Source organism: Paenibacillus sp. FSL H3-0321 (assembly GCF_038002865.1).
Taxonomy (GTDB): domain Bacteria; phylum Bacillota; class Bacilli; order Paenibacillales; family Paenibacillaceae; genus Paenibacillus_AQ.
The window spans coordinates 4,266,314-4,323,984 of sequence record NZ_JBBODH010000001.1 but is presented as its reverse complement, the minus strand read 5'-3'; the positions used below and the strand labels follow the sequence as shown (position 1 = coordinate 4,323,984).

The 57,671-nt window shown below is 50.5% G+C and carries 53 protein-coding genes, 1 tRNA gene, 3 rRNA genes and 2 riboswitches (2 of these 59 running past the window's edge); of the genes, 14 read left to right on the top strand and 43 right to left on the bottom strand.

Features of this window, described 5'->3' with window-relative positions; all coding sequences use genetic code 11:
- The 7 genes from MHI45_RS19260 to rpoE all read right to left on the bottom strand — a co-directional run.
- On the bottom strand, window positions 1–184 hold the start of the coding sequence (locus MHI45_RS19260) for a radical SAM protein (protein ID WP_076114535.1). 1,094 nt of this gene lie to the left of the window's left edge; the window shows 184 of its 1,278 coding nt (coding positions 1–184); it begins with the start codon at window positions 182–184; the stop codon falls past the left edge of the window.
- Between the two features lie 24 nt (window positions 185–208).
- Entirely contained in the window at window positions 209–1,567 is a 1,359-nt protein-coding gene (rho, locus tag MHI45_RS19255; protein ID WP_038584572.1) for a transcription termination factor Rho, read from the bottom strand.
- A gap of 150 nt (window positions 1,568–1,717) precedes the next feature.
- Complete coding sequence (locus MHI45_RS19250; protein ID WP_341119313.1) at window positions 1,718–2,971, bottom strand: UDP-N-acetylglucosamine 1-carboxyvinyltransferase; 1,254 nt, start codon at window positions 2,969–2,971, stop codon at window positions 1,718–1,720.
- 236 nt (window positions 2,972–3,207) lie between these two features.
- Window positions 3,208–4,062: a class II fructose-1,6-bisphosphate aldolase gene (fba, locus tag MHI45_RS19245; protein WP_038584566.1), complete on the bottom strand. Its 855-nt coding sequence runs from the start codon at window positions 4,060–4,062 to the stop codon at window positions 3,208–3,210.
- A 207-nt stretch (window positions 4,063–4,269) separates the two neighbouring features.
- Window positions 4,270–4,656, bottom strand: a complete 387-nt coding sequence (locus tag MHI45_RS19240) for a response regulator (RefSeq protein ID WP_038584563.1) — start codon at window positions 4,654–4,656, stop codon at window positions 4,270–4,272.
- A 501-nt stretch (window positions 4,657–5,157) separates the two neighbouring features.
- Window positions 5,158–6,765, bottom strand: coding sequence for a CTP synthase (locus MHI45_RS19235; protein WP_340895621.1), 1,608 nt, complete (start codon window positions 6,763–6,765; stop codon window positions 5,158–5,160).
- 296 nt (window positions 6,766–7,061) lie between these two features.
- Window positions 7,062–7,622, bottom strand: a complete 561-nt coding sequence (rpoE, locus tag MHI45_RS19230; protein WP_340895624.1) for a DNA-directed RNA polymerase subunit delta — start codon at window positions 7,620–7,622, stop codon at window positions 7,062–7,064.
- A gap of 605 nt (window positions 7,623–8,227) precedes the next feature.
- Here rpoE and MHI45_RS19225 point away from each other — a divergent pair.
- A complete protein-coding gene (locus MHI45_RS19225) occupies window positions 8,228–9,403 on the top strand; it encodes a S8 family peptidase (protein ID WP_340895625.1) in 1,176 nt (391 codons plus the stop codon).
- Window positions 9,404–9,633: 230 nt separating this feature from the next.
- Here MHI45_RS19225 and argS read toward each other — a convergent pair whose 3' ends face one another.
- The 6 genes from argS to MHI45_RS19195 form a co-directional block, all read right to left on the bottom strand.
- Window positions 9,634–11,319, bottom strand: coding sequence for an arginine--tRNA ligase (gene argS / locus MHI45_RS19220; RefSeq protein ID WP_341119312.1), 1,686 nt, complete (start codon window positions 11,317–11,319; stop codon window positions 9,634–9,636).
- Window positions 11,316–11,759, bottom strand: a complete 444-nt coding sequence (locus MHI45_RS19215) for a DUF1934 domain-containing protein (protein ID WP_038584542.1) — start codon at window positions 11,757–11,759, stop codon at window positions 11,316–11,318. The genes argS and MHI45_RS19215 overlap by 4 nt, the downstream gene beginning before the upstream one ends.
- A 116-nt stretch (window positions 11,760–11,875) precedes the next feature.
- Entirely contained in the window at window positions 11,876–12,547 is a 672-nt protein-coding gene (locus tag MHI45_RS19210) for a GNAT family N-acetyltransferase (protein WP_341119311.1), read from the bottom strand.
- Window positions 12,548–12,589: 42 nt separating this feature from the next.
- Window positions 12,590–13,267 carry a GNAT family N-acetyltransferase gene (locus MHI45_RS19205; protein WP_341119310.1) on the bottom strand — a complete coding sequence of 226 codons (678 nt, stop codon included), beginning with the start codon at window positions 13,265–13,267 and terminating at the stop codon, window positions 12,590–12,592.
- Between the two features lie 15 nt (window positions 13,268–13,282).
- Window positions 13,283–14,140 (bottom strand): carbon-nitrogen hydrolase family protein, encoded by an 858-nt coding sequence (locus tag MHI45_RS19200; RefSeq protein ID WP_341119309.1) that lies wholly within the window; start codon window positions 14,138–14,140, stop codon window positions 13,283–13,285.
- Between the two features lie 210 nt (window positions 14,141–14,350).
- A complete protein-coding gene (locus tag MHI45_RS19195) occupies window positions 14,351–15,529 on the bottom strand; it encodes a hypothetical protein (RefSeq protein WP_052091736.1) in 1,179 nt (392 codons plus the stop codon).
- A gap of 270 nt (window positions 15,530–15,799) precedes the next feature.
- Between MHI45_RS19195 and MHI45_RS19190 the strand changes: the two genes are divergently transcribed.
- The 3 genes from MHI45_RS19190 to MHI45_RS19180 all read left to right on the top strand — a co-directional run bounded on the left by MHI45_RS19190 (window position 15,800) and on the right by MHI45_RS19180 (window position 19,341).
- The gene (locus MHI45_RS19190; RefSeq protein ID WP_341119307.1) at window positions 15,800–17,869 is read left to right on the top strand and encodes a transglycosylase domain-containing protein; all 2,070 of its coding nucleotides are present in this window, start codon (window positions 15,800–15,802) and stop codon (window positions 17,867–17,869) included.
- A 103-nt stretch (window positions 17,870–17,972) separates the two neighbouring features.
- The gene (locus MHI45_RS19185; protein ID WP_341119306.1) at window positions 17,973–18,653 is read left to right on the top strand and encodes a DNA-3-methyladenine glycosylase; all 681 of its coding nucleotides are present in this window, start codon (window positions 17,973–17,975) and stop codon (window positions 18,651–18,653) included.
- 217 nt (window positions 18,654–18,870) lie between these two features.
- Window positions 18,871–19,341 carry an AbrB/MazE/SpoVT family DNA-binding domain-containing protein gene (locus MHI45_RS19180; RefSeq protein WP_038584528.1) on the top strand — a complete coding sequence of 157 codons (471 nt, stop codon included), beginning with the start codon at window positions 18,871–18,873 and terminating at the stop codon, window positions 19,339–19,341.
- Between the two features lie 115 nt (window positions 19,342–19,456).
- Here the strand turns inward: MHI45_RS19180 and MHI45_RS19175 are convergent, their stop codons facing one another.
- Window positions 19,457–19,963: a YwhD family protein gene (locus MHI45_RS19175; RefSeq protein WP_038584525.1), complete on the bottom strand. Its 507-nt coding sequence runs from the start codon at window positions 19,961–19,963 to the stop codon at window positions 19,457–19,459.
- A 105-nt stretch (window positions 19,964–20,068) separates the two neighbouring features.
- Here MHI45_RS19175 and MHI45_RS19170 point away from each other — a divergent pair, with 105 nt between their 5' ends.
- The 6 genes from MHI45_RS19170 (at window position 20,069) to MHI45_RS19145 (ending at window position 26,038) form a co-directional block, all read left to right on the top strand.
- Entirely contained in the window at window positions 20,069–22,096 is a 2,028-nt protein-coding gene (locus tag MHI45_RS19170; protein WP_341119305.1) for a M1 family metallopeptidase, read from the top strand.
- Window positions 22,097–22,107: 11 nt separating this feature from the next.
- Complete coding sequence (locus MHI45_RS19165; RefSeq protein ID WP_038584522.1) at window positions 22,108–22,938, top strand: hypothetical protein; 831 nt, start codon at window positions 22,108–22,110, stop codon at window positions 22,936–22,938.
- 220 nt (window positions 22,939–23,158) lie between these two features.
- A riboswitch (cyclic di-AMP (ydaO/yuaA leader) is annotated at window positions 23,159–23,297 on the top strand.
- Window positions 23,298–23,354: 57 nt separating this feature from the next.
- Window positions 23,355–23,783, top strand: coding sequence for a C40 family peptidase (locus MHI45_RS19160; protein ID WP_052092407.1), 429 nt, complete (start codon window positions 23,355–23,357; stop codon window positions 23,781–23,783).
- Between the two features lie 385 nt (window positions 23,784–24,168).
- Window positions 24,169–24,311, top strand: a riboswitch (cyclic di-AMP (ydaO/yuaA leader).
- 5 nt (window positions 24,312–24,316) lie between these two features.
- Complete coding sequence (locus tag MHI45_RS19155; RefSeq protein ID WP_038584516.1) at window positions 24,317–24,808, top strand: C40 family peptidase; 492 nt, start codon at window positions 24,317–24,319, stop codon at window positions 24,806–24,808.
- 260 nt (window positions 24,809–25,068) lie between these two features.
- On the top strand, window positions 25,069–25,575 hold the full coding sequence (locus tag MHI45_RS19150) for a GNAT family N-acetyltransferase (protein WP_341119304.1): 507 nt from the start codon (window positions 25,069–25,071) through the stop codon (window positions 25,573–25,575).
- Between the two features lie 106 nt (window positions 25,576–25,681).
- Window positions 25,682–26,038, top strand: coding sequence for a c-type cytochrome (locus MHI45_RS19145; RefSeq protein ID WP_038598290.1), 357 nt, complete (start codon window positions 25,682–25,684; stop codon window positions 26,036–26,038).
- Between the two features lie 103 nt (window positions 26,039–26,141).
- Here MHI45_RS19145 and MHI45_RS19140 read toward each other — a convergent pair whose 3' ends face one another.
- Both MHI45_RS19140 and MHI45_RS19135 read right to left on the bottom strand, forming a co-directional pair.
- Window positions 26,142–26,429, bottom strand: coding sequence for a 4a-hydroxytetrahydrobiopterin dehydratase (locus tag MHI45_RS19140; RefSeq protein ID WP_038584508.1), 288 nt, complete (start codon window positions 26,427–26,429; stop codon window positions 26,142–26,144).
- 235 nt (window positions 26,430–26,664) lie between these two features.
- The gene (locus MHI45_RS19135; protein ID WP_038584505.1) at window positions 26,665–26,958 is read right to left on the bottom strand and encodes a hypothetical protein; all 294 of its coding nucleotides are present in this window, start codon (window positions 26,956–26,958) and stop codon (window positions 26,665–26,667) included.
- A 204-nt stretch (window positions 26,959–27,162) separates the two neighbouring features.
- Between MHI45_RS19135 and motA the strand changes: the two genes are divergently transcribed.
- Together motA and motB are read left to right on the top strand one after the other, a co-directional pair.
- The gene (gene motA / locus MHI45_RS19130) at window positions 27,163–27,963 is read left to right on the top strand and encodes a flagellar motor stator protein MotA (RefSeq protein WP_341119303.1); all 801 of its coding nucleotides are present in this window, start codon (window positions 27,163–27,165) and stop codon (window positions 27,961–27,963) included.
- On the top strand, window positions 27,947–28,762 hold the full coding sequence (motB, locus tag MHI45_RS19125; protein WP_341119302.1) for a flagellar motor protein MotB: 816 nt from the start codon (window positions 27,947–27,949) through the stop codon (window positions 28,760–28,762). The genes motA and motB overlap by 17 nt, the downstream gene beginning before the upstream one ends.
- 91 nt (window positions 28,763–28,853) lie before the next feature.
- Here the strand turns inward: motB and rluF are convergent, their stop codons facing one another.
- Entirely contained in the window at window positions 28,854–29,555 is a 702-nt protein-coding gene (rluF, locus tag MHI45_RS19120; RefSeq protein WP_038584496.1) for a 23S rRNA pseudouridine(2604) synthase RluF, read from the bottom strand.
- Window positions 29,545–31,872, bottom strand: a complete 2,328-nt coding sequence (locus tag MHI45_RS19115; protein WP_341119301.1) for an ATP-binding protein — start codon at window positions 31,870–31,872, stop codon at window positions 29,545–29,547. Before MHI45_RS19115 ends, rluF begins: the two co-directional genes overlap by 11 nt.
- Window positions 31,873–32,192: 320 nt before the next feature.
- Between MHI45_RS19115 and tadA the strand changes: the two genes are divergently transcribed.
- Together tadA and MHI45_RS19105 are read left to right on the top strand one after the other, a co-directional pair.
- Window positions 32,193–32,696: a tRNA adenosine(34) deaminase TadA gene (tadA, locus tag MHI45_RS19110; protein ID WP_256718266.1), complete on the top strand. Its 504-nt coding sequence runs from the start codon at window positions 32,193–32,195 to the stop codon at window positions 32,694–32,696.
- A 30-nt stretch (window positions 32,697–32,726) separates the two neighbouring features.
- Window positions 32,727–33,311, top strand: coding sequence for a GNAT family N-acetyltransferase (locus tag MHI45_RS19105; RefSeq protein ID WP_341119300.1), 585 nt, complete (start codon window positions 32,727–32,729; stop codon window positions 33,309–33,311).
- A gap of 91 nt (window positions 33,312–33,402) precedes the next feature.
- Here MHI45_RS19105 and MHI45_RS19100 read toward each other — a convergent pair whose 3' ends face one another.
- The 25 genes from MHI45_RS19100 to cysK all read right to left on the bottom strand — a co-directional run.
- Window positions 33,403–34,494, bottom strand: coding sequence for a hypothetical protein (locus MHI45_RS19100; protein WP_038584489.1), 1,092 nt, complete (start codon window positions 34,492–34,494; stop codon window positions 33,403–33,405).
- Between the two features lie 103 nt (window positions 34,495–34,597).
- Entirely contained in the window at window positions 34,598–34,747 is a 150-nt protein-coding gene (locus MHI45_RS19095) for a small acid-soluble spore protein P (RefSeq protein WP_038584486.1), read from the bottom strand.
- 13 nt (window positions 34,748–34,760) lie between these two features.
- Window positions 34,761–35,102 carry a hypothetical protein gene (locus MHI45_RS19090; RefSeq protein ID WP_341119299.1) on the bottom strand — a complete coding sequence of 114 codons (342 nt, stop codon included), beginning with the start codon at window positions 35,100–35,102 and terminating at the stop codon, window positions 34,761–34,763.
- Window positions 35,103–35,244: 142 nt separating this feature from the next.
- The gene (locus MHI45_RS19085; protein ID WP_341119298.1) at window positions 35,245–35,763 is read right to left on the bottom strand and encodes an SRPBCC domain-containing protein; all 519 of its coding nucleotides are present in this window, start codon (window positions 35,761–35,763) and stop codon (window positions 35,245–35,247) included.
- Between the two features lie 81 nt (window positions 35,764–35,844).
- Window positions 35,845–36,183 carry an ArsR/SmtB family transcription factor gene (locus MHI45_RS19080; RefSeq protein WP_341119297.1) on the bottom strand — a complete coding sequence of 113 codons (339 nt, stop codon included), beginning with the start codon at window positions 36,181–36,183 and terminating at the stop codon, window positions 35,845–35,847.
- A gap of 221 nt (window positions 36,184–36,404) precedes the next feature.
- Window positions 36,405–36,493, bottom strand: a tRNA-Ser gene (locus MHI45_RS19075).
- Between the two features lie 67 nt (window positions 36,494–36,560).
- Window positions 36,561–37,847 (bottom strand): serine--tRNA ligase, encoded by a 1,287-nt coding sequence (serS, locus tag MHI45_RS19070; RefSeq protein WP_076114073.1) that lies wholly within the window; start codon window positions 37,845–37,847, stop codon window positions 36,561–36,563.
- Window positions 37,848–37,933: 86 nt separating this feature from the next.
- Window positions 37,934–38,518, bottom strand: a complete 585-nt coding sequence (gene pdxT / locus MHI45_RS19065) for a pyridoxal 5'-phosphate synthase glutaminase subunit PdxT (RefSeq protein WP_038584475.1) — start codon at window positions 38,516–38,518, stop codon at window positions 37,934–37,936.
- Between the two features lie 19 nt (window positions 38,519–38,537).
- Window positions 38,538–39,422 (bottom strand): pyridoxal 5'-phosphate synthase lyase subunit PdxS, encoded by an 885-nt coding sequence (gene pdxS / locus MHI45_RS19060; RefSeq protein ID WP_218642550.1) that lies wholly within the window; start codon window positions 39,420–39,422, stop codon window positions 38,538–38,540.
- Window positions 39,423–39,525: 103 nt separating this feature from the next.
- Window positions 39,526–40,917, bottom strand: a complete 1,392-nt coding sequence (locus MHI45_RS19055; protein WP_076114072.1) for a D-alanyl-D-alanine carboxypeptidase family protein — start codon at window positions 40,915–40,917, stop codon at window positions 39,526–39,528.
- Between the two features lie 127 nt (window positions 40,918–41,044).
- On the bottom strand, window positions 41,045–42,502 hold the full coding sequence (gene guaB / locus MHI45_RS19050; RefSeq protein WP_038584466.1) for an IMP dehydrogenase: 1,458 nt from the start codon (window positions 42,500–42,502) through the stop codon (window positions 41,045–41,047).
- A gap of 430 nt (window positions 42,503–42,932) precedes the next feature.
- Window positions 42,933–43,049 (bottom strand): 5S ribosomal RNA (rrf, locus tag MHI45_RS19045).
- Between the two features lie 78 nt (window positions 43,050–43,127).
- A 23S ribosomal RNA gene (locus MHI45_RS19040) occupies window positions 43,128–46,054 on the bottom strand.
- A 243-nt stretch (window positions 46,055–46,297) separates the two neighbouring features.
- Window positions 46,298–47,853, bottom strand: a 16S ribosomal RNA gene (locus tag MHI45_RS19035).
- The 16S, 23S and 5S rRNA genes sit together here, the layout of an rRNA operon.
- Before the next feature lie 425 nt (window positions 47,854–48,278).
- Complete coding sequence (lysS, locus tag MHI45_RS19030; RefSeq protein ID WP_156130789.1) at window positions 48,279–49,796, bottom strand: lysine--tRNA ligase; 1,518 nt, start codon at window positions 49,794–49,796, stop codon at window positions 48,279–48,281.
- Between the two features lie 257 nt (window positions 49,797–50,053).
- Window positions 50,054–50,533, bottom strand: coding sequence for a transcription elongation factor GreA (greA, locus tag MHI45_RS19025; protein WP_038584463.1), 480 nt, complete (start codon window positions 50,531–50,533; stop codon window positions 50,054–50,056).
- Window positions 50,534–50,736: 203 nt separating this feature from the next.
- Complete coding sequence (gene dusB, locus MHI45_RS19020) at window positions 50,737–51,753, bottom strand: tRNA dihydrouridine synthase DusB (protein ID WP_038584461.1); 1,017 nt, start codon at window positions 51,751–51,753, stop codon at window positions 50,737–50,739.
- Between the two features lie 46 nt (window positions 51,754–51,799).
- Window positions 51,800–52,009, bottom strand: coding sequence for a helix-turn-helix domain-containing protein (locus MHI45_RS19015; RefSeq protein WP_445667505.1), 210 nt, complete (start codon window positions 52,007–52,009; stop codon window positions 51,800–51,802).
- Complete coding sequence (gene folK, locus MHI45_RS19010) at window positions 51,961–52,512, bottom strand: 2-amino-4-hydroxy-6-hydroxymethyldihydropteridine diphosphokinase (protein WP_076113652.1); 552 nt, start codon at window positions 52,510–52,512, stop codon at window positions 51,961–51,963. Before folK ends, MHI45_RS19015 begins: the two co-directional genes overlap by 49 nt.
- A 10-nt stretch (window positions 52,513–52,522) precedes the next feature.
- Window positions 52,523–52,885 (bottom strand): dihydroneopterin aldolase, encoded by a 363-nt coding sequence (gene folB, locus MHI45_RS19005; RefSeq protein ID WP_340895655.1) that lies wholly within the window; start codon window positions 52,883–52,885, stop codon window positions 52,523–52,525.
- Window positions 52,886–52,933: 48 nt separating this feature from the next.
- Window positions 52,934–53,791, bottom strand: coding sequence for a dihydropteroate synthase (folP, locus tag MHI45_RS19000; RefSeq protein WP_341119296.1), 858 nt, complete (start codon window positions 53,789–53,791; stop codon window positions 52,934–52,936).
- On the bottom strand, window positions 53,788–54,669 hold the full coding sequence (locus MHI45_RS18995) for an aminotransferase class IV (protein WP_341119295.1): 882 nt from the start codon (window positions 54,667–54,669) through the stop codon (window positions 53,788–53,790). Before MHI45_RS18995 ends, folP begins: the two co-directional genes overlap by 4 nt.
- Window positions 54,666–55,247, bottom strand: a complete 582-nt coding sequence (pabA, locus tag MHI45_RS18990; protein WP_038584443.1) for an aminodeoxychorismate/anthranilate synthase component II — start codon at window positions 55,245–55,247, stop codon at window positions 54,666–54,668. The genes MHI45_RS18995 and pabA overlap by 4 nt, the downstream gene beginning before the upstream one ends.
- Window positions 55,244–56,863 (bottom strand): anthranilate synthase component I family protein, encoded by a 1,620-nt coding sequence (locus MHI45_RS18985; RefSeq protein ID WP_445667504.1) that lies wholly within the window; start codon window positions 56,861–56,863, stop codon window positions 55,244–55,246. Before MHI45_RS18985 ends, pabA begins: the two co-directional genes overlap by 4 nt.
- A gap of 332 nt (window positions 56,864–57,195) precedes the next feature.
- Window positions 57,196–57,671, bottom strand: partial view of a cysteine synthase A gene (cysK, locus tag MHI45_RS18980; RefSeq protein WP_038584437.1) — the 3' portion only. The gene runs 463 nt beyond the window's last position; 476 of the gene's 939 nt are visible here — the last part of the coding sequence; the start codon falls outside the window, past its right edge; the stop codon is at window positions 57,196–57,198.

Below are 57,671 nucleotides of genomic sequence, written 5' to 3'. Positions count from 1 at the left end.
CCCCTGTCTCGGGGTTCATGCCCACTGCCCGCGTATTAGGCAGTCCTACCAGCGTCGCGCCTTCCGGCAGCGGAATCAATTCTTCCTCCAGCATCTCAACAATCATATCTCCGCTGCGGGCAAGCCCGTACAGCTCGGGATGATCATATACGTTTCCTTGCCCGTCGGCATATACCAAATACATGTTAGTCTCCTCTTATATCAATTCTCAGGTTGTAGGGACAGTAGGTGTCTTGGGCCGTGTTGTCCGGCGCGCCGACGAACCGCTATTGGAAGTTCCGCCATTGCTGGCTGTACCGCTTGCCGATGAACCCTCTTTGCTTCCGGCCACATCAAAAGACGCCAGGAATTCGGCATTAGTCTTGGTGTCACGCAGCTTTTTGATGAATCCCTCTACAAAATCGTACGACTCGTTCATATTTTTGCGGATCGCCCAAATGGTATCGAGTTCTTCCTTGCTCAGCAGCACCTCTTCGCGGCGTGTGCCTGAACGGCGGATGTCGATTGCCGGGAAGATACGGCGTTCCGCCAGCTTGCGGTCCAAATGCAGCTCCATGTTGCCCGTACCTTTAAATTCCTCATAAATGATATCATCCATACGCGATCCGGTATCAATCAGTGCTGTTGCAAGGATCGTCAGACTTCCGCCTTCTTCTACATTCCGCGCAGAACCAAAGAACCGCTTCGGACGGTGGAACGCCGCAGGATCTATCCCCCCGCTAAGTGTCCGGCCGGATGGAGGAACCACAAGGTTATAGGCGCGTGCCAACCGGGTAATGCTATCCAGCAGAATAACAACATCTTTTTTATGCTCAACCAAACGCAGTGCCCGCTGCAGGACAAGCTCAGCTACCTTAATATGATTCTCCGGAAGCTCGTCAAATGTGGATGCAACCACTTCGCCTTTTACAGAGCGCTGCATATCAGTTACTTCTTCGGGACGTTCATCAATCAGCAATACAAACAGTTCAATCTCGGGATTATTAGTGGAGATACTGTTGGCAATTTCTTTCAGAAGGAGCGTTTTTCCTGCTTTGGGAGGTGCTACAATCAAACCGCGCTGCCCTAAACCTACAGGAGCAAGCAAATCCATTATTCGGGTAGATAAATGAGTAGGGGATGTTTCGAGCGGCAGCTTGTCTTGCGGATAAAGAGGTGTCAGCGCCGGGAAATGCAAGCGCTCCGCTGCACTGGCAGGATTCTCGCCATTCACGGCATTTACTTGAAGCAAGCCAAAGTAACGTTCATTTTCTTTCGGTGTGCGGCATTTCCCGGAAACAAGATCGCCGCTTCTTAAATCAAATTTGCGAATTTGCGAAGCCGAGATATAAATATCTTCCGCGCTGGGCAAATAGTTAATCGGCCTCAGGAAACCATAGCCTTCAGGCAAAATCTCCAGTACGCCTTCCATGAACATGAGCCCGCTTTGCTCCGCTTGTGCACGAAGAATCGCAAAGATCAGTTCCCGTTTCTTCAGCGTTCCGTAGTAGGGAATCTGGTATTTCTTAGCCAGCTTATACAGATCGGTCAGCTTCATTTCTTCCAGATCGGAAATTTGAAGATCCATGTAATAACCACCTATTCAATTTTTGTATGAGTTCGGGCAAAATATGAGTCTATTAAATTGCTCATTAGGATAGGATTACCCAAATTGGAAGGAGATATGCAGTTTAGAGGCAAATATTACTCCTCCCAATTCCTCGGGCAACCTCAATTTCTATTCGTTCTCGCGCCAGACCTCGGCACCCAAATTGCGCAGATTGCTAACAAGATTATCATATCCGCGGTCAATATATTCCACACCCGTGACCTCGGTAATGCCTTCCTGAACAGTCAGTCCGGCAATGACCAGCGCCGCACCCGCGCGCAAATCGGCAGCCTTTACTTTAGCAGCGTTAAGCTTGCCGCCTTCAATAATAGCTGATCGCCCTTCTACGCGGATCTTTGCGCCCATCCGCACGAGTTCCGGCACATGCTTAAACCGGTTGCTGTAGACAAAATCGCTAAGGACGCTAACTCCCTCAGCCTGGGTCAATATACTTGTCATCGGGGATTGAAGATCGGTGGCAAAACCGGGGTATACCAAAGCCTTAACATCGACATGCTCATATCGGGCTCTGCCGATCACACGAATGCTTTCGTCCAGTTCTTCAATTTCTACGCCCATCTCCAGCAGTTTGGCGGTCAAAGCCTCCAAATGTTTGGGGATAACGTTATCTATTAACACGTTGCCGCGCGTTGCTGCAGCAGCAATCATATATGTCCCAGCTTGAATCCGGTCGGGAATGATGGAATGACGGCAGCCATGCATCTCCGTAACGCCTTCGATCCGGATGGTTTCGGTACCGGCGCCTTTAATAATTGCGCCCATAGAGTTTAATAGGGTAGCTACATCTATAATCTCAGGCTCTTTAGCCGCATTTTCAATAATTGTAGAGCCTTTGGCCCGTGAAGCCGCAAGCATAATGTTAATGGTCGCTCCAACGCTGGACACATCCAGATAAATTTTCGCACCGCGCAGTTCCTTGGCATAAAGATGAATCGAACCATGATCATTAGTCACGGTCGCTCCCAGCGCCTCAAAACCTTTAATGTGCTGGTCAATTGGGCGGGGTTCAAAATTACAGCCGCCGGGAAGACCAATTGTCGCTTCTTTGAATCTTCCAAGAAGCGCTCCCATCATATAATATGAAGCCCGCAATTTCTTAACGGGGCCGTTAGGCATTGGAATGGAGACGATACGGGAGGGATCAATTCTCATCTGGTTGCCTGACCACGATACAGTCGCACCAAGCTCTTCCAGAATTTCAGAGTAAACAGCCACATCACTAAGGGAGGGCAAATTATCCAGAACAACTTCAGATTCGGCTAAAATCGCCGCAGGAATAAGCGCAATTGCGCTATTCTTCGCTCCGCTGATGGTTACAACGCCCTCTAGCGGACGTCCACCGCCAATCATTAATTTTTCCATAGATTTATCTGGTTCCCCCTACGTGTATTGCAACTTATCCGGCAATACCTGCTGTGGCATTTTTGGTGAATAAAATGGAAAGACACCGGCTAAGCGGTGTGCTTTCCATATCAAACTATTCAACTGGACAGCGTTAAATAACCTGTCCCGGTGCATAAAGATATTAATCTGTGCAGATGCACAAAGGAAAGAGCACTCTTAACAAGGGTAGCTCGTCCGCTAAGGGCGGAAATAAATTACGCTTTGTTGCTGGATCCGAACTCGCGGATTTTGCCAATAACGGTTTGTTTGATGGCATCGCGGCCTGGTGCGATAAATGTACGTGGATCGTAAGCATCAGGTTTAGCAGCAAGAACTTCGCGAACTACTTTAGCAAATGCGATTTGGTTCTCAGTGTTTACGTTGATTTTGGAAGTACCCAGGGAGATCGATTTCTTGATATCGTGCTCAGGGATACCTGTACCACCGTGCAGAACCAGTGGAAGTTTAACCGCGTTGCGGATTTCTTCCATTTCTTTGAATCCGAGGTTAGGCTCGCCATGGTAAGGACCGTGTACGGAACCAAGTGCTGGAGCCAAAGTGTCGATGCCGGTTTCTTTAACGATGCTTACGCATTCGTTCAGGTCAGCATATTGAATGCCGCCGATAACGTCATCTTCTTGTCCGCCAACTGTACCTACTTCGGCTTCTACCGAAACACCTTTAGCGTGTGCATAGTCAACGACTTTTTTAGTCATTTCAATGTTTTCGCTGATTGGGTGGTGGGAACCGTCGATCATTACGGAAGTAAATCCGGCATCAATGGCTTCCTTACATTTGTCAAAGCTAGAACCGTGATCCAGGTGAATCGCTACAGGAACGGTGATTTTCATGTCATGAACAAGACCTTCAACCATCTTTACAACAGTGTAGAATCCGCCCATGTGACGAGCTGCGCCTTCGGATACACCAAGGATAACCGGTGATTTCTCTTCTTCTGCGGCACCAAGAATCGCTTGAGTCCACTCCAGGTTGTTGATGTTGAACTGGCCTACTGCATATTTTCCTTCAAGTGCTTTGTTTAACATGTCTGTCATAGATACTAATGGCATGGTTTCAATCCTCCTAAGAATGTTGGTTGCTTATATATAAGCCGACATCACATACAGGCTTATTATAGCACATCCTGTGTTAAATACTAAATAGGGTACACAAAAAAATGTCCCGGTGGGACGATATTCATCCAGCCCATATCCCAGCGGAACTCATCCTTTTTAGATTGTCCATTTCAGGAGCATCCCAAACTGCCTATTCCAACACTAGCTGCACTGGTCTATCGACTTGCTGTTAAGATGCATGTTCACGGCTACCCGCATCTCATCAATGTCAAAAGGTTTGGTAAAGTGCATCAGTGCTCCGAGTTTCGTCGCTTCCTTAATCATATCCAGCTCTCCGTAGGCAGTCATCATAATCACCTTTATGGCCGGATTGATTTCCTTCAAATGCTTCAGGATTTCGAGTCCGTCCATTCCCGGAATCTTCATATCGAGCAGAACCAAGTCTGGGGATTCACTACGAACAATGTCCAGTGCCAATTTTCCGTTAGCTGCTTGAAAAGTGGTATACCCTTCGCTATTAAAGACTTCCATGAGAAGAATCCGGATTCCGTTCTGATCGTCGACAATTAATACTTTCTTCTTTTCCATATCATACCCTCCCAGATTTAAGGCAGATTGACTATACCGCGCTCCGCACAGCTAACGGCCCACTACAACTTAGTCTATACGAAACCTATAATTCGTGCTTTACAGCCAAAATCCTGCTAATTGGATAAAATGGGTAAATACAATCCATATAATGGTTAAACACTGACTATCCGGGAATGGTAAATTCAAAACTATAAAAATTAAATTTCTCAACAGCAGAAAAGGTATACAAACCCTTAAAACTAAAAAAAACGGCTTTGCCGTCCTTAACGAAGGACGACATCCGTTTTTGCAGAAATGAAGGAAAAAGTATAGTGCACAACCTATAACTGTCCTATATTTCAAGCGGAAACGGCTTCACCGTCCTCAAAAGGACGGTATCCGTTTCAGCGAGAAATAGAAGGATAATTTATAGCGTGAAACATATAAATTCTTATATTTTGAAGAAAGCCTCCAGATGGAGGCTTTCAAAGACCCGTGAGGGCTGGTTTGACATATGAATTACAGCTGTTCGGAATGAGTCAGTGAAGCTTTGACAAATTCACGGAAGAGCGGCTGCGGACGGTTCGGACGGGAAGTGAATTCCGGATGGAATTGTACCGACAGGAACCACGGATGACCCGGAAGCTCCACAATTTCCACCAGACGTCCATCAGGTGAAGTCCCGGAGATCACGAGACCCGCTTTTTCAATTTCGTCGCGGTAGGCGTTATTGAACTCATACCGATGACGGTGGCGTTCATAGACCAGTTCATCATCATAGCAGGACATAGCCAGTGAATCCGGCAAAAGCTTGCAAGGATACAGTCCAAGACGCATGGTGCCGCCCATATCTTCGATATCCTTCTGCTCAGGGAGCAGATCAATCAGCGGATGCGATGTAGTCGGATCAATCTCCGAACTGTTCGCCCCTGCCAGTCCCAACACGGAACGGCCGTATTCGATAACGGAAACCTGCATTCCCAGGCAAATCCCGAAGAACGGGATCAATTGCTCACGGGCATAACGGATTGCGGAGATTTTACCTTCAATCCCCCGGTCGCCGAAGCCGCCTGGCACCAGAATGCCGCCTACTCCGCCAAGCAGTTCGTCCACATTCTCGTCGGTCACCATCTCGGCATCCACCCAGCGGAGCTTCACTTCCGCATTGGCTGCGAAACCTGCATGCGAAAGCGACTCCACCACACTCAGATATGCATCATGCAAAGCAACGTACTTGCCGACAATAGCGATCTCCACGGTGTGTTCCAGCTTCTGGATCCGCTCCAGCATGCTTTCCCATTCACGCATATCCGGCGCAGGTGTAGTCAGCTTCAAATGATTAACCACAATCTCATCCAGACCTTCATCACGCAGGTTAAGCGGAACCTCATACAGCGTGGAAGCATCACGGCACTCAACTACTGCATTGGCGTCGATGTCACAGAACAAGGCAATTTTGGCCTTCATGTCTTCAGAAAGCGGATATTCCGTACGGCATACGATCACATTCGGCTGAATCCCAATGCTGCGCAGCTCCTTGACACTATGTTGTGTCGGCTTTGTCTTTACTTCACCCGCAGCCTTAATATATGGAATCAAGGTTACGTGGATATACATTACATTTTCCCGGCCAATATCACCCTTAATCTGACGGATAGCTTCCAGGAACGGCAGGCTCTCAATGTCGCCCACAGTACCGCCGATTTCGGTAATAACTACATCAGAACCAGTCTCGCGGCCGGCGCGGTATACCCGTTCCTTGATTTCATTGGTGATGTGAGGAATAACCTGAACCGTGCCGCCCAAATATTCCCCGCGCCGTTCTTTGCTGATTACGGAGGAATAAATTTTACCTGTCGTCACATTGCTGTTCTTTGACAGATTGATATCAATAAACCGTTCGTAGTGTCCAAGATCGAGGTCAGTCTCCGCACCATCATCGGTGACAAATACTTCCCCGTGCTGATAAGGACTCATAGTTCCAGGGTCTACATTGATATAAGGATCAAATTTCTGGATCGTCACCTTCAGACCTCTGTTCTTGAGCAGCCTGCCCAGCGAAGCAGCGGTGATGCCCTTGCCCAGGGAAGACACAACGCCACCCGTTACAAAAATATACTTTGTCACTGTAAAACCCTCCTAAATAAAGTCCAGAAATTCAGGCGACGCTTTTGTTTATCGTAACCCTTTTTTCCATCATCAAAACGGGGAACTTAAAAGTTACTTCCACCACCCCCAAAAAACAGGGATGCGTTCATCCAATCACGGAAAAACCATCTAAAAAAACAAAAAAGTGACACCCGTAGAGCCGGGGCACTTTTTATTTTAGAAAATAATATTAACGTTCATTATAAGCCCATGCAATAGTTTACTCTGACGGTCCTACCCATGTCAAGGGAGGAATTCTGCCCTAGCGTACTATTCTAAAATCCGTCGTTCTCGTCCTCGTCGGCATCTTCGCCTTCGCCGTCTTCGGAATCATCTTCATCCACTTCGTCTTCGTCAATGTCATCTTCATCAATGACAACATCCTCGTCAACTTCTTCTTCGCTGTCGTCGTCTGAATAGAGGTCGTCGCGATCTTCGTCGATAACGTCGAAGTCCTCTTCCTCAGCAGCATAGTTCTCTTCTTCTTCGGCAAAATCATCATCTTCCAAATCGTCGTCTTCATCGTTGATGATACGAACGCGTTTGGTATTACCGACAGGATCATCGGAGCGTTCCAGAGGGTACCAGCGTTTCAGCCCCCACAGGTTGGTTCCGACACAGGCAAAACGCCCGTCAATGTTAATCTCGGTATATAACTGGGCAATAGTATCTTGGCTTTCTTGCTCGGTCATACCGCGCAGCTTGGCTACTTCAACCATCAGGTCACGGTAATAAAAAGGTGTGTTGGCTGCTTTAAGCACCAGGAAAGCCAGGTCCACCATCGGTATTTCTTTAACTTTCTCAGGGTCCAGCTTTAAATTGAGTGGCGTACTCACTAAAGGACACTTCCTCTCACGCATTGTTCACATTACAAATCATGCTTAATTTATCATATCCATTAACAAACCTAAGTAAAACCTATTTGCCAGCAAATTGCAAGTCAATTGCGGTGAGAGGCCGGAAGATTCGCTTTGCGGTCCTGGTATGGAGATTTGTTTCTGGCGTTCCGGAAGGTTTGAAGCGCTTTCGGATGTCTCAGCCACTGCTGCACGGGCACGAACAAAGCAATTCGATCTGATCATATGTACCCGGCTGTCCCAACGCCAGGAAACCTGTGCTAAGCCGTCTTTGTTGAAAAGTACGCACAGCCGCTTTTGTACAGCAGATATGGAGAAAGTACAGCACCAAGCTTATACTTCTAATTTGCTAAAAAGGCGGAGGAAATTCCTCCGCGCATGACTGTATCCACGCCAAGGATCGGCTCCTTACGGGATGTTGCAAAGAGAGGTTTAGATCTCTTCCGTTTATTTTATGTGAAGCGCCGCCTTTTGACACGATGGGCAGCCCATTTCGCTAAAAAAGGGCAAGTTCCCATTCGGACGTCCGCCTTCTTTCATACAATATGGCAGCACGGCACCGAGGAGGGGACGGCGTATAACTTATGGACTATTACGGATTTTGGCAGATGCTGCTTGATGAGATATCGGCTGCCCCCAAAAATACTACTGAGCGGCGAATTGTTACCTTCAACGATGCCCGCCAGTATGCCGGAGCGCTGTCACAGTGGAAGGCGCTGAAGAAAAAGCGGCCCGGGCTGCGGCAGGTTCAGGTTTCCCCGCTGATTCGGGCCTTCTTTCTGCCTGCTGCGGGTGCAGAAAGACTGATGGATAAATTCTCCGATTTGCTGCGTATTGAAAATGACCTGCGGATACAGGTCCACTCCGTGTCCCCGGACAAGAGCGGAACCGCCGTCATGCCATGGGGGGTGAAGGCGATACATGCTCCCCAGGCCTGGTCCAAATCAACCGGAGTGCATGTAAAAATAGGCGTTATTGACACGGGGGCCGATTACCGCCATCCCGATTTGAAGCATTCCCTGGCCTCCGGTGTGAATCTGCTGCACCGCGGCATGCTGCCGCTCGATGATAACGGGCATGGCACTCATATTGCCGGTACACTGGCCGCAGCGGGCGGCACGCGCGGAATGATGGGCGTAGCCCCGCGCGCACTGGTGTATCCGGTCAAAGCCTTTGACCACAGCGGCTCCGCCTATGTATCGGATATTGTCCTTGGGATCGACTGGTGTGTACAGAACAAGATCGACATTATCAATATGAGCTTCGGGATGAAAACAAGAAGCAAAGCACTTCATGATGTGGTGATCAAGGCCTATCGGGCCGGGATCGCTATCATCGCCTCCTCCGGCAATGACGGCAAACGGGGCGGGGACTATCCCGCCCGCTACCCCGAGACGATCGCCGTCGGCGCCCTGGACAGAAGGCACCGCGTAGCGGCCTTCAGCAACCGCGGTCCGTACATCGATGTGTACGGACCAGGCGAAAGCGTGCCCTCCTGCTGGCTGAGGGAGGGCTACAAAGAGATGAGCGGCACCTCCATGGCGACCTCGCATGTCACCGGTGCCGCTGCACTGCTGCTCGCGCTGCGGCCGTCGCTTACGCCGCGCGAGCTGAAGCTGCTGCTGCGCCGCACGGCTTCGCCGGTGCGGCTGCGCAAGGGCCAGCGCCGCGCCTCCCTGGGCGGCGGCGCGGCCGATGCCCTGCGCCTGCTGCGGGCGGGCGCACGGGCTAAACCCGTTGCCGCCGCCGCAAAAGCGTAGGCAACGGGCGGCAAATGCCGCCGCTACGCTCTGCGGCGGCGCGCAGCTGCAGGCCCCTCCGGCACGGGGGCCTGCAACCAGCCCGGACCGGGGGCCGCCCAGATTGCGGGCGGTTCCCGGTCCGGGGTTATTCAAGGCAGGACCCGGCGGCGCCGGTACTGCCTCACGCAAAAAGCTCCGCCTTCCTTTCACCGGAAGGCGGAGCTTTTAAGTTGCGGCGCAAGCTGCAGCTACATGCGGTCAGGCGCAGTGACACCGACAAGGCGCAGCACGTTGGCAATCGTCGTGCGTGCAGCGCCCAGCAGGGCGAGACGGGCCACGGTCTGTGCGGCATCCTCGGTAATCACGCGCTCGGCTTTGTAATAGCTGTGGAACAGCGCAGCCAGATCGTAGACATAGCGGATCAGGCGGTGCGGCGCATAGCCTTCGGCAGCAATGGCAATCTCCGCCGGTAATTCGCCGATTTTGCGGAGCAGATCATATTCATGAGCTGCCGTCAGCTTTGTATAATCGATATCTGCGTAATCCGGCAATGTGATGCCCTGCTCTTCCGCCTGGCGGAAAATGCTGCAGATCCGCGCATGCGCGTATTGAACGTAGAATACAGGATTTTCATTGGACGTGGAAATTGCCAGGTCCATATCGAAGTCCAGATGCGAATCCATGCTGCGCATCGTGAAGAAATAACGGATCGCGTCGAGGCCGACTTCTTCCATCAAGTCCTCCATCGTAACCGCTTTGCCGGTACGTTTCGACATTTTAACCTTTTCGCCGTTCTGGAACAGACTGACCATTTGGGCAATCAGCACCACAAGCTTCTCCGAATCGTTGCCAAGGGCCGACATCGCGGCCTTCATCCGCGGAATGTAGCCGTGGTGGTCAGCTCCCCAGATATTGATCATTTTATCGTAGCCGCGGCTATATTTATCGCTGTGGTAAGCAATATCAGGCGTGAGATAGGTATAGGTTCCGTCGTTCTTGATCAGTACGCGGTCCTTATCGTCCCCGTATTTGGTCGTCTGCAGCCAGGTTGCCCCGTCCAGCTCATATACCTCTCCGCGGTCGCGCAGCTCATCGAGTGAGCGCAGCACCTGTCCATTCTCATACAGCGAGGTTTCGCTGAACCAGATGTCGAAGTTGACGCGGAAGCGGCCGAGGTCGCGTTTGATTTTGTCCAGCTCCTTGGTCAGGCCGTAAGTGCGGAAGAAAGCGGCACGGTCCCCCGGAGTCAACACAAGCAGGGAATCCCCCTTCTCAGCCACAAGCTCTTTGGCGAATCCCTTGATGTCTTCGCCATGGTAGCCGTCCTCCGGCATTTCGGCCGGCTGGCCCAGCTCCTGCAGGTAGCGTGTCTCAATCGACTTGCACAGATTGGCCACCTGGTTGCCGGCGTCGTTGATATAGTACTCACGGGTTAGTTTGTAGCCGGCATAATCCAGCACGTTGCAGAGCGCGTCGCCGACAGCAGCACCGCGGGCATGCCCCAGGTGCAGGCTGCCGGTAGGATTCGCGCTGACGAATTCCACTTCAACCTTCTGCCCTTGGCCAACATCTATGCGGCCGTAGTTGTCACCCTGCTCGTGGGCAAGAGCGATTACCGGATAAAGGTAGCTCTTGGACAAAGTAAAGTTGATGAATCCCGGTCCGGCTATTTCTGCTTTTTCAATAGAAGCACGGCCTGTGTCTAGGTGCTCAATAATCGCCTCGGCGATCTGGCGCGGATTGCGCTTCGCAATCTTGGTAAGCTGCATCGCGGCGTTGGTTGCCAGATCGCCATGCGCTTTGTCCTTGGGCACTTCCAGCACGATAGCGGGAAGCTCTTCTCTGGTCACCAGGCCGGCGGCAACAACTGCATCGCCAATGGCTTCTTTCACCCGTTCATTGGCAAGCTGAAGCGGATTTGAACTTTGTGTCATGATTGTGGTTCCTCCTGTATATGCAAACTGATCGCGAACTGTCCTGATAACTCCTCGTAAACGTACAGATCATATTCCCATGAAACCGTCAGCGACCGCCCGTTCCGGACCATGTCCAGCTTCCGCGTTTCTGTAGAGAGATTGAACTGTGTGTAAGGGGAACGGTAGAATCCCGGCAGGCGGCGCCCCGGCGCAAAAGACTGCTCGGACTGGATTCCGCCGTGACGGATCAGCTTCAGCTCGCTGTCTGAAATCTTTATGGTAGTGCGGACGGAAACAGCCTCGCCCTGCGGGCCCTGACTGGATTCTTCATAACGGATATATAGCTGCGGCCCTCTGGCAGTAACTTCTCCGGCTGCTTTTACAACATTTCGCTGCCCGTCCTGCAGGCTTTCCAGTGTCACGGAAACACCGTATTTGTCGGACTGTACTTCAGCCATCACGTGTTCCTCGCTTATTCATTCTTATATTTAATCAAAGTCATATTCGCTTTCCCATTGTACACTATATCCAGTTCAAGAGAGCAATTCAATGGCTAATTCGCCATGAGGAATAATTAAAGCGGCAGCAGTTCAAGCTTATCCTGGGCACGCAGACCTTCCACCATGGACAGCCAGGCCTCAGGCTTATCCTCCAGCACAGCATAATAGCGGGTCAGGAAATCGGCAACCAAAGATGCATCCAGCCGGTCCTGCTCCTCATCTGCGGGCATGAAACAAAGATCCAGTCCGGTTACCGCCTCCCCGTCGCCCATCCACGAGGGATGTACATAAGGAAAATCAAGACGTTTATAGCCTAAGTGCGACAGCACCTCACGGCGTACAAACGGATCCATCGGCTTAACGCCTCCAAACTCATGATGTTGCGCCCGGTAAGGATCGTAGATTTCTGCGAACATACCGTACAGCATTTTTCCGTTATCGGCAGCAAGCTTGTTCAGGTCTTCCAGCCTGTTCCGGGCCAGAAAACGCCCGATCCCCAGACCCTCCCGGCCAATAATGGTGAAGTCGGTCATTGCCACATTCCAGTCCGGATAATAACGGTATTCCGTTGTGCCCACCACAGCTCCGTCATGGACGGCGGCAAATACGCGAATCCCGGGATCTTCAAGCGGCGCTTTCCACAAGCTGTACTCCAGCACTTCCTCCGGCGGGAACACCTCTGCCAGCAATTGATGCACTTGTCTGAACAACGGGTCCCCAATATCGGTGATTCTTATATATTCCATATTCCATTTCCTCCTCCATCCGGTTATGAATTCACTACGACTTCATACACGTGAAACAAAAGGGTTGCGCCATTCCATCAGTGCAGCGAAATTGCCCGATTCTTCATCGTCCAGATAATCGGCTACGACCCCGACCGGCGTCCGCCCGCAGCGCAGCAGGAAGGTGATCACAGGATCAGTTAGTGTGCCGGCGACCACTTCGGCCAGATACTTCTCCGCCGGCATCCGGGAAGCCTGCAGATGATAGCCGGGCATTCTTCCCGCTCCCAGTAGCCGCTCCAGCTTCTGCTCCACCACAACGTGATACAGCGACTGCACCAGTTCCTTGCCAAGTCCCAGCTTGCGGTATTTGGGACGTACACATAAATCGGCGATATACAGCGTATTTCCATCCGGCTGATGCGTGGTAATATAACCGTCTGCTGTAACCTCCGACCACGTATGATGAAGCCCTTCACCCTCCGGCTCAAAATTGATTTTCAGCCCTGTCACCGAGCCAGCCAGTTCCCCGTTCACTTCCACAGCGAGCGCGCCTTCCGGAAAAAGCGTCACATGATTCAGCAGCTGCTCCCGGTTCCACCATAATTCAGCAGGATAAGGCGGCGGAAATGCTTCGGACTGAATGGTGATCAGCTCGGCAAAATCGTCTTCGGTATACTGGCGGATAACCGCAGGCACCGGGATTTTTTCGTCAAAAGCATAAAAGGTTTTGTAGTACATACCGTGCTCCACTCCTTACTTCCAATCTGTGTAGAGGTCTGTCCTGCGGTCCCGCCACGTCGTTACAGAACCTTTCTCACGCACACTGTACAGCAGCTCCAGATCCAGATCGGCGGTAATGATCATATCGTCATTAATTTCACCTTCGGCGAGCAGACCTTGCGGCGGAAAAGGAATATCATTCGGCGTAATGACCGCTGCCTGGCCGAAATTGGCGCGCATCAGGTCGACAGTCGGCAAGGAGCCTACCGTCCCCGTCAGCACCACATAGATCTGATTCTCAATCGCGCGGGCGTGGCTCGTATATCTTACCCGGTGGAATCCATGGCGGTCATCCGTACAGGATGGACAGAAAATCACGTCTGCACCTTTGGCTCTGGCCATGCGCACAATTTCCGGAAATTCAATGTCATAGCAGGTCAGCATAGCAATGGTTCCTTTATCGGTCTGGAATACCTCCAGCCCTTCTCCCGCCCCCATATTCCAGCCTTCGACTTCTGCAGGTGTAATGTGCAGCTTGGCCTGCTCGGCAATTCTTCCATCCGGATAAAAGAGATGCGCCACATTGTACAGCTTGTCATTTCTGCGCAGTACGTGGGTTCCGCCAATAATATGTACACCGTACTTCCGGGCATAACCAGAGAACATTTCCCGGTAACGGCCGGTAAACTGCGGCAGGTCGTTAATTCCCAGGGCTTTACCCTGTTCATCACCTATGGACATTAGCTGCGTCGTCAAAAATTCGGGAAACAGGATGAAGTCGGCGCTATACTCCTCCGCTGTCTTTATGTAATGCTCGCATTGAGCGGAAAACTCCTCAAATGAAGAGATCGTATGCAGATGATATTGCACAGCAGATACGCGAAAAGCCATATTGGAAGTCCTCCTAATGATTAATCAAGATTGTTTAGATAAGCAACCCTTTCACACGCCGGGCGCCTTCCTTAGAAAGTACATAAAATTTTACCATACCGGCGAAAAAAACACACTTTCCCGGGGTAGTAACTAGATGTCCGAAATGCAAAAGCGGCCCCCAGAGGAGCCGCCATTCGTGCAGGACCAAGCGGTTCCGCTGCCGGATAATTATTCTGTTCCTTTAAAAGTCAATTTCAGCTTCCAGGTGGTACCGCCGTCTTCCGTAGCGTACAGGGAGGAACTATTGACGCCTTTCATGGCCATCCAGCCCGCTTTGCTGCCGGTAAAGGATATCATTCCGTCAACTCCAGAAATGGCCGGCTGATTTGACCACTGCTTGCCGCTGTTATAGGTCCTGCCAACGGCTACCTTCTCTCCCGCCGGAGAGAAGCCGAACAGAAAAGCGGTGCTGTTGCCGACCAGCTGCATGTTGCCCGGTTTCCCGGAAGCTGGTCCAGTCTTGAGCGGCTCGGCGCCGCTGCCCGGCGCAGGTCCGCCACCAGCCGAATCCTCGGCAATTACTCTGCGCCAGCTGTTGCCCTTATTACCGCTGGCATACAGTGAATAAGAGGTCTGCGACATACCGCTCCCCCCGTATAGCAAGGCGTATACTTGATCGCCCTTCGCATAGATTCGTCCTGATTCAGGATAGTCAAAGGCGGACTTCAGGCTAAGCTTCCAAGTGGAGCCGCCATCCGTAGTCTTCATGATCCGGTAGCCGGAACCCGGTGCAGTTACAACTGCCCAACCGTTACTGCGGCTGCTGAACTCTGCGCCGCTCGTGTTGGCCGGTGTTGAGATCTTGCTCCAGCTAAGGCCGCCGTCCGCAGTGTAGTAGGTAGAGGTCCGGTTGTACCCAAAGCCGTGCATCCTGTCTGTAAAATCGATTCGCTCAAAAGTTACCGCCTTGTCCGAAAGTCTCTTCCAGGTAGAGCCTCCGTCAGAGGTTGTAATCAGATAGACCGCTGAACCATCTTGAACTGAAGCCAGCGCCCAACCTTTGACGTTGTCCGGGAAATCCATTTGGCGGAAGTTCCATTGTCCCTTGTAGATCTCCTGAAAGTGACAGCCGCCATCCGACGTACCGATCATAAAGCCGTTTCCTGCCGCCCGGCCTGTATCTGCGCTCAGAAACTGGAGATCGTTAAAGCTGGGCGGTGCGCTTTGGGTGCTGCTCAGTTTCGCCTGCAATTCCTGCAACAATCCGTGATCACCGCTGCCGCAGGCAGGTGCCGGTGCTGACGCTGCCTGCGCCGGTGAAGCGGATGCTCCCCAGCCGGAAACCGCCAAAAGGCCCGCCGAGAGGAGCGTTAAAGCCGTGTGATGTATTTTATGGGTCCAATTCATGAGAACACCTCCTGTAAGATATATACCCTTTTCAGTAAACACTACTCTGTTATACTCCCCCGCCGCTGCTCGATCCACCAGAGAAAATCACAAAAAGAAGACAATTTGGTCACCGTCTTCAAACGGCTCCCTCTTATCTCTTTTGATGCAAAGTACAGGTCTCCTGAATATCTGATCCCATCCTTCCCCATAATGAAAATTAATGAGGAAAAAAGAATACAGCTGTCGTTTCCTATAATTTAGATATTTATAAAGAAGGAGCCTGATGCCATGCCGCGCGATTCTGATAAACCCAAGGCAAAGAAACACCGCTTCCGCGGGCTGTTCCGGCTGCTGGCCGTCATGACCGTACTGTTGCTGCTCGCTTCCGGGGCATTGATCGGCTATCTATATCAGAAAGACCTTCCTCCGATCGGAGATGATATCCGCTCCAAGCTGCTCGATTCCCGGGGCAATGTGCTGGCCACCTTCACCAACGATGGACGTAGCCGGGACCCTGTAAAGCTGGAAGAGATTTCTCCGCTGCTCATACAGGCAACACTGGCCGTGGAGGACCGTAAGTTCTACGACCACTCCGGCTTTGATCTAAAAGGTATGGCCCGGGCTGTACTCGTCAATCTGGAGGCGGGCAAACGCACGCAGGGGGCCAGCACCCTGACCCAGCAGCTTGCGCGCAATCTTTATCTGACCCATGAGAAGACCTGGACCCGTAAGGCGAAGGAAGCTTTATATACGATGCAGCTTGAGATGAAGTTTAGTAAAGACGAAATCCTGAACATGTATTTAAATGAAATCTATTACGGACATGGAGCCTACGGCATTGAAGCGGCTGCACGAATGTATTTCGGCAAAGCTGCGGCGGATTTGGATCTGGCCGAGAGCGCCATGCTTGCCGGGATTCCCAAGGGCCCGACCTACTATTCGCCGTATACGCATATGGAGAATGCCAAGAAGCGGCAGGGCATCATTTTGTCTGCGATGGCCAATGTAGGCGATATTACCGATGCGGAGGCCCAGACGGCAGCCCGGGAAGGCTTGAATTTCAAGCCTCAGGGTCAGAAGGACACCACTGTAGCCGCACCTTATTTTCGCGATTATGTGCGCAGTCTTGTCATCGACACCCTCCATATCAGCAGCGATGAGCTGGACCAGGGCGGGCTGAAAGTCTATACCACCCTTGATTCCGATATGCAGCAGGCGGCAGAGGATGCTGTCGATAAAGGAATGGACGGCAGCAGTGAGCTGGAGACCGCCCTTGTCTCCATCGACCCCCGCACCGGTTATATCAAAGCGATGGTCGGAGGCACAAATTACCGCACCAACCCGTTCAACCATGCCTTGGCCACAACGCGCCAGCCGGGATCTTCCTTTAAGCCAATTATGTATTTGACCGCACTCTCGTCCAAGACGATGACCGGACTGTCTGTCTTTAACAGCCAGCCGACGCTGTTCCATTACGACAATAACCGCAAAACCTATCAGCCCCGCAACTTTGGCGACAAATATCTTGGAGAGATCAATATGCGTCAGGCGATTGCCGCCTCTGACAACATTTATGCCGTGAATACCATTATGAAGGTAGGGGCGGATAAGGTCGCCGAAATGGCCGCTAATATGGGTATCGGCAGCCCGCTGCAAAGCGTGCCCTCACTAGCGCTCGGCACCTCGCCGGTCAGTCCGCTGGAGATGGCCTCAGCCTTCGCGGTGATTGGCGGCGGAGGGGCTAAGCTGCCTGTGACGGCTATCCTCAAGATTACTGACTCCAAAGGCAATCTGCTCTATGAAGCTCCACAGGGCCAGGGGCAAAAGGTTGTCGAGCCGGCAGCGGCCTATGTGCTGACCCGGCTGATGGAAGGTGTATTCGAGAGCGGCGGTACGGGAAATCGTGTTGCCTCCGTTATCAAACGTCCCGTGGCCGGCAAGACCGGCACCACTGACACCGACGGCTGGATGGTCGGCTTCACCCCCGAGCTGTCTACCGCAGTCTGGGTGGGCTATGATAAAGGGCGTGAAATCGCCACGTCTGACGGAAGGCGGGCTGCGCCAATTTTTGCGGAGTTCACGGAAAAAGCGCTGGCAAATGTCCCGCCAAAAACTTTTCCGATTCCCGACGGCGTAGTCAGCGTGTACATTAACCCGCAATCCGGCAAGCTGGCCACAGCCGCCTGCCCCGAGAAGGAGCTGGAAACCTTCATCAGCGGTACAGAACCTACGGAATATTGTGACCAGCATGGTGCAGGCGAAGACACCGCTCCATCCGGCGGATCAAAGGACAGCGTAGTCCCTGCCAAGGATGAACATTCCTTGTGGAGCGACATTAAACGCTGGTGGATGAACTGATCCTTGTTGCAGCCATTGCCCCGTCTGCGCTACGATGGGACCAATGAACGGCAGAAGCACAGGCTTTAAGCCCTGCTTCGCCAGGGAGAGGTGCCATCAATCTATGAATGCGAATAACGCTGCCAGCGGCAGGGAAGCGTTCCCTTCTTCTCCACTTCTGTCCCCGGAGATCTATGCGCATACAGCGCTTAGGGCCGCGCCGCTTCTTCTTGGCCAGCACCTGGTCCGGCGCACGGAAGACGGGGATATACGCTGCCGCATCGTGGAAACGGAAAGCTACGGAGGCGCCGAAGACAAAGGCAGCCATGCTTATGGCGGCCGCCGCACCGCCAGAACCGAAGTAATGTTCAGCTCCGGAGGCACCGCCTATGTATATCTCATATATGGTATGTACCACTGCCTCAATGTGGTAACCGCCGCGCAAGACAATCCGCATGCGGTATTAATCCGCGCGGTGGAGCCGCTCACTCCCGCCGATGCGGAGCGGATGGCATCTTACCGGGGCATAGGCATCAAGAAGCCGTCCGACCTGTCGGGCGGTCCGGGCAAGCTCTGCCGGGCGCTGCGGATCGACAAAAGCCTGAATGAAATCCGCCTGGACGTACCGGGCGGGCCGCTCTGGCTGGAGCAGGGCGCAAGCCCCGAAGCTCTTGATATTGTACAGGCTCCCCGCATCAATATTCCCTATGCTGAAGAATATGCGGAGCTGCCCTGGCGTTTCTATCTCAGGAACAATCCTTACGTTTCGGTAAATGATAAGCAGGCCAGCTCTTTCAGAGTTTAAAGATTTCCCTGCCTGTTTCGGTATCCCGGAATTGGGTAAAAAATAATGAACCCTAATCAGCCTCTGCTAGCGGACCTCCGCAGGCAGAGGTTTTTCATCCCTTTATTCGCCAAATTCCTATAAATGTATGCGCTTCCCCCGTTCTCTTAACTTACAATTACTGTTATAATCATAGATATCCACACAAAAATATAAAGATGCAAATGAGGGACATGAGATGAAAGATACAGGCATGATCCGGAGTTTAGACAGTCTTGGTAGAATTGTGGTTCCCGTAGAAATCCGCATGACACGTAATATTGACATTGGAGATCCTATCGAGTTCTTCATTCTGAATGAAGAGATTATTGTGCTCAGAAAGTACACCTCTACAGAATGCACTTTTTGCAGAAGCCTTGATCATGTAACTTACTTTAAAGATCAGTTTATTTGCAACAGCTGCCTCAAAGAGCTGGGAGATCCCGGGCTTGTTTCCGATGCGGCAGAGCAACCGGTAAGTCCTGTTGAAGACAACACTGCATTACTGCGTGGCGGCCGGAGAACAAAGACAGAGGAAATGAGCCAGCGTCTCGAGAAGGCCATCGCGGACCATCCGTATGCCAACCAGAAGGAGCTTGCCGAGGTTCTTGGCATCAGCCAGGCCAGAGTCAGCCAGCTAAAGCGCAAGATCAATGCAGCAGGCAGATAAATGAACACAAACATCTTGATTCATCCCTCATGAGCATTCAAAAGGCTTGGCCTTTCCCGTTTCGGGAGGGCCAAGCCTTTTAGCTTGAAACAAAGTATGTTGCAGGGGACATCTCCTATTCCGACAGTGCCGCTTTCAGCTCTTCCGGAGAGGCATTCCACCAAGCTTCATTATGAGAAATCAGCAGTGATTTAAGCGCCGCTCTTTCCACTGTACCGAGCCCCTCCAGAATGATCTTCCGCTTCAGAGCAGCATCCAGCTTGTTCACATGATCGGCAAGAATTTTCCAGCCGCGCCGTGCCTCTGTATCAATCCACATCTCGCAAGCGGTAATGCCCCCGTAGAACTGGCCCTCCGCCGTACGGTCTACAGCTACCCAGACAACCCAGACCTGTCTGCCCGCCGGCACATCCTCGCGGTTCATGGAGAACTTAATCCCCTTCTCTACCTTACTCTTGGCATGCATGGCACCGATATCGATAACTGCTTCACCGCCGTCAATAATAACGGGCGATACATTGTTCAAATCAATGGAGCCTGCGCCGAAGCCTTTATGTTTGCTCTTGGCATTCACAATATTTAAGGCAATCTGTTTCTTGCCCTCCGGTTGTACGTTATCCACAAGTGCACATCCTTTCCTTTCACTAATAATTTAATTTTAGCTAATAATGCGGCGAATGCAAACATATACATCCCGTAGATGCTTGTCACGGGAGGAATCACAGTTATGAAGCCACTGTCATTAAGGTACATTATCGTCTTTGCGGCCCTGTCCGCCCTCACTCTGCTGGGAGGGGGAATAGGGGTCCTTTCAGGGTATGGTGCAGAGCACAGCCCTGCCGTTCTAACTGCTGCTGTTCAAAAAGAGGCCAAGTCCCCCGCTGCCCTGCCTAAGCCCAAAGCCGTGCAGCCCGTTCTTCCCGAGAGCACTCCCCTTCCGGTCTCGAAGGCGTTAAGCCAGCGGGTAGTGGAGTATCATATCGACGTGCAGCTGCTGCCGGACACCACCTCTCTAAGAGCCTCAGAGACGGTGACCTGGACTCACCCGGGCCTAAAACCGGTACAAGAACTCTACTTTCATCTTTATCCAAACGCATTTGCTTCTGAGGATACTACGTTTATGAAAGAATCTGGAGGCGAACTCCGGGGTGATGCCATGCCGGCGAACGGATTTGGCAGCATGACCCTGACCGATCTCCGGACTACGGAGGGAGTCTCGCTCATGCAGCGGCTGCAATACGTGCAGCCTGATGATGGCAATGTCAATGACAAGACACTCGTAAAGGTGCATCTCCCGCAGCCGGTTAACGGAGGGGAAAGCGTAACGCTTAAGGTCCAGTTTGAAGTTAAGCTGCCCAAAATATTCGCCCGCATGGGTTCCGCCGGCAATTTCGTGATGGCCGGGCAATGGTTTCCCAAACTGAGCGTCTATGAACCTGCCGGTACCCGGGGTGTACAAGAGGAAGGCTGGAATCTGCACCAATATCACGGAACATCCGAATTTTACAGCGATTTCGGTATCTACAATGTAACCATCTCCGTCCCCCCCAATTATATCGTTGGCGCAAGCGGGTTCCCGGTCAAGAGCGCCAAGCTGAAGCAGGATCAGAAGGTGTACCAATTTTATGCGGATGATGTACATGATTTCGCCTGGGCCGCTTCTCCGGACTTTGTGGTAGCCGAGGAGGCCTTCTCTACAGACCATGTACCGGGCGTGAGAATCAAGCTTTATCTGGACCCGCTGCATAAACATCTGCAGGAGCGTTATTTCCAGGCAGCGAAGGCCGCCCTGACCAACTTCAGCAAATGGTACGGACCTTATCCTTACTCTACATTATCCATCGTCGTACCTCCCAAAGAGGGCAACGGCGCCGGCGGGATGGAATATCCCACACTGGTTACTGCTTTTGGCGCAGCTGAGGCTTCTCCAGGAACCTCTCTGGAGCGCACGGTCATTCATGAGATCGGCCATCAATATTTCTACGGGATGTTAGCCAGCAATGAATTCGAGGAGGCCTGGCTGGACGAAAGCTTCACTTCCTACGCCGAAGACAGGCTGATGGAGCAGGAGTATGGGGTATCATCCAATCATGTCCTGCAGGCCAGCCTGGTGACATCCTCCCAGCCGCTTGACCTGGAAACCTGGAAATACACTCCTGCCGATTCCTATGCCAGAAATGTGTACATCCGCGGCAAGCTGGTGCTGAAGGATATCGAACAGCAGGTCGGAACCAAGACGATGGATACCCTAATGGCGGCCTATACCCGTAAGTTCCGCTTCCGGCATCCTTCTACCGCTGACTTCCAGAAAATCGTGGAGAAGGTGACCAAAAAATCCTGGCAAGCCTACTTCGACCAATATGTATACAGCGGCGGTTCTCCGGATTTTTCGATTGATCATATTAAAATCTCTGACCCTAAAAAAGAGGGCGGCGATGATAATGCCCGTTACGAAAGCTCAGTAGCGGTCAGCAATAAAGGAAATCAGTATGGTGACGTCCCGATAAAGTTCACCTTCCTGGATGGCTATACCGTCCAGCAGTTTTGGAATGGAACAGAGAAGGAAACCACCTTTCAGCTAGCCTACAAAGCGCCTCTTTTGTCCGCAGAGATTGATCCGGAGCACTCCATTCTGCTGGAGAGTAAGCATCTCAACAATTTTAGACTGGCGGAGCTGGAGCGAAAGACGCTCTCCCGCTGGACGCTTAGTGCAACGAAGCTGCTTGAAACCCTGCTCGGAACTCTTGTCTGGTGAGGTGAAGGATTGTGAAAAGATCGATAACCCGCGGCTGGTACAGCATGAAAGAGCAATTTTATATTCTGATTCTGCTTTTTATCTATCGGCTGCTTTGGGGCTATTTCCTGTACAGATTCGTCAGGTCAGCCCTCATCCCGGTGCTGCTCCGTTATCCCGATACACACGCCGGCGGCAGCGGAATAGGCAGATTGCTGTATTATATCGAAGGACAGACTGCATTGGGCACAGACCCCGGGGTGCTGCGCTGGCTCTGGCTGCTGCTGGCCCTCTCAGCGCTACGGCTGCTATGCTCCCCCTTTATCCGTGCAGGGCTGCTGCATGAGCTGCACCAGGAGCGCAAAGGGGAGCGGGGAATGTTCTTTTTTCCCGGAATGAAGCTTTACGGACTCCCCGTACTGCTGTTCAGTCTAGCGGAATGGCTTCTGGCCGCAGCACCGCTGTATTGGCTTCTCCCCAAAATGTACGGGCTTCTCCTCAGCGGTATTCTCGATTATACCCTGCTGCTGAGACTGGTTCCTTATGTTCTGGCCTGGCTCCTGTACTTCTACCTGATCCGCATTCTGCTGCTGTACATGCAGTTTGGCTTCACCGGAGGAACAGGCATGTTCTCTTCCTTGCTGGTTGGCCTAAGGGTAATCCTCCCTTCCACCTGTATATCTGCACTGTTCGGCGCCGGCGGCCTGCTTCTGCTGCTGCTCTCCGGAGTGACCGCACTTTTCTGTCCAGGCCTGCCCGCACTGCTGTTCCGGCAATTTTCACCGCTTCCCTCAACGCTGTTCAAAATGTGGAGCATAGCGGGGCAGTATCACCTTTGGTGCAGCAAAACATTTCCACAATAATTACGCCAGTCCCTTGGCATAATAGAAGAGTCACTGCCCCAGATAAAGGGCGGGACTCTTCTTTTGGTTACAACGTGATTTAGGGTATTTGCAAAACTGTAAATCCTCTGGTACAATGATGCCTGTACCAGTAGTAACAACTTTGTAATCTTTTGAAACTAATTTGAAGTAAATGAATGTGCCTTTAAGCATTTAACCTTGTCGATACGTCACTGTTTCGGTGCATAAAACGCCAAATTCCCGGCACCGGGAAGTGGGGGAACCATATTTTGGGTGAATTGATCTCGCTTTAGAGGGGTCATAGGGGAACCTTCTACCGAATCCTTAAGCTAACCTCGCAGGCCTTGGAAGGAGTACATCTTTTGAAAAGTCATAATTTTAAGAAGAAATGCACCGCAGCAGCATTAGGGCTGGTGATGGTGTTCACGCTTGGAGCAGGGAGCGCTTTCGCCGACTCCAGAATGGATACGGTTATTACAAAAACACTGGGAACGACGTATAAAACCGGAGGCATAAGCACTGCCGGCTTTGATTGTTCTGGATTCACCAAATATGTATTTAAGAATGTTGGCCTTACCTTGCCCCGCACTTCCAAAGCACAATTCAGCGTTGGAACCGCCGTATCACGGAATAACCTCCGTTCCGGCGACCTGGTATTCTTCAATACCCTTGGCAATGGAGTCTCCCATGTCGGCATTTATGTCGGCAACGGAAAATTCGCCCAATCCTCTTCATCCCGTGGTGTAACTATCAGTTCAATGAGTCAATCCTACTGGGCCAACCGCTACGTTGGAGCCAAACGAGTAATGAGCACAACAGCTTACAAAGCTATCGCTTACGATTGACATCCCTCAGGAATTTCATCCTCCAATAAATAATTGTAACTTATAGAGATCCGGAAACTGATTATTGCCGTAATCATTTCCGGGTTTTTCCTTTTTGTCTTCCTTATTCTACCTTTTACACGTATTTGAGGTCTGTGAAACACCTTTTTACTAAAAATCCCAACAAATCTAAGTTAAAGCTTACTCAGCGCGTAAATATAAGACCTTTTTAGCAAAGATAACTCTTAAAAAGCGTAAATATTATGCATTAATATGTTTTAAGTGATTGCCAACTGGCGAAGTCTTTGTTACAATTATCGCAGTGAGTTTTTAGTAACATTTTTGTAATTATTGAATCGGGTTTTACAAAGGTTTTGTCATGTATTGGTTAACAAGCTAATCCTAATCAACAGTCATGCCGAGTTCCCTAACCATTAGGGAAACGGGGGAACCGATTTTGGGTGAATTGACCTCCTATTCACAGAGGGGTCATAGGGGACCTTCAACCGAACCCTTAAGCTAACCTCGTAGGCATTTGGAAGGGGTATTCACTTTTGAAGAAGAAGTTAGCAGCAGCAGTACTTAGCTTTTCCATTATGCTTACCATCGGAGCAGGAAGCGCTTTCGCGGATTCCAAAATGGATAAAGTCATCGACAAGACCATCGGAAGTAAATACGTATCCGGCGGTGTATCGACCAACGGCTTTGATTGCTCCGGATTTACAATGTACGTTTTTGATAAGATCGGTATCAATTTGCCACACCAATCCGGTTCCCAATACCAAATGGGTACTGCCATTTCCCGGGATGATCTGAGAGCGGGAGATCTTGTATTTTATAATACAAGCGGTAAAGGTGTATCCCACGTCGGCATTTATGTCGGTGAAGGCAAATTCGCACATGCTTCATCCTCCCGTGGTGTAACCATCAGCACGATGAGTGACAGCTACTACGTCAACCGCTACGTTGGCGCCAAACGGATCATGAGTACAGATGCTTACCAATCCGTTACTTCTGATTCCCAAGACAATGATGACGTACAATAAGTTGTCGTAAAACGGGCACTCTTCCATGATTTTTGCCGAAATCTGGAGGGGGCCTGTTTTTTTGTCTATAAAATTACTTACCCCTCTCAATATCCGCCAAACATAAATCTCCCCCAAATTTCCTCCATTTTATAAAATATTTTTACCACTTTGTCAAGTTTCCGCCTTTCAGAAAATTTCTGAGTCGAATCAGGCCAGTTATGGATATAATTAGGTATAGCTAGTGCTGTTGCTCCCCATGAAAGGAGGCCGGTGGCCTTATGATTAGCTCCCCCGTTACATTCCATGTAGTTCCCATGGAGATCAGCCATGCCGAAGATATCGCCGCATGGAATTACAAAGCGCCTTATAATATTTACGAATGGATGCCTTGGTCCCAAATGGAGGCGCTTGGCATTGAATTTGGCGATCCAGAGCTACGCAGAGACCAGTATGTTTCCGTGGTCAACGAGCAAGGCATCCTTTGCGGCTTTGCGCAGTTGTTTCCGATGGAGGGTGTCGTCAGGCTGGGTATTGGAATGCGCCCCGAACTTTGCGGACACGGTCTTGGCCACATTTTCATGGAAGCCATCGTTCAGGCCGCGCTGAAGCGTTATCCCGAGCGGGAAATTGATTTGGAAGTATTGACCTGGAACCAGCGGGCGATCCGAACATACCAAAAATGCGGCTTCACGATCACGGATACTTATGAACGCCTTACTCCAACCGGAAATAAGCCATTTTATTGCATGGTCTATGATAAACAACATAACGTTCCATTAAATTGAAAATTTTTGTGTTGAAATCGTCCACTTTTTTGACACAAATGCTATGATAACGCTTAACCATCCTATATAATGTAGGAAGCAGCTTACATGGAGGGGACGGATGAAGATGCAGAAATGGATCATGGGCGGTTTGTTTTTCGCAGCCTGTGCCTTTGCGGTAGTGCTCTTGTTCACATTACCCGGCAAAGCAGAGGTCGCCGAAGAAAATAACCCGACGATGCCGCAAGTCACACTGGATGCCGCAAGCGCCGAAGCGATTGTACAGGCAAGCTGCATTACCTGCCACGGTGATCAGCTACAGGGCGGTCTAGGCCCTAGTCTGCAGCAGGAAGGCGGCCAGCATAACGCAGAAGAAATCTACACCATTGTTACGAAGGGACGCGGCCAAATGCCGTCTTTCAAGGATAAGCTTGCTCCCGAAGAGATCGCGAATGTTGCCATGTGGCTTGCAGAGAAGAAATAAACCTGACCTTAAAAATACAGAATGCCCGTACAAAGGATATTCAGAGCATCCTTGCACGGGCATTTTTATATCCATTCCTATGATAGGTCGGTTTCTCCTGCGCCTAACGCGTTTTATCGAAAGCTTCGTTAAATTCATGCGCCTGGCGGAACTCTAGCGCGGCAAGCCCGCTCTCTTCTTTTGCGGACAAGCGCAGAATTACCGTTTTGTAATCAATTGTAATATGCGGATGATGATCGAAGGCTTCCGAGATCGCGGCCACCTCATCCACAAAGGCGATACCCTTCATATATTCATTAAACATATATTTGCGCACCATCATATTCGGCTCCAGCTTCCAGCCCTCCAGCTTACTTACCTGCTCACGCAGCTCTTCCTCCGTAAAATGCAATTTGTTTCCTCCCTTACTAAGTTAGCCATAAAGTCCGTACAGCCCAGCTCCCCATATCCTTTAAACAAAACATCCCTCAGCTTCGGTAAAGTCCAAGGGATGCACCAGGATGAAGGCTTTTTTTCGGTTTAATGTATTCTAAGATCCCGGCAAATAGTACTCGGCATCTACAATTTTACCACGGGCCGCAGACAGGGGGCAAACCGTCCTCCCGTTACTCTGCTGTTCTGCTGCTCTAAACGAGTACAACCGAGGCCAAATCCTCTTCACCCAGTAAAATATTGATACGGTGCGTCTCCTTGTCATAGATAACCACACCACTGCCTACCTGGATAACAGGCTCGTTGCCCAGCGCGTAGAACAGATCCTCTGCGAGCGCTTCCCATACCTCCAGCTTGGATTCCTGCGGCAGTTCCTGCCATTCATCCGGCTCCATCTCAAAAAACACATACCCATCAGAAATACGTCCGACTGCTTCTGTCAAATCACTAAGAATCTCGCTGTAATCTCTTCCATGTTTCACACCCACGTGTATCACTCCGTTTTCTTCACAGATGAATAATAACTTACCTTATCATTATAGCCGAAAAAATGACTTCACAAAAAACGGAATGCTGTCGATAAATAAGAATATACGTGATTTGGTTACGTGCAGGGTGTCCCGCCGCTGTTCAAGGATGAAATATGCGGTCTGAACGGATCACTTCTTAATTCTCATGGACGAGGTGCATAAATGGAAATTTCAACATTACTAGGCTTAGTATTTGGTCTCATCGCAGTTGTCTGGGGAATGATGCTCAAGCATGCCCCGCTTACCAGCTTGGAAAATCCGGCAGCTTATGTCATTATCTTTCTTGGTACGACTGCCTCAATCTTTGTGGCCTTTCCCATGTCGGAGGTCAAGAATGTACCCAAGCTGTTCAAGATCCTCTTTATTAAGAAAAAGATGGTCAGCAAAGCTGAACTGATTACAATGTTCATGGAATGGGCTTCCATTACCCGGCGCGAAGGTCTGTTGGCGCTGGAGTCCAAGGTCGATGAGATCGAAGATAACTTCCTCCGTAACGGTATGCGGATGATTATCGACGGCAACGACCAGGAATTTGTCCGCGATGTGTTAATGGAAGATATTCATGCTACAGAAGATCGACATAAAGCGGGAGCCCTGATCTTCTCACAAGCGGGGATGTACGCTCCTACCCTAGGGGTATTGGGTGCCGTTATCGGGCTGATTGCCGCTCTGGCGGATATGAGTGATATGGACGTTCTGGCCCACGCAATTGCCGGAGCCTTTATTGCTACATTGCTCGGTATTTTCACCGGTTATGTAATGTGGCATCCTATGTCCAACAAGCTCAAAAGAATTTCCAAGCGCGAAATTGAAATCCGGCTGATGATGGTAGAGGGTCTGCTGTCTATTCAATCCGGAGTATCGACAATCGCTATCAATCAGAAGCTTTCCGTCTTCCTAACACCTTCTGAACGCGTCAAGCTAATCGAAAAGGGAGGCGGCTCAAATGAGCAAAAAGACTAGACATGAAGAACACGAAGAGCATGCCGATGAATCCTGGCTATTACCCTATTCCGACCTGATGACGCTTCTGGTGGCGCTGTTCCTCGTTATGTATGCCATGAGTGCTACAGACGCCAAGAAATTTGAAGACATGGCTGACGCCTTCAGCTCTGCGCTCAGCGGTGGTGGCGGTGTTCTGGAATATCGTTCCGATGCCCCGACAAATACCCAGCTTGATCAGGGTAAACAAGATAAAATGAACAGTGTTATTGATAAGAATACCGGCGAATCCGACATGGCCAAGCTGCGGGCGAAAGAGCAAGAGGATCTGGAGAAACTAAAAAAGCAGTTTGATCAATATATTGAAAAGAACGGGCTGACCGATTTGCTCAGCACAAAGCTGAATCAATCGCAATTGATGATTACCATCAGCGACAACGCCCTGTTTGCTTCAGGACAGGCTGACGTAAAGGATGATTCCCGCCAGCTTGCCAAATCAATCTCGAACATGCTGCAGCAATTTCCTGATTATGACGTCCTTGTACAAGGGCATACGGATAATATTCCAATTTCCAATAGCAGCTACTCATCTAACTGGGACCTCAGCGTAGACCGCGCACTGCATTTCATGAAAATCCTGCTGCTGAATCCGAATCTGAATCCCGTTAAATTCAGTCCTATCGGATACGGGGAATACCATCCAATCGCCCCAAATGACACAACTGCCGGACGGGCCAAGAACCGCCGCGTAGAAGTTTCTATCCTGCGCAAATATCAAGAAGTTACTGAACCAAAGGGCGTTACCCTCCCTAACCAATAATAGGCACTCAGATAAAAGAGCTGTTCCAAAGATCCCGCGGGAGATCTTCTGGAACAGCTCTTTGCTTTCTTCGGCAGCACTTTCTTACTGGCTACTGCAGCTCATAGTTTAGCATTTCCCCGAGCTCTTGCTTCTCCTGAGGCGACAGCTCACGCCACTCTCCGGTTTGCAGCGTCCCAAGGCGGATATTCATGACCCGGATGCGCTGCAGCTTTCTGACCTCATAACCAAAGGCGCTGCACATGCGGCGTATTTGCCGGTTCTTGCCTTCAGTCAGGATAATGCGGAATACCCGCTCTGTCATTCTTGTCACTTCACAGGGCAGCGTTCTGCCGCCCAGGATCTTCACTCCACTCGACATCCCGGAAATGAAGGAAGGCGTGACAGGCCGGTCTACAGTGACTACGTATTCCTTCTCATGCTTGCCTTCAGCCCGCAATATCTTGTTAACAATGTCTCCATCATTGGTAAGCAAAATTAACCCCTCAGAGTCCTTGTCCAACCGGCCGATCGGAAAGATGCGCTCCTGATGTCCGACAAAGTCAACGATATTCCCCTGAATGTGGCTTTCCGTGGTCGATGTGATGCCTACCGGCTTATTAAGCGCAATGTAGACGATCTGGCTTCCCGTTTCCAGCGGCTTGCCATCAATCCGTACTTCATCGCCCGGAACGGCCTGGCTGCCGAGTACGGCCGGCTCACCGTTAATGGTAACCCTGCCGCCTTCCACCAGCTTGTCTGCTTCACGGCGTGAACAATAGCCTGTCTCACTGATGAATTTATTAATTCTCATGATTGTCTTCACTCCGTTCTTTATTCATGCCCTGCTCTGCAGCAGGTTCAACTGGTGCGGGCAGTTTAATAATAACCTCCGTCCCGCAACCGTATTCACTGCGAATCTCCAGACTGCCTTTGTGAGCCTGGATAATCCGCTGGCTGACCATCAGCCCAAGTCCCGTCCCTGACTCTTTATTGGTATAGAACGGCTCGCCCAGCTTGGGCAGCATATAATCGGGAATGCCGCCTCCCTCGTCAGAGATCACAATAACAACGGAGTCTTCATCCATATACTGCTCCAGTGTGATGGTTCCACCGTCCGGCATGGCTTCAATGGCATTCTTGACGATATTAATAAACACCTGCTTGAGCTGGTTCTCCTCGCAATGCACCGTTGCCGGCAGCTCTGCAAACCGTGACTCAAACTCTATGCCAAAGAGATGGGCCTGGCTGCTCAGAAGGGAAATTACATCATTTAGAATGTGCCGGACATCCTTTTGCTGAAAGTGAACTGCCTGCGGCTTGGCCAAAATCAGAAATTCACTCACAATAAGATTAATTCGTTCCAGTTCGGAGAGCATTAAGTCAATGTGCAGCGGAACCAGTACCTGCTTTTCTTGTTGAAGCTGCAGGAATCCCCGTAGCGTTGTCAGCGGATTACGGATTTCATGGGCAACCCCGGCGGCCAGCTGTCCCACCGTAGTCAGCTTCTCTGAGCGTCTCAGCAGCTCTTCGATCCGGTTGCGCTCTGTCATGTCACGGGATACGTGGACAAAGGCCTGTGGGCGTCCCTCTTCGTCACGAATGATCGAGGTGCTGACACTAACTTCGACCATCGAGCCGTCCCGCTTCAGCCTTACAGTCTCTACCGGAGGCAGAACAGCGCCATTCTTCAGCTCCCTCAGCCTTTCTTCTTCCTGTTTCTGCACCGTAGCCGGCACCAGATAAGGCGGCTTAACAAGGGCATCTGCGGCACTCCAGCCGTACAGATCCTCAAATGCTCTGTTCGTACTGATGATCCGTCCATCCATATCTACAGTATGAATCGCATCGGAGGTGCCGTTAATCACCGATTCCAAATGTTCTTTAACCGCCCGGTTCTCTTCCAGTGTCTGCCCTAACCGGTTCGTATGCTGGGAAAGATGGGAGGTCATCGCATTAATCCTGTGGGCCAGCTGTCCCAGCTCATCCCGGCTGTCCACCTTTAACGGCGGCTCAAATTTGCCTTTGGCCACATCATTGACCTTGGCCAGAATATCCTGAATCGGACGGGTTACCACGCCGGCAAGCACATAGCTGCACACGAAAAAAATGATAAGCAGCAACAATGAAGTAGTGATATTATTGAACAATTGGTCTTTGATGACCGAAGAAATGACCGAATAGTCCATGACTACAGAGACAACATAATCATCAGCACCCGGCTGGCTGATCGGAATGAAGCTTTTGAGCACTCTTTTGCCAAGAGCCTCCGTATCCAGCGTGACCGGCTGCCCTTTGCCGAGGGCTGCCATCATCGCCGACTTATCCTCCTCCACATTGCCAAAGATATAGGTGCCGAATTTAATAGGACGGCTGCGCAGCTTCTCATTCACGCGGTCTTCACCATTAGGCATCATGCTTGCAGAGGCAAAGGTTTTGGGATTGATTCCTGTGACCTCCAGAAGTCCCGGATTGACCTCTTTGGACTGCTGAACGATCTCGTCGGGATTCATAATTTTGACGTAATCACTCACTGCTGTACTGCGGATGTAAGGATCTATGATGTAGTTAGTCGAGGCATCGTGATAATATCCCCACTTTTCAATGAACTTAGGATTGGAAGTCGAATATTCAAAAGGTCCGGACCAGAAATTCTCAAGGCTCTGCCCCTGCTGAACGGATACTTTCTGACCGGCAAACAGCTCGAGAAATGCGACGTACCAATACCCCATTCCTTTGGTAGGCAGTCCAATCTCACCAGGATCAGACGATTTGGCAACCACTATATCATCATTAGTCTTGACCAGAAGTGAAATATTAGACACACCGAGCTTATCCGCCAGGTACACCAGCTGTTCATTCTTCACATTCTTGATATCCGGGTCAAGCTCTTCAGAGGCTAAAATGGCAGCCATCCGCAGGTTCTGGGCCAGCTGATACTGCACATAGTTCGAGCTATAGCTGCTCTGTTCGACTGAAACGGCAATCTGCATGGCGGTCATCTTCATATTGTTTTCACTTTCATTACGCAGATTATCCCGGGCCGCGTAAAGATTCAGTGTAAGATTGAGCGCCAGGATCAGCAGTACCGAACCAAAAATAATAGCCGATAATTTTGTTTTTATGGACAAGCTGCTTTTTCACCTCTTATCCGCTGGTAAATCCTAGCGGAGTGTTCATGAATATCATACCTTTTGCCTATCCATTTGAAAAGACATTTCAGAGACGGGGCATATTTTGCGAAGCATTGAATTTTATAGGGAGTTTCTCTACAATGGATAAGAAAAACATAAGGTTAATCCACAGGCTATACACATATAAACAATTTATTAAATTCTGATGTGTACAATATTGTGTATAAGTCGGCGGTTATCCACAGAGTTATACACAATTTGTTCAGAACGAATATTTGTTCGTTGCACAAGGTACAGAATACGAAGGGAAGATGCACTTGAATATATTACTTAATGAACTGCCGCCCGAAGAGCGGGAGGCTCATGAATATTGGATGCGGGAGGCGATTGCGGAAGCCCGCAAAGCAGAGGCACTCGGCGAGGTACCCATCGGAGCAGTAATTGTCCGCCATGGCGAAATCATCGGGCGCGGCTACAATCTGCGTGAGACCACAATGGACTCTACGGCTCATGCTGAAATGGTGGCCATTCGTGAGGCCAGTATAGCTTTGAACTCCTGGAGGCTGCTTGATTGCCGGCTCTACGTTACCCTTGAGCCCTGCCCGATGTGTGCGGGGGCCATGGTTCAATCTAGAGTCCCTCTCACGGTATATGGCACAACAGACCCTAAAGCCGGCTGTGCAGGCACCCTCATGAATCTCCTGGAGGAACCGCGGTTCAATCACCGGACCGAAGTCATTCAAGGTATCTTGCAGGAGGAGTGTGCGGATCTGCTGACTTCCTTTTTTCGCCGCTTGCGCCAGAAGCCGTCCAAGCTATAGTTATTTGCAGAAATGACCAAGGAGGATCATATGTCTCTTAAACTGTACAATACGTCTCAAGGTATCTATCTCTCCCTGCTGCAGCTCCAGGATGCAGATGAGCTGCTTCAGCTGCGCCTGCGCAACAAGGTACAGCATCAGCCGTTTGAACCACTGCGCGAGGATGATTATTTTACCCTTGAAAGCCAGAAGCAGCTCGTTAGCCAGCGTTTGGAGGATACCCGTCAGGATAGAGCCTATATGTTTGGCATCTTCCTGCTGGACGGACAATTAATTGGGCAGGTTACCATTTCCAATGTGGTACGTGGCGTCGGACAATATGCCGATATCGGGTATTTTATTGACCATGAGGTACAAGGAAAAGGGTATACCAGCGCCGCTGTAGGCTTAATCCTGGAGTATGCCTTCCATGCTCTTGGGCTGCATCGGGTACAGGCTTGTATCCTGCTGCATAACGAAGGCTCCCGCCGTGTATTGGAGAAGAACGGGTTTCAGGCAGAAGGAATTGCCCGGCGTTTCATTAAAATCAACGGTCAGTGGCAGGACCACCGCACCTACGCTATTCTGGCCGATGATACTATCCGTTTCAGCGAGAAATTGAAGGATAATTTATAGCGTGAAGCATATAAATTCTTATATTTGAACAAAAAAATCCCGCATGAGCGCGAACAATACGCACGCATGCGGGATTTCTATGTTGCTTAGATTAATAAGTGCCCATTCCACCGAACTGCTGTTGCAGCTCTTCCATTGTAACTACATCATCGCCCTGCGGGATGCCAATCGTGAAGGTCTGCTTCTCATTAACTTTGCTGTATTGGTTACTTCCGGTTAATGACAGGCTGACGTTCGTTCCTTGCTCAGGATCTTTGACGATGATATCCATCAGCAGGTTCTGGTATACAGGGAAGCTATCTTTGTCGATAGCGGTATCGAGTTTGAATTGGTTGATCGTAAGATACTTGTTCAAATCAGCCAATCCTTTGTCGACCTCAGCACGGGTCTCGCTGGACTGCAGTTCTTCTTTGGCTTTGGCTAAATCAGCCTCGTCAATTTGCAGCATAGTCTTGTATTCTTCCTTACCCACAATATCAATAATCTTCGGCAGTGCATTATTCACGAGGATTGTAAGTGCTTCTTTGACATTGTCATTGGTCACCTGGAACTGAACCACTTGTTTAGCCTTGACGTCCTCCGGCAATGCTGCATCTTTAGGTTTGATGTCGGTAAAATATTTCTCTTCATCATACTCGGCCAACAGTGTGCTTACCACTTCATTGGAGAGCTTTTGCATTTTTTGCGTGTCTACTGAAGCCGGGCTCCATTCGGTGCCGCCCTGCTCTGCCAGTTCCTTCAGGTCAAGCTCTACGTACTTCCCTACAATTGTCTCCGGAAGCGGCAAGAACGGAATCGACGGTACTTTGACGTACATCTTCTCTGCGGTCATTACCATAGGGATGTTAAAGGACATCGCCATATCACCCTTCAGGTTCAGTACCATAGTCATTTCTGTCTGCATCGGATCCGCCTGGTATACCCCATTCACGGAAATATCAGCGTTCTTCAGCATACTGAGCACCATACCTGTCGTGGCATCCGTTGTACCTTCACCGGCTTCCACTGTCAGGTTGTTAATGACTAGCTTGCTCTTCATTTCATATGAAGTCAATGCAGTCGCTTTAGCGGCGGCCGATTTCAGGGCCTCTTTTGGTGCCTCTTGTTTGTTCGCGCATCCCGGCAAAATAATTGCAGCTGCAAGCAGCAATGCGGAAGCGGATAACCCCCATTTTTTGTTCATTGTTGTTCTCCTCTCCCATGTAAAAAAATTGTTTCCCCTCCTAATGATAAACCATTTGGCAAAAAGGGGAAACAGTTCATTTCTCCTTTCTTTTCCGAAGGTGTTATCCCTGCGGATTATGATGATCTACATGGTTAGCCTGTTTGACCTTTTTGGAGCCGGAAAGCGGCTTGGGCGCTGAAGAATGGTGTTCTCCTCTAGGCTCATGATTGGTGTCTACCCCGGGAACCGGCATACTTTTAGGCTTGCTCATTTTTAATTCCTCCCTATGGATTAGTCAAATCTTGTAGCGCTTGTGCACATTCATGAATCTGTCTTGTATACTGCTGGGCCAGCAATTGTACGGCATCGGTACGCTCATCGGTATGCCTTCCGCTCTGCTCGGCATCAATCAGATTCACAGCCACTTCACGGCTATCGACATAAGTACAGCGAAAATCAAGAGAATAATCCTGCCGCCCTGCCGCATTGAAATGAATCAGCAGACTGTTCTGGTCAGCTGCATCTCCCTGCACGCTAAAGCTGTCTCCATCCTCCATCAGTGCAGGCAGACGCTCCTGCCATGCGGTAACCAGACTTTGCTGGTCCAGTTCCAATTGTCGGTTCATTGTTCTTATCAGCCTCCTTCTCTAATACGTTGCGGAGAAAAGAGGATTTTTATTCCCTCTGGAACAGGTTCCATAAATAAGAATAAAAAAAGATCACTCCTTCTAAGAGGAATGACCTTCGTATATGCAGGACTTTTATCCTTTAACCGATCTTCCGGATCGAGTCCAAATGCTCAACCAGTCTGTCCCAGGTATCCGTGATGCCCTGCAGCATACCCATATCCAGCACCTGCTGCAGTGCTTCTGCTGTCGCATATTCCGCGCGATTAATGACTTTAGTCCCATCTTCTGTTTCGACGAAGATTAGGGTAACGAGCGTCTCAGGCATATTATCTGCAATGTTACCCTCCGCATCGGAGAAATAATCTACATACACGATCTTCTCTGGTGCAACGATCTCACGGTACACACCCTTGCCCCATGATTCCATACCATAGAAATCACCCTGGTTCTTGTCCTCGCACTTCATACAATAATGCCAGACGCCGCCCACGCGGAAATCCATATGGCATACCGGCAGCGTCCAGCCTCTCGGCCCCCACCAATGCTTCAGATGCTCTGCTTGCGAAAACGCCTGAAATACCAGCTCCCGAGGGGCATTGAACTCACGTTCCAGAATAAGTACCTTATCCTCTACCTTGGATACCATTTCATTTGCCATTTTTAAATTCCTCCTCGATCTTCCTAGTGGGTTAAGACAGTTCTACCACAGCGTTCGCAAAGCTTAGCCATCATCACTTATTCAATCTTGCTGCTCTTCTACTGCTTGCTTTCCTTGTACTTTCTGTAAATAGTCATCCAGCCGGTCGAACCGTTCCTCCCAGATGTGGCGATAGCTCCTCAGCCAATCCTCCAGCTCCTGAAAAGGTTCCGGCAGCAGGCTATAGATTCGGCGGTTAGCGTCCACCCGGGCCTCCACGATGCCAGCCTCACTTAGAACACGCAAATGTTTGGATGCTTGAGGCTGGCGCAGTTGCAGCCTTTCAGCGATTTCCCCTACAGTTAGCGGGCGTTCGCGCAAAAGCTCAACAATCTGCAGGCGGTTAGGCTCTGCCAAGGCACTCATGACATTCGAATTCATAGTCATCATCCATTCTTAGCTGTGAAGGTACGTACCCTTCATTAAGTGTCTGGCTTTTGTATTCCCTTGCTCGATATAAATATACCATCACGGGAATATTCCTGTAAAGGAATATTTAAAAAATTAAATTCCACAACCTTATTTTTCTCAACCTGCTGTACAAAAAAGCCGCCTTCCAAGGAAGGCGGCTTCTATCTGTAAATTCATTCAATTAAAGGAAATGGCGGAGAGGATGGGATTCGAACCCATGTGGGCTTGCACCCTAACGGTTTTCAAGACCGCCCCGTTATGACCGCTTCGGTACCTCTCCAATGCATCTAAATTTCACATGCATTAGGAATTGTACCACACTATACAAACATTAAGCAACTGTTTTATTAAGAAACTTTAGGACTAATACATTTTACATTACGCATATACGGCTGAAGGGCCTCTGGAATCTGGACGCTGCCATCTTCTTGCTGGTAGTTCTCCAGAATAGCGGCGACCGTCCGGCCGACAGCCAGTGCAGAGCCATTCAGCGTATGAACAAACTCCGGCTTGGATTTGGGTTCCTTGCGGAAACGGATATTCGCCCGGCGCGCCTGGAAGTCCTCCGTATTGGAGCAAGAGGAGATTTCACGGTACATGCCGCTCTCCGGCAGCCAAACCTCCAAATCGTAAGTCTTAGCCGATGTAAAGCCCATATCTCCAGTGCATAGGCCCAGGACACGGTATGGCAGCCCCAGAAGCTGCAGTACACGCTCCGCATCCGCTGTCATCTTCTCAAGCTCCTCATACGAGGTCTCAGGGGTGGTGAGCTTCACCAGCTCCACCTTGTTGAACTGGTGCTGGCGGATAAGTCCGCGGGTATCACGTCCTGCCGACCCTGCTTCAGAACGGAAACAGGAGCTGTAAGCGACATGATATTTGGGTAGGTCTGCCGCTGTCAAAATCTCCTCACGATAGTAATTCGTCACTGGGACTTCAGCCGTAGGAATTAAGTAGTACTCGGTATCCCGCAGCTTGAACAGATCCTCTTCAAACTTCGGAAGCTGGCCTGTACCATATAAGCTATCCTTGTTGACGATATACGGCGGCAGCATCTCTTCATAATTATGCTCTCCACTGTGAAGGTCCATCATAAAGTTAATCAGGGCACGTTCAAGACGAGCTCCAAGTCCCTTATAGAAAACAAATCTGGAGCCGGTTACCTTAGCAGCAGCTTCAAAATCAATGATATCCAGCTGCTGTGCCAGCTCCCAATGTGATTTTGGAGTGAATCCGAATTCTCTTGGCTGCGACCAGCGGCGCAATTCAACATTCTCTTCCTCGGATTTGCCTACTGGTACAGATTCATGCGGAATGTTCGGGATACTCATCGTCAGTTCGTCAATCTGAGTCTCCAGAACACGCACTTCATCATCGAGTTCTTTAATGCGGTCAGAAACGGTCCGCATCTCTGCAATTAAATCATCAGCCGGCTCGCCGTTTTTCTTCTTCTTGGCAACATCACCGGAAACAATGTTCCGGCGGTTCTTCAAACCCTCTGTCTCTTGCAGCAGCTCACGGCGGCGCAGATCCAGCTGCGGAAATCCGGCGATCAAATCGAGCGATTTACCGCGTTTGTTAAGCGCATCTTCTACCTTTGCGTAATCACTGCGCAATACTTTTACATCTAGCACAAAGTTTCCCTCCTGAAAACAGCCTAAACTCTTTCAAATTGCTGTTTTGCAGCACTGAAAGAGTCAGAATGTTCTTATATGCAGTTCTATTGTTTGGCTGCCAGACTTGCCTCTACCATATCGGCAAAATACTGGTGCAGCCGGTAATCTTCTGTCAGTTCCGGATGAAAGGAGGAGACCAGCAGATTGCCTTCACGCGCAGTTACAATCTCATCATTGTAAACCGTGAGCACATCCACATTCGGACCCGTTTCATTAATAAGAGGAGCGCGGATAAAGACGGCACGCACCGGCTCATTTATCCCTTTAACCTCCAGATCACATTCAAAACTTTCCCGCTGGCGGCCAAAGGCATTCCGGGCAACGGTAATGTCCATCAGTTCGAGATGTCCGGGCTCACCGCCGGCGATTCTCTTCGCCAGTACAATCATGCCGGCACATGTTCCAAAAATAGGCTTGCCCAAGCCTGCAAAATCGCGTATCGCTTCAATGAAGCCATACTTGCGCATCAGCTTGCCTATCGTGGTGCTCTCTCCACCAGGTATAATGAGCCCCTGGACCTCAGCCAGCTGCTCTACACGCTTGATGGGCAGGCCCTCAGCCCCGGCTTTTTCTATACTGACAATATGTTCTGTTACGGCGCCTTGAAGCGCCAGCACTCCTATTTTCATCCGGACAACCTTCTCTCTATTAACGGCCGCGCTCCGACATACGTTCAGCCGGGGTCAGAGTTGCGATATCAATCCCCTTCATTGGCGTGCCAAGGTTTTTGGATACTTCAGCGATCAGTTTATAGTCAGTGAAGTGAGTAGTTGCCTCTACAATCGCCCGGGCGAATTTCTCGGGGTTGTCCGATTTGAATATACCGGAACCGACGAATACGCCATCCGCACCCAGATGCATCATCAAGGCTGCATCAGCCGGAGTAGCTACACCGCCTGCGGCAAAGTTAACAACCGGCAGCTTGCCGAGCTCGTGAACTTCAAGCAGCAGCTCGTAAGGAACACCTAAAGTCTTAGCTTCGTGAAAAAGCTCGTCTTTGGACAAGTTGGTTACCTTGCGGATCTGGCTGTTGATAACACGCATATGGCGCACGGCTTCAACAATGTTGCCCGTTCCCGGTTCACCCTTGGTGCGGATCATCGAAGCTCCTTCATTAATACGTCGCAGCGCTTCACCCAGATCTTTCGCTCCGCAGACAAAAGGAACTGTAAACTCACGTTTGTTGATATGGAATACTTCATCGGCAGGCGTGAGCACTTCGCTTTCATCCAAATAATCTACGCCCAGAGATTCAAGAACCTTCGCTTCTACATAATGACCGATACGGGCTTTGGCCATAACGGGAATGCTCACCACTTTGATAACCTCTTCTACGATTGTAGGATCAGCCATCCGGGCTACACCGCCTGCTGCGCGGATATCAGAAGGTACGCGTTCCAGAGCCATTACAGCTACTGCACCCGCAGCCTCGGCAATTTTCGCTTGCTCTGCATTCATGACGTCCATAATGACGCCGCCTTTTTGCATTTCTGCCATGCCTCTTTTAACTCGCGATGTTCCAGTTTCCATGATTCAAGCCTCCCGATTGATCTTATCTAACTTGCCACTTTACCGCAAGGCGGCTATATATACAACCTATTTACTCGGATTATCCACTGCACCAGACATTACCGCCCTAGAACAGGTTCTTAATTCCTGTAAACAAATCGCTGAAAAATTCGCCTATTGCTCTCATCAGCAGCTTGAACCAGCCAGCCTTCTCCGCTTCCTCTGCGGTAATTAGATTGACCGTCTTCTCCTGAACCTGAGACATTCCTTCAACCTTGTAGGAGTAAGTAACCTTGCCCACTTTGGAAGCATTGGTAATCGGGGCTACCAGTGTTGCTGCATCATTAACGGTAACCGTTGTGTTAATCTGTGGTGCAACCGTTCCTTTAGGCACGATAAAAGTAACTCCGGCATCGGTAACGATGGACACATCTTTGTTTTTGCCTTTTTGCACGGGCACTGTTTCATTGCCGGCAATGACGGCTTTAGGGGCCACTACCTGTTTGATTTCGAAATTATTGAAGCCAAAATCAAGTACTTTTTTGGTTTCTGTGAAACGGTGTGCTTCCGAGTTGGCGCCCATAACGACACTGATCAACCGCATACCGTCGCGAACAGCCGTACCGGTGAAACAGTTGCCGGCATTGTTGGTATGTCCGGTCTTCAGCCCGTCAAGGCCGGGATAAGCGTATGCCTTAAAGTTGGCGATATCCTTGTTCGCTTCCAGCATCCAGTTGTAGTTAACCATCGGTTTGTCATCCCGTTGACGGAACTTGTAAGACTGAATGGTTGTGAATTCTGTGAAATCAGGGTGGTCCGTGACGATATATTTGGCAAGAATCGCTGCGTCCATGGCTGACATTACGGTTTCACGATCGACTTTGGGCTGAAACTTAGCCGGCATATCGGCACGGTCAAGACCGGTAGAATTGATAAAGTAAGCCGTCTTCATTCCCATCTTCTTTGCAGTTTCATTCATTAGAGCTACAAATTCCTGCTCGGATGACGAAACAAGCTCAGCCAACGCTACGGTGGCATCATTAGCAGAACCAACGGCCATTGCTATGTATAGCTCTCTTACCGTATGTTCATCGCCTTCAGCCAAAAAAATACGCGAGCCGATCTGCTTGGAGGCATTTTCCTGAACAACTACTTTCTGATCCCAGGAAATCTGGCCATTCTTCACGGCATCTGCAACCAGATATTCGGTCATCATCTTTGTCATGCTTGCCGGAGGTAGAGGCTTATCGGCATTCAGGGACAAAAGCACCTCGCCTGTAGTGGGTTCGATCAACACTGCCGAATCCACTTCGAGCTTCAGTGATTCTATATTTGGAATCTTGACTGCAGCTTTCGCCGCAGTAGTACCGGCGGCAGTACCCTTTTCTGTCGTTGCCGGTGTCTTCACTTCATCAGCGAACACCGAATGTACTGGAGAAGCTAACATATTTAAAAGCAGACCTACTGTCGCTGTCTTAATCACAAATTGTTTACTGCTAAATTTTCGCTTGTGCTTCAATGATTACTACTCTCCTTTTGATCCTCATATCCATTGCTTGTTCTATTCTAACACAGGGGTACCTGCAAAAAAAGACAGACAGGACGAATTTAGTCCTGTCTGTCCGTAATTTATCGAAACCGCCTAATTATAGGGAATAGTTGGGAGCTTCCTTGGTGATTTGTACATCATGAGGGTGACTTTCGCGCAATCCGGCTCCTGTAATCCGGATGAAAGATGTATCATTGCGCAGTTCCTCCAGTGTCTTCGTTCCACAATACCCCATGCCAGAACGAAGCCCGCCGATCAGCTGATGAACCGTATCAGAGAGCGAACCTTTGAAAGCGACTCTACCTTCAATACCTTCTGGAACAAGCTTCTTGTCATCATCCTGGAAGTATCGGTCTTTACTGCCCTGCTTCATGGCGCTCATACTGCCCATGCCGCGGTATACCTTGAATTTACGTCCTTGATAAATCTCAGATTCGCCCGGGCTCTCTTCTGTTCCGGCGAACAGGCTTCCCATCATAACGGCAGATGCCCCCGCAGCAATCGCTTTGGTAACCTCACCGGAATATTTGATACCCCCATCAGCAATAATCGGAATGCCGTACTCACGGGCAACCGTTGCACAGTCGTAAATGGCCGTAATTTGCGGAACACCGATACCGGCAATTACGCGTGTGGTACAAATTGATCCCGGTCCAATACCCACTTTGACTACAGAAGCGCCAGCTTCAATCAATTCACGGGTTGCGTCTCCGGTTGCCACGTTACCGGCAACAATCGTAAGATCCGGGTACAGTTCACGCAATTTGCGGACAGCATCAATAATATTAATATGATGCCCGTGTGCGGAATCTACCGTAATCAGATCCACACCGGCTTTCACCAACGCCTCTGTACGTTCAAAAGTATCTTTGGAAATACCAATTGCCGCACCCACCAGCAGACGGCCGTGAGCATCTTTTGCTCCGTTCGGGAATTGAATTGCTTTTTCTATATCTTTAATCGTGATCAGACCTTTAAGAATGTTGTTCTCATCTACAAGCGGCAGTTTCTCGATCTTATGGCGTTGAAGGATACCTTCTGCTTCCTGGAGAGTAGTGCCAACCGCAGCAGTGACCAAGTTCTCATGGGTCATCACTTCTTTAATTTGAATATTAAAATCATGAATGAAACGTAAATCTCTATTGGTCAGAATCCCAACCAGCTTGTTGCTTTCATCAACGATAGGTACTCCGGAAATACGGTATTTACCCATCAGGACTTCAGCGTCGGAAACCCAGTGTTCTGGCGTTAGAGAAAAGGGATTAGTAATAACACCGCTCTCGGAGCGCTTTACGCGGTCTACTTCTTCAGCCTGCTGCTCCACTGACATATTCTTATGAATAATGCCAATGCCTCCCTCGCGGGCAATTGCAATCGCCATAGCTGCTTCTGTGACTGTATCCATGCCTGCACTCATCAGAGGGATATTCAGCTTCACATTTTTGCTCAGTACCGTGGCCAGATCCACTTCCTTCGGCAGTACCTCGGATTTGCGCGGCACCAACAGCACATCGTCAAACGTCAAACCTTCTTTACCAAACTTATCTTCCCACACCTGGGTCATTCCTCCTCGATTATCTTTATTCTAACCGCCCACAAACTTTATAAATGAAGAAACTCCGGTTTGAAGTCCATATCCGATAGACACCGAACTAAACAGCGAAGTTATACATATCCGTATCTTCAATTAACGTTTGAGATGCTTGTCCAAAAATATATTATTGCCATCTTAGCAAAGGGTTTTTGGCCTGTCAAGAATATTACATCATCGGAGGAGGGAATCGGAAAACGGTCACCGGGTAAGCGAATTCTTGGACGAAAGTCCGTATCCAGTGGACATTATTACTGTAATAACCCATTTATTGTATATGTACATTCGTAGTTTCAGGGTGTGGAATTAGCCTATATATTGCTTTAACTACCACCATTTGCACTTTAACCCAACAAAAAAGCCACTGTTGAGAAACTCAACAATGGCTTTGTGTGCTTGGCGGCGTCCTACTCTCCCAGGACCCTTCGGTCCAAGTACCATCGGCGCTGGAGGGCTTAACGGTCGTGTTCGGGATGGGTACGCGTGGAACCCCTCCGCTATCGCCACCAAACAGGCATTTACAGCGTAAATGCTTCAGGAACCTTAATTCCTGAAAACTGAATCCGAAACAAATCTGCGTCTTAACTAGTTGGATAAGCCCTCGACCGATTAGTATTGGTCAGCTCCATGCATTGCTGCACTTCCACCTCCAACCTATCTACCTCGTCGTCTTCAAGGGGTCTTACTAATTGGGAAATCTCATCTTGAGGGGGGCTTCACGCTTAGATGCTTTCAGCGCTTATCCCGTCCGTACGTAGCTACTCAGCCATGCTCCTGGCGGAACAACTGATGCACCAGCGGTACGTCCATCCCGGTCCTCTCGTACTAAGGACAGCTCCTCTCAAATTTCCTGCGCCCACGACAGATAGGGACCGAACTGTCTCACGACGTTCTGAACCCAGCTCGCGTACCGCTTTAATGGGCGAACAGCCCAACCCTTGGGACCTACTTCAGCCCCAGGATGCGATGAGCCGACATCGAGGTGCCAAACCTCCCCGTCGATGTGGACTCTTGGGGGAGATAAGCCTGTTATCCCCAGGGTAGCTTTTATCCGTTGAGCGATGGCCCTTCCATGCGGTACCACCGGATCACTAAGTCCGACTTTCGTCCCTGCTCGACTTGTTGGTCTCGCAGTCAAGCTCCCTTATGCCTTTGCACTCTTCGAATGATTTCCAACCATTCTGAGGGAACCTTTGAACGCCTCCGTTACTCTTTAGGAGGCGACCGCCCCAGTCAAACTGCCCGCCTGACACGGTCCCCGTACCCGATTAGGGTACCAGGTTAGAACCTAGATACGATCAGGGTGGTATCCCAACGGCGCCTCCGCAGAAGCTTGCGCTCCTGCCTCTACGGCTCCCACCTATCCTGTACAGATCGTACCCAAATTCAATATCAAGCTGCAGTAAAGCTCCATGGGGTCTTTCCGTCTTGTCGCGGGTAACCTGCATCTTCACAGGTATTAAAATTTCACCGGATCTCTCGTTGAGACAGCGCCCAAGTCGTTACGCCATTCGTGCGGGTCAGAATTTACCTGACAAGGAATTTCGCTACCTTAGGACCGTTATAGTTACGGCCGCCGTTTACTGGGGCTTCGGTTCACAGCTTCGGATTGCTCCTAACCGCTCCCCTTAACCTTCCAGCACCGGGCAGGCGTCAGCCCGTATACTTCGCCTTGCGGCTTCGCACAGACCTGTGTTTTTGCTAAACAGTCGCTTGGGCCTTTTCACTGCGGCCCCCTCGGGCTATTCACCCTACCGAGGCACCCCTTCTCCCGAAGTTACGGGGTCATTTTGCCGAGTTCCTTAACGAGAGTTCTTCCGCGCGCCTTAGAATTCTCTTCTCGCCTACCTGTGTCGGTTTGCGGTACGGGCACCTTCTCCTGACTAGAGGCTTTTCTTGGCAGTGTGAGATCATGACCTTCGCTACTATAATTTTCGCTCCCCATCACAGCCCAGCCTTAATGATGTGCGGATTTGCCTACACACCAGCCTCACTGCTTAGACGGACATCCATCAGTCCGCGTCACTACCCTCCTGCGTCACCCCATCGCTCATAGCGGATTACGGTGGTACAGTAATTTCAAACTGTTGTCCTTCGACTACGCCTTTCGGCCTCGCCTTAGGTCCCGACTTACCCTGAGCGGACGAGCCTTCCTCAGGAAACCTTGGGCTTTCGGCGGATCAGATTCTCACTGATCTTTTCGTTACTCATACCGGCATTCTCACTTGTATGCTGTCCAGCGCTCCTTACGGTACACCTTCAACCTGCATACAACGCTCCCCTACCCCAGATACATAGTATCTAGCCATAGCTTCGGTGGTGTGTTTAGCCCCGTTACATTTTCGGCGCAGAGTCACTCGACCAGTGAGCTATTACGCACTCTTTCAATGGTGGCTGCTTCTAAGCCAACATCCTGGTTGTCTGTGCAACTCCACATCCTTTCCCACTTAACACACACTTGGGGACCTTAGCTGATGGTCTGGGCTGTTTCCCTTTTGACAATGGATCTTAGCACTCACTGTCTGACTCCCGGCAAGAAGTTAATGGCATTCGGAGTTTGACTGAGCTTGGTAACCCTTGCGGGCCCCGCACCCAATCAGTGCTCTACCTCCACCACTCCATTCACCGAGGCTAGCCCTAAAGCTATTTCGGGGAGAACCAGCTATCTCCGAGTTCGATTGGAATTTCTCCGCTACCCCCACCTCATCCCCGCATTTTTCAACATACGTGGGTTCGGGCCTCCAGTGCGTGTTACCGCACCTTCACCCTGGACAGGGGTAGATCACACGGTTTCGGGTCTACGTCCACATACTTAGTCGCCCTATTCAGACTCGCTTTCGCTGCGGCTCCGGCTTCTCACCTTAACCTTGCATGTTAAACGTAACTCGCCGGTTCATTCTACAAAAGGCACGCCATCACCCATAGATCGGGCTCTGACTTTTTGTAAGCACACGGTTTCAGGTTCTATTTCACTCCCCTTCCGGGGTGCTTTTCACCTTTCCCTCACGGTACTGTTTCACTATCGGTCGCCAGGTAGTATTTAGCCTTAGCAGATGGTCCTGCTGGATTCATACGGGGTTTCACGTGCCCCGCACTACTCGGGATCCGTCTCGGAGAGAACACAGTTTAGGCTACAGGGCTTTTACCTCTATCGCGGGCCTTTCCAGACCTCTTCGCCTACCATATTCCTTTGTAACTCCATGTGAGACGTCCCACAACCCCAAGAGGCAAGCCCCTTGGTTTAGGCTGTTCCGCGTTCGCTCGCCGCTACTGACGGAATCACTATTGTTTTCTCTTCCTCAGGGTACTTAGATGTTTCAGTTCCCCTGGTCTGCCTCTATCTCCCCTATGTATTCAGAGAGAAGTAACTGCGAATTACCACAGCTGGGTTTCCCCATTCGGACACCCCCGGATCAAAGCTTGCTTACAGCTCCCCGAGGCAGTTTCGTTGTTCGCCACGTCCTTCGTCGGCTCCTGGCGCCTAGGCATCCTCCGTGTGCTCTTATTAGCTTAACCAATGCGTTTTCCGTTAGGAAAATCGCTAGCATCGCTATAATTAAAACTTGTTCACACAAGTTTCAGCTAAAAGATGTTCTAAAACGCAAATTCGTTTCGGTATCCAGTTTTCAAGGATCAAAGTATTACTGAGAGCTTAAACTCTCAAAACTGACCAACGAGTGAGTAACAGGCCTAAACCTGAGTTTTGGAAGCTAAGCTTCCGATTTGAATGTTTCCGTTGCAGGAAACGATTCTCCATAGAAAGGAGGTGATCCAGCCGCACCTTCCGATACGGCTACCTTGTTACGACTTCACCCCAATCATCTACCCCACCTTCGGCGGCTGGCTCCCTTGCGGGTTACCCCACCGACTTCGGGTGTTGTAAACTCTCGTGGTGTGACGGGCGGTGTGTACAAGACCCGGGAACGTATTCACCGCGGCATGCTGATCCGCGATTACTAGCAATTCCGACTTCATGCAGGCGAGTTGCAGCCTGCAATCCGAACTGAGACCGGCTTTGCTGGGATTGGCTCCACCTCGCGGCTTCGCTTCCCGTTGTACCGGCCATTGTAGTACGTGTGTAGCCCAGGTCATAAGGGGCATGATGATTTGACGTCATCCCCACCTTCCTCCGGTTTGTCACCGGCAGTCACTCTAGAGTGCCCAGCACTACCTGCTGGCAACTAAAGTCAAGGGTTGCGCTCGTTGCGGGACTTAACCCAACATCTCACGACACGAGCTGACGACAACCATGCACCACCTGTCTCCTCTGTCCCGAAGGCCGCCACTATCTCTAGTGGATTCAGAGGGATGTCAAGACCTGGTAAGGTTCTTCGCGTTGCTTCGAATTAAACCACATACTCCACTGCTTGTGCGGGTCCCCGTCAATTCCTTTGAGTTTCAGTCTTGCGACCGTACTCCCCAGGCGGAGTGCTTACTGTGTTAACTTCGGCACCAAGGGTATCGAAACCCCTAACACCTAGCACTCATCGTTTACGGCGTGGACTACCAGGGTATCTAATCCTGTTTGCTCCCCACGCTTTCGCGCCTCAGCGTCAGTTACAGCCCAGAAAGTCGCCTTCGCCACTGGTGTTCCTCCACATATCTACGCATTTCACCGCTACACGTGGAATTCCACTTTCCTCTTCTGTACTCAAGCCACCCAGTTTCCAGTGCGACCTCAGGTTGAGCCCAAGGTTTAAACACCAGACTTAAATAGCCGCCTGCGCGCGCTTTACGCCCAATAATTCCGGACAACGCTTGCCCCCTACGTATTACCGCGGCTGCTGGCACGTAGTTAGCCGGGGCTTTCTTCTCAGGTACCGTCACTCCGGTAGCAGTTACTCTACCGGACGTTCTTCCCTGGCAACAGAGCTTTACGATCCGAAAACCTTCATCACTCACGCGGCGTTGCTCCGTCAGGCTTTCGCCCATTGCGGAAGATTCCCTACTGCTGCCTCCCGTAGGAGTCTGGGCCGTGTCTCAGTCCCAGTGTGGCCGTTCACCCTCTCAGGTCGGCTACGCATCGTCGCCTTGGTGAGCCGTTACCCCACCAACTAGCTAATGCGCCGCAGGCCCATCTCCTTGTAGCAGATTGCTCCGCCTTTCATCCTCCGTCCATGTGAACAAAGGAATTATCCGGTATTAGCTACCGTTTCCGGTAGTTATCCCAGTCAAAGAGGTAGGTTGCCTACGTGTTACTCACCCGTCCGCCGCTAAGTTAATCCGGAGCAAGCTCCTTCATAACTCCGCTCGACTTGCATGTATTAGGCACGCCGCCAGCGTTCGTCCTGAGCCAGGATCAAACTCTCCAAATTGGTATTTAGAAAGAGCGATTGCTCAATTTGAAACATCTGACGAGAATTTACATTCTCTAATTTTGGATCTCACTTGCGTGATTTCCATACTCACTCGTTGTTCAGTTTTCAAAGATCAAGCTCGTTGTCAGTGTCGATTATCTCGTCACCAGCAACTCTTATAATATATCACATCCAGCCGATCAATGCAAGCTCTTTTTTAACTTCTTTTTCGAGCCCGGCGTTGATGTTTCGCGGCCAGAAATAGAATATATCATGTATGGTTCTGCATTGCAAGCATTATTTTAAATTAGGTTGGATACACCGCTTCCCGCATACCCCGTAATCCGTTACACCACTTCTAAGCCATCATTCTAAACCCACAGAGCCAAGGAACTGCTGTATAATACAGCGCCCCTTGGCTCTGTGAAATAGAACAATTGAAATTATTCAGTCTTGTTACGCATATGCGGGAACAACAGAACATCACGAATTGAGGCAGCATTGGTCAGCAGCATGATCAGACGGTCTACACCGATTCCCAGTCCGCCTGTAGGAGGCATACCATATTCCAGAGCACGGATAAAGTCATCGTCCATCTCATGGGCTTCATCATTGCCCTGCTCCTTCTCCTGAATCTGCGCTTCAAAGCGCTGACGCTGGTCAATCGGGTCGTTCAGCTCACTAAAGGCATTCGCGTGCTCGCGTGCGACGATAAACAGCTCAAAGCGGTCGGTAAACCGCGGGTCTTGATCGTTCTTTTTGGCCAGCGGCGAGATTTCAACCGGGTGACCCATTACAAATGTAGGCTGAATCAATGTTTCCTCAACAAACTGCTCAAAGAAGGCATTCAGGATATGGCCGAAGGTCATATGCTTTTCAACCGGTACACGGTGCTCCTTGGCCAAACGTTGTGCTTCTTCATCCGTCATCTGAACACCAAAATCGACACCCGTCACTTCTTTGACGGCATCAACCATGGTCACACGGCGCCATCCTGGCGAGAGGTCTACTTCCTGGCCTTGATAGTTGATCTTCTGGCTGCCAAGAACCTCTTGGGCGATATGAGCAATCATGCTCTCGGTCAAATGCATAATATCCTTGTAGTCGGCATAAGCCTCATACAGCTCAATCATGGTGAACTCCGGATTATGACGCGTCGATATGCCCTCATTGCGGTATACACGGCCGATTTCATAAACTTTTTCGAGTCCGCCGACAATCAGACGTTTCAGATGCAGTTCAATCGCAATCCGCATATACAGCTGCATATCCAGCGTATTGTGGTATGTGATGAACGGACGTGCAGCGGCTCCGCCGGCAATCGCATGAAGTGTTGGGGTTTCAACCTCAAGGTAGCCAAGGGAATCCAGGTAACGGCGCATCGACTGGATGATCCGTGAACGGGCAATAAAGGTCTGCTGTACTTCAGGGTTAATGATCAGATCTACATAACGCTGGCGGTAGCGCAGCTCAACATCCTTCAGGCCATGGTACTTCTCAGGCAGCGGCAGCAGAGATTTGGACAAAACCTCAAGATTGGACACTTTAATAGAGGTTTCGCCAGTTTTTGTTTTAAATACGATACCGCGCACTCCGATAATATCGCCCAAATCGAGAACATTAAAGGCTGCGTATTGCGCCTCAGGGATGCTGTCCTGACGCACATAAATTTGGATTTTGCCGCTAAGATCCTGGATGTGGGCAAAACTCGCCTTACCCATGACACGTTTAGCCATAATCCGACCGGCAATGCTGACTTCCAGAGCCAGCTCGTCCAATTCCTCTTTTGTTTGTCCGTCATACTTAGCCAGAAGGTCCCCGGCACCTGCTGTGCGGTCATATTTTTTGCCAAACGGGTCAATTCCCAGTGCCCGCAGCTCGTCCAATTTAGCACGGCGAATCTGCAACAGCTCACTAAGCTCTTTTTCCGTGGTTTCCACGGTATTCATTTCCTCAGTCATGTTCCTCATCCTCTCTAATGCCTCATGTCATATACACAAGAAGAAACGGCTCCACCCTCATAATTGAGGGCAGTCCGTTCCAGTACAAAATATAAGCTATATGTGTTCAGCCATATTTTTCGGGCGGTATCTCTTCTTTATTTAGAAAAAAGCTTCCCTAAGGAAGCTTTCCGGGCCCTGTTCCTTCTTCTGCCAGTGCAGTGCAGTTCTCTGTGCGAGGGCAGCATGTCTATTCACAGGCGCAAAGCGCCTGTAGATTACTTCATTCGGATATCAAGAATTTTATATTGAATGACTCCTGCAGGTACACTAACATCTACAACAGTGCCGATTTTCTTACCGATAATAGCTCTGCCTACCGGGCTTTCATTGGAGATTTTATTGTTAAGCGGATCGGATTCGGCTGTACCAACGATTGTGTATTCCATCACATCGCCATATTCCATATCTTCAACGCTTACAGTAACCCCGATACTTACCACATCGGTAACGATCTCATCGCTATTGATGATGCGCGCGTTGCGGAGCATTTTTTCCAAAGTGATAATACGCCCTTCGATAAAGGCCTGTTCATTCTTCGCGTCCTCATATTCGGAGTTCTCGCTGATATCTCCGTAGCCAATCGCCACTTTAATCCGTTCGGCCACTTCGCGGCGTTTCACGGATTTGAGGGTCTCCAGTTCTTCTTCCAGACGCTTAAGTCCGTCCGGCGTAAGGATGACTTCTTTATCGCTCATCTCAACCGATTCTCCTGTCGTATACATTTATTGAAAACACCATACTATATGCGAATCCAGAGGGATAAGAACCCTCCATGCTGCATTGCCCTTGCTGTAACGGCGATTTTATACTGTGAAATTATATTGGAACCGCTACAAAATGTCAATGACGCCCCATATAATGTTCCGGTGTTATCTCTTAAAGCCAGTGGAGACGGTGATTAAACTGCCGAGAGAGACGGATTACGGTCCTCTTGTTCTTCTTCATCTTTAAGCTGTACGACAAAATCATTCAAGATCCGCACCATTTCATCGCGTTTGGTTTCTTCCATAATGACATCCTTTACGCGGGCAGCAGCCTTAAGACCTTTTAAATACCAGGCTAGATGCTTGCGCATTTCACGAACTGCTACCGCCTCGCCTTTAAGGGCCACCAAACGGTCCATATGAAGAATCGCCACTTTGATCTTCTCTTCCGCTCCGGGTTCAGGCGTCAGCTCACCTGTGCTCAAATATTGAATGGTCCGGTAAAGCATCCATGGATTGCCCAGCGCGCCGCGTCCAATCATCACCCCGTCGCAGCCGGTCTGATCCAGCATCGCCCGGGCATCCTCAGGTGTGTTAACGTCGCCGTTGCCGATGACAGGAATCGAAACAGCCTCTTTAGCCATTTTAATATACTTCCAGTCGGCATGGCCGGTGTAGAGCTGCTCACGGGTACGTCCATGCACACTGACAGCCTGGCCTCCGGCACGTTCCACTGCGCGAGCATTCTCTTCTACAAAGATATGCTCGCTGTCCCAGCCGATCCGCATTTTCACGGTAACCGGCTTGTCAACGGCTTCTACAACCGCCGAGACCATCTCGTAGATTTTGTCCGGATTCAGCAGCCAGCGGGCCCCGGCATCACATTTTGTTACTTTCGGTACGGGACACCCCATATTAATGTCGATAATATCGGCATTGGTCTCCTTATCCACAACTTTGGCCGCCTCAACGAGCGACTTACGGTCTCCGCCAAAAATCTGCAGGCTAAGCGGCTTCTCCCGTTCATCCACGAACAGCATCTCACGCGTACGCGAATTGCCGTGCAGAATAGCTTTGTCACTGACCATTTCCGCACATACCAAGCCGGTGCCGAATTCTTTTGCAATCAGCCGGAACGCCGGATTACATACACCGGCCATAGGGGCCAGAACGACCTGATTCTTCATCTCAATGCCGCCAATTTTCAGCACATTTCTTCACTTCCTTTAATTCTATTTTTAATGAATGGACGTCTTCCTAAGTAGAGGGATTGGCCAGCTCCTCGACTGAAACCTCAAGAACACCCGCAATTTTATTTAAAATTTTATCTTCCAAATGCCGGTTTCCCCTCTCGACTGCGCCTAGCACAGCCAGTGAAATTCCGACAGAATCCGCCAACTCTTGCTGGGTGTATCCTTTCAGCTTTCGGAATGCTCTGACCCGCGTTCCCATACGTTTGATGTCCACAAGCGCATTCCTTCCTTTCCGTCTATATCCTGCAGCGCTGCTGTAATGATCCCCCGGAGTCCGGAAGAATCCTCATCCGGCAGTACAATGTCACTGAGCGGAACCAGCACAAACGCCCGTTCCAGCATCCGGGGATGCGGAAGCGTTAAATCTGCCGTATCATAGCTCTGTCCTTCTACCCACAATAAATCAAGATCCACTGTTCTCGGGCCATAACGGATATCACGAACCCGGCCTAGCTGTGCTTCAATGTCGAGCATCACATGAAGCAAGTTCTCCGGCGCAAGCGTGGTGCGGAGGGCGGCTGCCATGTTCAAAAACTGCGGCTGGTCGAGATAGCCGACAGGCTCTGTCTCATATACATTGGAGCAGCGTACAACTTCGATCCCATCATAATGATCCAGCCTGTTCAAAGCTTCCTTCAAGGTGCCTTCGCGGTCACCCAAATTGGCCCCTAAAGCAATATAAGCCTCTGATACCTCAGAGGTGGAGTGTATAGTCATGGGCCCTGTCTCACTTTCTCGTTCTATGCAGTTCTACAGTCACTCCCTGAAAATGAATGTCGAACGGCGGATGCGGCTTGGTTACTTTGACCGTTACTGCATTGATAATAGTATAAGTGTCCAGTACTGAGGATGCAATATGTTCCGCCAAAGCTTCAATCAGCTTAAAGGACTTTGTTTCGACAATTTTTTTGACGAGCACATGCACTTCGGCGTAATTTACGGTTTGGTCCAGATCATCCTGAAGGCCAGCCCCCCGCAGATCAAGCTCCAGCTCAAGGTCAATATAGTAACGTTGTCCAAGCTTGCGTTCCTCTTCAAACACACCATGATATCCATAATACTCCATGCGGTGCAGCTTCATTTTATCCATCCTGATACCTGCTTTCTAATACAAAATAGTTCGTTCAGCAATAGCCATCTATTCATGCACCCGCGGAGAGGCGGCATAGAGCATCGCATCACACATAAGTACGGTACGTTTCATCGTGGCCACATCATGCACCCGCACAATCTGGCAGCCTTGGGCAATGCCGAATGCAACGGTAGCAGCGGTCCCCTCCATCACATCATCAGACGGGAGGTCCAGCACGGTACGGATGAATTTTTTGCGGGAAGTGGCAAGCAGCATGGGATAACCCAGCATCGCCAGTTCATCCAGTACCATCATCGCCTGCAAATTCTCCGCATAATCCTTGGCAAAGCCAATGCCTGGATCAAGGATGATATTATGCGGCTTCACCCCGGCTTCGAGCGCCAGGTTGATGCTGCCATTGAGGTCAGCCGCCATATCCGTGGCCAAATTCTGATAATTCCGGTCGTGGCGGTTATGCATCAAAATAATCGGACAGTCCACCTCAGCAGCCACAGCTGCCATATCAGGATCGGCTTTGCACCCCCAAATGTCGTTGATGATATGCGCCCCTGCCCGAATCGCCTGACGTGCCACCTCCGCCTTATAGGTATCTATGGATAATATCAACTGAGGTGCAGCGCGGTGGATACTCTCAATAACAGGCAGTACACGGGCCAGCTCCTCTTCCAAGTTTACTGGTTGATGGCCGGGACGGGTTGACTCTCCGCCTATATCGATAATATCGGCACCTTCAGCAGCCATTTGCAGCGCATGCTTTACCGCTTGATCCGGTTCATTCCATAGTCCGCCATCAGAGAAGGAATCCGGGGTTACATTTAAAATGCCCATAATTAACGTTCGGTCACCAAGGACCAGCTCGCTGTTGTTCCAGCGGTAGGTCCGCTTATAGATTACGGGTCTCATACTGGCTCTCCCGTCCTTTCCCTGTATAAAGTAATCAATTGCGCCGTGTGTGCCCCGCAGCGTCCTGTGCCTACAGTCAGCGCCTCATCACCGTGCCACAGTGTGGTAACCGGGACAATCTCCTGCACCGAATTGGTGAGAAACACCTCATCGGCAGCCTGAAGCTGTTCCCAGCGGTACAATCCCTCTTCCACGCGGAGTCCGGCGGCAGGAGCCAGCTTCAGGACCATTTCCCGGGTAATTCCCGGAAGGATGCCTGTGGCCAGGTCAGGCGTGTGCAGCACCTTATTGCTGATGAAAAAAATATTGCTCACAATTCCCTCAGCAATGTTCCCTTCTGCAGTCAGCATAAGCCCTTCCGTGCCGCCAGCCGCAGAGGCATATCCGGCAAGCTCCCGCTTGGCCAGTATATTATTCATATAGTGGAGTGACTTCAGCCGCACTGGTCCTTCGGGGGTATTACGCCGCAGCTGCAGCAGTTGCAGCCCTTTGCCTTCACTGTAGAGAGCGGCTGGCTGGCGCGGCAATTCTTTGATATAAAGCAAATGATTCGGGCGGCTATAGTCACCAGCCGGAAGACCAAGAATGTCTTCCCCGGCTGTAACTGTGTACCGTATATAGGCATCCTTCAGTTCGTTTTTGTCCATCACCCGTGTGATCCAGTCCTGCAAGGACGCTTCACCCGGTTCAAACGGAATGCCTAGCTGCCTGCAGCCATCAGCCAGTCTGTCCAAATGACGGCGCAGCAGGAAGGGGATGCCGTTGTAGGTGCGAAAGGTTTCAAACAAGCCCATACCGTATAAAAAACCGTGATCCAAGGTGGAGACCACGGCGTCTTTAGCCTCAACTACGCTATTGTTGAGCCCTATATATTTCATGCCGTTTCCCCGGCTCTCCGTTTCAGGAAGTTACGAAGCATGATGTGCCCATGATCCGTAATAATCGATTCAGGGTGGAACTGCACGCCTTCAATCGGGTACTCTTTATGGCGCAGGGCCATAATCTCACCTTCCGCAGTCTCGGCTGTAATCTCCAGACAATCCGGCAGACTCTCACGCTCTACAATCAGGGAATGATAGCGGGTTGCGGTAAAGGGAGATTCCAGTCCTTCAAATACGGATGTGCCGTGATGGTGAATCGGCGATGTTTTGCCATGCATTAGACGCTCCGCACGGATAACATTGCCGCCAAAAGCCTGTCCGATAGCCTGATGTCCGAGACAGACTCCAAAGATCGGTATGATCCCCTTGAAATGCTGCAGCACTTCCAGACTGATGCCGGCTTCGTTCGGCGTACAAGGTCCGGGAGAGATCAAAATATGGTCCGGAGCCAGCGCCTCTATCTCCTGAATGCTGATTTCATCGTTGCGGAATACTTTCACTTCTTCCCCCAGCTCACCCAGGTATTGCACCAGATTGTACGTAAAGGAATCATAATTATCGATGACCAAGATCATTGTATTGCTCCCCCTTCGGCGCCGCCGGTCGTCCGCAATTCCTGCTGATGCTCACTGCAGAGAACCGCCTTCACGACCGCTTTGGCTTTATTATGGCATTCCCGGTATTCGCGGTACGGATCGGAATCAATCACAATGCCCGCGCCCGTCTGAATATACCCGACTCCGTCCTTCACTGCCAGTGTTCTTATAATAATATTTAATTCCATATTGCCGTTATAGTCAATCCAGCCCAGTGATCCAGTATATGGACCACGCCGTACCGGCTCCAGCTCCTCGATGATTTCCATTGTCCGCACCTTGGGAGCGCCGGTAATGGTACCACCGGGGAACAAGGCGGCCATGACATCATAAGCATCCTTGCCGGGGGCGATGCTGCCCTCGACCTGCGAGACGAGATGCATGACATGCGAGTATCGCTCCACGGTCAGCAGCTCCGGCACGCTGACCGATCCATAGGCCGCGACCCGGCCGATATCGTTTCTCTCCAGATCGACAAGCATAATATGCTCGGCGATCTCCTTCTCGCTCCCGCGCAGCTCCGCCTCCATGGCGGCATCCTCCGCGGGAGTCAGGCCCCTGCGCCGGGTACCGGCAATGGGGCGGGCGCTGACCTTGTCCCCGTGCAGCTTGACCAGCAGCTCCGGCGAAGCGCTGGAGAGCGCGAAACCGGGCGAGCGCAGCAGCCCCATGTACGGGGACGGGTTGAGCTTGCGCAGCCATTCATACACATCCTCCGGCGAGGAATTCAGCTGCGCCTCCTGCCGCAGCGACAGGTTGACCTGGAATACATCCCCCTGGCGGATGTATTCCTGAACGTCAAGCACAGCCTGCTGGAATTGCCCGGGCGAGAAAGCAGAGGTCATGCCTGGCCATTCACCGGACAGGTCGGCGCTTGATTCAACAGCAGCGATAATTCCACGTTCCTCTTCGCGGTCTTCCTCCAGGCCGGGAGCAGAGCAGATCCCATGCCACTGTTCCACCATGCCTTCCGCCCGGACGGTTGCGTCTTGATACAGTGACTTCAGAGCGCCCAGCTCAGACGAGCTGGCCGCAGCAATCGGCACGTGCACGATGGAATAGAGCGTGTTCTCAAGATGATCATAGATCCACAGCTCTTCCAGCCGCATGAAGAGATAGTCCGGAAACCCGGGGTCATCCTGGGCAAGCACAGGGAGCTGCTCCAGAGAGCGGACTACATCATAGCTGAGGAACCCCGCACAGCCTCCACGGAACGGGGGCAGGCCGGCAACCTGCAGTTTGGGCGAGGTGAAGCCGCTCATCCAGTTTTGCAGCACTTTCAGCGGCTCTCCCTGCAGCTCCACAGCTTGCGGCACAGGTTCATTCGTTCCCGCTGCCTCCGGGGACAAGCTGAGCACCTCGGCATCCCCGCCTTTTCCTCTTAGTACTGAAACGGGCTGCAACCCCAAGTATGTGTATCGTCCGCCTTTGCCGCTCTCCAGCACCACTGAATAGGGGGAGGCCAGCTGCCAGGCCTTCATCCAGGAAGAGGGCAAGCCCTCCTTTTCCTGCGTTGATTTTATGATTAAAGGGAGGAGGCTCCAGTCCTCTTGTGCCCACTGCTCCCAATCCTGCCAAGCCGTTATGATTTCCAAAGCCATCCTCCTAAAAGTTTTGTGAAGCCTGCGCTTCTTGAAATTGCTTCGTAACAAAACTTGCTTCGTAAGCATTCGCTTAAGTTTTGTGAAGCCTGCGCTTCTTAGCATTAAGCAATCTAAAGTTTATTGCCTGTCAGTATACTGTACTTCGTGCTGCTTTGAAAAGCCTGAACCATGAATTTTCTGAAAAAACCCGTTTCAACTGACTCCAGCCTCATCTGCTGTGGAAGCACAGGAAAGATTGTATCTTTCATCATGCACAAAAAAGAGCCTTCGTTATCCCTGTCTTAGCGGATGCGAGGACTCTTAGTCATTTGCTTTGACAGCAATTATGCTTCGAAGTTATACAGCGGTGTGCTCAAGTAGCGTTCGCCGTTACTTGGGATGATCACAACTACTTTTTTGCCTGCGCCCAGTTCCTTAGCTACTTTAAGAGCCGCGAATACAGCTGCACCGGAAGAAATACCGGACAACACGCCTTCCTCTTTAGCCACGCGACGGGCAGTTTCAAATGCTTCATCGTTCTCTACGTGAATGATCTCATCGTAAATGTCCTGGTTGAGGATTTCAGGAATGAAGTTTGCGCCAATCCCCTGAATTTTGTGAGGTCCCGGTTTGCCGCCGGCCAGAATTGGCGAAGCAGCTGGTTCTACCGCATAAATCTTCACATCAGGATATTGACCCTTCAACACTTCACCTGCCCCGGAGATAGTTCCCCCTGTACCCACACCAGCGATGAAAGCATCCAGCGGTCCACCAATGGATTCAATGGCTTCCACGATTTCCGGGCCGGTTGTTTCAAGGT

Coding starts and splice junctions, on each gene's coding strand:
- rho (WP_038584572.1), bottom strand. CDS start 1,567: ATGGATCTTCAAATTTCCGATCTGGAAGAAATGAAGCTGACCGATCTG.
- MHI45_RS19250 (WP_341119313.1), bottom strand. CDS start 2,971: ATGGAAAAATTAATGATTGGCGGTGGACGTCCGCTAGAGGGCGTTGTA.
- fba (WP_038584566.1), bottom strand. CDS start 4,062: ATGCCATTAGTATCTATGACAGACATGTTAAACAAAGCACTTGAAGGA.
- MHI45_RS19240 (WP_038584563.1), bottom strand. CDS start 4,656: ATGGAAAAGAAGAAAGTATTAATTGTCGACGATCAGAACGGAATCCGG.
- MHI45_RS19225 (WP_340895625.1), top strand. CDS start 8,228: ATGGACTATTACGGATTTTGGCAGATGCTGCTTGATGAGATATCGGCT.
- argS (WP_341119312.1), bottom strand. CDS start 11,319: ATGACACAAAGTTCAAATCCGCTTCAGCTTGCCAATGAACGGGTGAAA.
- MHI45_RS19215 (WP_038584542.1), bottom strand. CDS start 11,759: ATGGCTGAAGTACAGTCCGACAAATACGGTGTTTCCGTGACACTGGAA.
- MHI45_RS19210 (WP_341119311.1), bottom strand. CDS start 12,547: ATGGAATATATAAGAATCACCGATATTGGGGACCCGTTGTTCAGACAA.
- MHI45_RS19205 (WP_341119310.1), bottom strand. CDS start 13,267: ATGTACTACAAAACCTTTTATGCTTTTGACGAAAAAATCCCGGTGCCT.
- MHI45_RS19200 (WP_341119309.1), bottom strand. CDS start 14,140: ATGGCTTTTCGCGTATCTGCTGTGCAATATCATCTGCATACGATCTCT.
- MHI45_RS19195 (WP_052091736.1), bottom strand. CDS start 15,529: ATGAATTGGACCCATAAAATACATCACACGGCTTTAACGCTCCTCTCG.
- MHI45_RS19190 (WP_341119307.1), top strand. CDS start 15,800: ATGCCGCGCGATTCTGATAAACCCAAGGCAAAGAAACACCGCTTCCGC.
- MHI45_RS19185 (WP_341119306.1), top strand. CDS start 17,973: ATGAATGCGAATAACGCTGCCAGCGGCAGGGAAGCGTTCCCTTCTTCT.
- MHI45_RS19180 (WP_038584528.1), top strand. CDS start 18,871: ATGAAAGATACAGGCATGATCCGGAGTTTAGACAGTCTTGGTAGAATT.
- MHI45_RS19170 (WP_341119305.1), top strand. CDS start 20,069: ATGAAGCCACTGTCATTAAGGTACATTATCGTCTTTGCGGCCCTGTCC.
- MHI45_RS19160 (WP_052092407.1), top strand. CDS start 23,355: ATGGTGTTCACGCTTGGAGCAGGGAGCGCTTTCGCCGACTCCAGAATG.
- MHI45_RS19150 (WP_341119304.1), top strand. CDS start 25,069: ATGATTAGCTCCCCCGTTACATTCCATGTAGTTCCCATGGAGATCAGC.
- MHI45_RS19145 (WP_038598290.1), top strand. CDS start 25,682: ATGCAGAAATGGATCATGGGCGGTTTGTTTTTCGCAGCCTGTGCCTTT.
- motA (WP_341119303.1), top strand. CDS start 27,163: ATGGAAATTTCAACATTACTAGGCTTAGTATTTGGTCTCATCGCAGTT.
- motB (WP_341119302.1), top strand. CDS start 27,947: ATGAGCAAAAAGACTAGACATGAAGAACACGAAGAGCATGCCGATGAA.
- rluF (WP_038584496.1), bottom strand. CDS start 29,555: ATGAGAATTAATAAATTCATCAGTGAGACAGGCTATTGTTCACGCCGT.
- MHI45_RS19105 (WP_341119300.1), top strand. CDS start 32,727: ATGTCTCTTAAACTGTACAATACGTCTCAAGGTATCTATCTCTCCCTG.
- MHI45_RS19100 (WP_038584489.1), bottom strand. CDS start 34,494: ATGAACAAAAAATGGGGGTTATCCGCTTCCGCATTGCTGCTTGCAGCT.
- MHI45_RS19095 (WP_038584486.1), bottom strand. CDS start 34,747: ATGAGCAAGCCTAAAAGTATGCCGGTTCCCGGGGTAGACACCAATCAT.
- MHI45_RS19090 (WP_341119299.1), bottom strand. CDS start 35,102: ATGAACCGACAATTGGAACTGGACCAGCAAAGTCTGGTTACCGCATGG.
- MHI45_RS19085 (WP_341119298.1), bottom strand. CDS start 35,763: ATGGCAAATGAAATGGTATCCAAGGTAGAGGATAAGGTACTTATTCTG.
- MHI45_RS19080 (WP_341119297.1), bottom strand. CDS start 36,183: ATGAATTCGAATGTCATGAGTGCCTTGGCAGAGCCTAACCGCCTGCAG.
- pdxT (WP_038584475.1), bottom strand. CDS start 38,518: ATGAAAATAGGAGTGCTGGCGCTTCAAGGCGCCGTAACAGAACATATT.
- lysS (WP_156130789.1), bottom strand. CDS start 49,796: ATGACTGAGGAAATGAATACCGTGGAAACCACGGAAAAAGAGCTTAGT.
- greA (WP_038584463.1), bottom strand. CDS start 50,533: ATGAGCGATAAAGAAGTCATCCTTACGCCGGACGGACTTAAGCGTCTG.
- folK (WP_076113652.1), bottom strand. CDS start 52,512: ATGACTATACACTCCACCTCTGAGGTATCAGAGGCTTATATTGCTTTA.
- folB (WP_340895655.1), bottom strand. CDS start 52,885: ATGGATAAAATGAAGCTGCACCGCATGGAGTATTATGGATATCATGGT.
- folP (WP_341119296.1), bottom strand. CDS start 53,791: ATGAGACCCGTAATCTATAAGCGGACCTACCGCTGGAACAACAGCGAG.
- MHI45_RS18995 (WP_341119295.1), bottom strand. CDS start 54,669: ATGAAATATATAGGGCTCAACAATAGCGTAGTTGAGGCTAAAGACGCC.
- pabA (WP_038584443.1), bottom strand. CDS start 55,247: ATGATCTTGGTCATCGATAATTATGATTCCTTTACGTACAATCTGGTG.